We start from the raw sequence: 57094 nt of genomic DNA, 5'->3' as shown, positions 1-57094 counted from the left end.
GTGGTAGAGGCCGGCGACCTCCTCGAGGTACCTCGCGACGCGGTGCGGCTCGCGCAGCTCCGCGGCGTGCGCCACGATGCGCGGGAACTCCTGCAGGCCGCCGAGCAGAGCCGACTCGGTCGGATGCACCAGCGTCTCGGGCGCGAACGGCTCGACGGGGACGCCCGACGCCGCGGCCTTCGCCGCGACCTGGCGGGTGCGCGCGTGGGCGTACTGCACGTAGTAGACGGGGTTGTCGTTGCTCCGCTTGGTCAGCAGGTCGAGGTCGATGTCGAGGGTCGAGTCGGCCGAGGAGCGCACCAGCGAGTAGCGCGCGGCGTCCACGCCGACGGCCTCCGTGAGGTCCTCCATCGTGACGACGGTCCCCGCCCGCTTGGACATCCGGACCGCCTCGCCGTCGCGGAGCAGGTTGACCAGCTGGCCGATCAGGATCTCGAGGTTCACGCCCGGGGTGTCGCCGAACGCCGCGCACATCGCCATCATCCGGCCGATGTAGCCGTGGTGGTCGGCGCCGAGCATGATGATCGCCCGATCGAAGCCGCGCTCGCGCTTGTCGAGGTAGTAGGCGAGGTCGCCCGCGATGTAGGCCGCCTCCCCGTCGCTCTTGATGATGACGCGGTCGCGGTCGTCGCCGAACGAGGTGGTCCGCAGCCAGGTGGCGCCGTCCGCCTCGAAGATGTGCCCGAGCTCGCGGAGGCGCTCGATCGCGCGGTCGACGGCACGCGACTCGTGCAGGGAGTTCTCGTGGAAGTACACGTCGAAGTCGACGCCGAACTCGTGCAGGCTCTGCTTGATCTCGCCGAACATCAGCTCGACGCCGATGGAGCGGAAGGTCTCGGCGAGCTCCTCCTCGGGCAGGACGGCGAGGTCGCCCGGGTAGGCGGCGGCGACGCGCTCGGCGATGTCGCCGATGTAGGCGCCGCCGTAGCCGTCCTCCGGGGTCGGCTCGCCGCGGTGGGCGGCGAGGAGGCTCCGCGTGAAGCGATCGATCTGCGCGCCGTGGTCGTTGAAGTAGTACTCGCGGGTCACCTCGGCGCCCTGCGAGAGGAGCATCCGTGCCAGGCTGTCGCCGACCGCCGCCCAGCGCGTCCCGCCGATGTGGATGGGGCCGGTGGGGTTGGCGGAGACGAACTCGAGGTTCATCCGGACGCCGGCGTAGGCGGACCCGGTGCCGTAGGCCTCGCCCGCATCGACGATCGCGCCGGCCAGGGCACCCGCGGCCGCGGCCTCGAGCCGGACGTTGAGGAAGCCGGGACCGGCGACCTCGACCGTGGCGACGCCCTCGACCGCGCCCAGCCCCTCGGCCAGCTCGGCGGCGAGCTCGCGCGGGTTCGCGCCGACCCGCTTCGCGAGCTTCATCGCGATGTTCGAGGCCCAGTCGCCGTGGTCGCGGTTCTTCGGGCGCTCCAGCACGACGTCCGAGAGCTCGACGCCCGCATCGCTCCCCCGTCGCTGCACGGCGTCGAGGACGAGGGCGTGCAGGGAGGCGGCGAGCTGTTCGGGAGTCACGGGGAGCGATTCTACCGGCCGCCGCGCCCGCGCCCCCCGCCCCTCCTGCACCGTGGGGCCGCTCGGCAGGGCGGCGTTGCTAGGGTGCGACGCATGCGCCGTCCCGCCGCCCTCCTCCTCGTCGCCCTCGCCGCGGCGGCCCTCTCCGGCTGCTCCCCCGCGGCCGACCCGGAGCCGAGCGCGAGCGGCGCCGTCAGCGGCACGCCGATCCCCCTCGCCTGCGAGCAGCTGGTCCCGGCCTCGGCGCTCGCGGGCCTGTGGGGCGGATTCTCCCCGGACGACGGCATCGGGACCACCGCCGTCTCCGAGGAGATCTCCCAGTACGACGGCCTGGTCTGCGGATGGTCCGACGATTCGGGCGCCGAGCTGCAGCTGGCCGTGGCCCACCTCGACCCCGCGGTGATCGAGGCGCTCAAGAACGAGTTCTTCACCACCAGCAAGGCCGTCCCCACCTACGGCAAGCCGCCGGAGATCGAGGGCTACTACCAGGTGGCCGAGGGGCGGGGCGTCGCGGACGCCTTCGTCGGCGAGTACTGGATCGAGGCGTCCAGCGCCTCCTTCGTCGAGCCGGGCGACCCCGAGCCGCTCGTGCGGTCGGCGATCGGCGTCCTCGCCGGCTGAGCCCCGGCGTCAGCCCAGGCGCACCGGCGAGACGTGGTCGTCGACGAGCGCCGCGTCGCAGTCGGCCTCCACGCTCATCCCGGTCAGGCGCAGGTCCGTCAGGTAGCTGCTGAGGAACGCGGTGTCCGCCGTGTCCCGGCCGGACGAGATGCGCAGCATCGACCCGCGCGGAGCCAGCCGGGTCGCGTCCACGACGTGCCAGGCGCCGCCCACCCAGGCCTCCGTGACCGCGTGGAAGTCCCGCGGCTCGAGGCCCGGCGCGTAGACCGCCGTCACCCGGGCGGGGATGTCGAGGGCGCGGAGCAGCCCGGCGACCGTGTGCGCGAAGTCCCGGCACACGCCCTGGCCGCTCTCGATGACCTGCGCCGCTCCCCCGGTGCCGACCGTCGACCCGTAGACGTACGACAGGTGGCCGTGCACCCATTCCTCGACGGCCGTCAGCGCCTCGAAGCCCCGGGCCCGCCCGAACTCGCGCCGGGCGATCCCTCCGAGCACGTCCGCCTCGGCGTACCGGCTCGGCCGCAGGTACTCGACGAGCTCGAGCTCGCTCGGCTCGTCCGGAGCGCCGTGGCCGGCGACCCGCGCCCGGTACTCGACCCGCAGGTCGCCCTCGTTCCCCGCGACGCGGTGCACGCGGGCGCCGTGCCGCGCCGGGAACTCCCGCACAGGCACGTCCTGCCCGTCGAGCCGGACGGTGAAGGAGTCCTCGAACGAGTCGCCCGTGGGCGTCGCCGCCACCAGGAAGATCAGGTCGGTCGGGCCGTTCAGACGCAGATCCAGCGAGGCGGAGACAGTGCGCAGCATGGCTCCATCGTGGCATGCGCGAGGACCGCTCCCGGCGTCGGGGCCCGCCCCGCCCGGGTGCTAATGTGGTCAGGCACTCCTGGCCCCCATAGCTCAGGGGATAGAGCACTGCCCTCCGGAGGCAGGGGCGTAGGTTCGAATCCTACTGGGGGCACATCCGCGGTCCTCCGCTCTCCTCCCTCGCACATGGGCGCTCAGCTCCGGTGCTCGACGCCCCTCGAGGCGCACCCCTCCACCACGGACCGAGCGGCGTCACCCGGTGGGCGACCGAGTCCGACCGTGGCGCTCCTCACCCGGCGCTCCGACCCTCCCCGGACAGCACGAAGGCCCGCGATCGTCGATCACGGGCCTTCGGGACGTTCACCACCGGCACTCGGCCGGTCGGGCTCACTCGTAGAGGTGGAAGGTGCCGGCGCAGTCGGCCGAGCAGAAGCCGTCGCGGCGACGGGCCGAGGCCGCTCCGCAGGCTTCGCAGCGGCGGCGTCCGAGCATCCGCGAGATCAGGCTCTGAGGCGCCGACGCGACCACCGAGACCGGGGTGTCGGGGCGCACGGGGGCTCCCGTGGTCGAATCGAGCTGGATCCCAGCGGTGTCGAGCGTGGCGCGAAGCATCCGTGTTCCTTCCGATCGGTGAACCATGTGCGAGCACTGTATTGCCAGTCCCTGAGATTCTGCGAAGGGCTTGACGCGGCTCGCGATCGAGAGTAGCCGAAATCGACATCTGTCGGTCAGTCGGGATCGACCCGGGGAACGACGAACAGCCGCGCCCCCTCCTGGCGGAGAGAGGCACGGCTGTTCGGGTGTCGGGGATCGGTGGGCGGACGACGCCGGAGCTCATGGGAGCGGGGCGTCGGGCCCGGAACGACCGGGAAGTGGGCCTAGTACGCGCCGCTGGTGCTCCGGGTGTCGATCGCCACCGTCGATGCGGGAACCGGCACCGGTCGCAGGGCGGGGAGCGAGGCGCTCCTGCCCGTGCGGAACGGCAGCAGGACGAGCATGACGGGGAGAAGGACGATCCACAGGAGGACCGACAGCGCGAGACGCGCCCAGATGGAAAGAATATTGAGCATGTTTGTGCCGCCTTCGGGTGACGGTAGAGGTGAACTTCGCGAACAGTATCATCGGGCCGACGGGGGGAGAAGAGTAGAATTGCGCCATTGATCGCGCCTCTCCCGCCACGCCCCCGAGCGGTCTGTTGCTCCTCATTCGTCGCCGAGCGCCGATCGGATGGGTCGATCCCGCATCCGATCGACACACGGCCAGCCCAGAGCGTCCTCCTGGGAGCCGGGCCGTAGGGTGAGCGCGTGAAGATCCTTGTCGTCGAAGACGATCCAGCCATGGGTGAGGCCCTCGTCGGCGGCCTCGAAGACGCCGGCTACGAGGCCGTGCTGACCACGAACGGCATCGACGCGCTCGTCGCGTTCAGCAACGCCGAGTTCTCGGCCGCCATCGTGGACGTCATGCTCCCGGCGATGTCGGGCTTCGAGATCTGCCGCCGGATCCGCGAGCTCGGCCGGCCCACGCCGATCATGCTGCTGACCGCGCGGGACGCGATCGAGGACCGCGTCTTCGGGCTCGACGCCGGAGCGGACGACTACCTGACCAAGCCGTTCGCGTTCACCGAGCTCAACGCGCGCCTCCGGGCCCTCCTGCGCCGCAGCCCGTCGCTGATGTCCACCTCGATCGACGTCGGACGCATCACCGTGGACGGATCGAGCATCCGGCGCACCGCCGACGGCTCGCGCATCCACGTCAGCCCGAAGGAGCTCGAGCTCCTCAAGCTCCTCATCACTCCCGTCGGCTCCGTGGTGACCCGCCAGCGGATCCTCTCCGAGATCTGGGGCGGCGGCGAGATCGTCGACAACAACATCGTCGACCAGTACGTCAGCTACCTGCGCAAGAAGCTCCCGACCGAGGACACGGGCGTCAGCATCGTGACCGTCCGCGGCAAGGGCTACTTCCTCCGCCCGGTCGAGTAGCCCGTGTCGCGGATGAGCACGGCACGCCGCCGGGTCGGCGCGCTCTCGATCCGCGCGAGGATCACCGTGGGAACGGTCGCTGTGGCGACCGCCCTCTTCGCGCTCGCGGCGCTGCTCTTCTACCAGGTGGTCACCGGCATCGTCGACCGCAGTGAGCGGACGATCCTGATGTCGATCGAGGACGAGGTGCGCCGCAACATCTCGGCGGGCAACGTCCCGCGCACGCAGGGCTCGTCGACGGGCCAGCTGTTCCTCGCTCTCGCGCCCGACGGGAGCGTCAGCACCTCGACCATGCCCTCGCGCCTGAGCGGCGAGGTGCTCAGCGCTCTGGCGGAGGAGCCGGCCGACACCTCGCCCCGGTACGCCGACGTGACGACGGCGAACGGCAGCTACCTGGTCCGCTTCACGGCCATCGAGAGCGATCTCGGCGTCTGGCAGGTCGCCTCCGCCCGCGATCAGGCCGCGTCGCAGCTCGTCCTCGACGACTTCGCCCACGTGCTCGTCTACGCCGCGATCTTCCTCGTCGTCACGTTCGGGCTCGCCTCGTGGATCCTGACGGGCGCGGCCCTCGCCCCGGTGCGCCGGATGCGGGCGCGCGCGGATCAGATCGCCGCCGAGCCCGGGCAGGGCGACCAGCTCCCGGTCGTCGGCACGCGCGACGAGATCGACGAGCTCGCGGTGACGCTGAACGCGTTCCTGACCAAGCAGACCGCGTCGCTGGCCCGGGAGAAGCAGATGGTGTCGGATGCGAGCCACGAGCTCCGCACTCCCCTCGCCGCGCTCTCCGCGCAGCTCGAGATCGCCCACCACCGCGTCGACGATCCGGTCGCGGTCGACCGGGTCATCCTCGACGCGCAGAAGAGCGTCGACCGGCTCGTGCGCCTCGCGTCCGCCCTGCTCGACATCTCGCGCATCGAGAGCCGCACCGTCCGCCCGACCGCTCCCTTCGCCGAGCTCGTCGACGAGCTGGTGGGCGCCGTCGACCGCACCCGCCTGCTCGCCTCGGAGTCGGGGGTGGAGATCGACTACGAGATCGACGAGCGCGAGCCGGCCCGGCTCTACGCGGTCGCGTCCCAGGACTTCGGCCGGGTGATCGACAACCTCGTGAGGAACGCGATCCAGGCGATGAACGGCGGCGGCATGATCGTCGCCTCCCTCTCGCAGTCGGACGGGCGCCTGATGCTCAGCGTCTCGGACGACGGACCGGGGATGCCCGACGCCTTCATCCCGGTCGCCTTCGACCGCTTCTCCCGCCCGGACGACTCCCGGACCCTCGCCTCCGGCGGCAGCGGTCTCGGACTGGCCCTGGTGCACACCACCGTGCTCTCGGCCGGCGGGACGGTCGCCCTGGTCAACCGCTCCCCCCGGGGTCTCGCGGTCGACATCGTCCTCCCGCCCGTCGGCTCCGCCTGAGCCGCCCCGCCCCGGGAACGACGAAGGCCCCCGGCGGACCGGGGGCCTTCGTCGAGGATCGTCAGCGCGGGTCGTCCTCGGGGCGGACGGGCTGCGGCTGCGGGTCGCCGACCGCGGCGGGCGGCGGAGCCCAGGTCGTCTGCGGCGCCTCCGCCGGGGAGGTGCCGCCGTCGAGCAGGTTGCGCGCGCGGTTGACCACCTCGGGGTCCACGAGCACGGAGTAACTGGTCGCGATCACCTGCATGGTCGAGGTGAAGTCGCGACGGCGGCGGTTCACGGCGTAGGAGGCGAGCCCGAAGAGCATCCCGAAGCCGGCGCCGAGGAGGACCGCCGCGATGAGGAAGGAGAGCTCCGTCGTCGGCGAGAAGATGATGAGCAGGAGGCCCAGGAAGACGCCGAGCCAGGCGCCGGAGGCCGCTCCGGCGAGGGCGACGCGGCCCCAGGTGAGCTTGCCGGTCACCCGCTCGACGCTCTTGAGCTCGTTGCCGATGATGGCGAGCTGGCGCACCGGGAAGTCGGCGCGGGCGAGCACGTCGACGGCGGCCTGCGCCTCCTGGTACGTGTCGAACGTGGCGAGGATCTCCCCGCGCGGGATCGTGGGGAAGGCCGGCCCTCGGCCGCTGAACGGCGTCTGCTGAGTCACCCGGGCAGAATCGCACAGGCCACTTGAAGGTCTCTGAACGGATTCGGAGAACCGGCCGAGGGCGAGCCGGGAACGCTCGGCGTCCGCCCGGCTGCACGGGACTAGGTTTGTAGCCGTGAGTTCCGCCAGAGTCTTCGTCGCGCGCTTGGCCGGATGCAGTGTCTTCGACCCGGCCGGCGATCGCGTCGGCAAGGTCCGCGACGTGCTCCTGGTCTACCGGCAGAACGACGCCCCGCGGGTGGTCGGCCTGGTGGTCGAGATCCCCGGGCGCCGTCGCGTCTTCGTGTCGATCGGCCGGGTCACCAGCATCGGCAGCGGCCAGATCATCACCACCGGGCTGATCAACGTGCGCCGCTTCGAGCAGCGGGGCGGCGAGGTCCGCGTCATCGCCGAGCTCCTCGGCCGCCGGGTGAGCTTCGTGGACGGCTCCGGTGACGCGGTCGTCGAGGACGTCGCGATCGAGGAGGCCGCTCCCGGCGAGTGGGAGCTCGCGCAGCTCTTCGTCCGCCGGCCCAAGACCAGCCCCTCCCCCTTCGCCAAGGGCGCGACCGCCTTCGCCGGCTGGCGCGAGGTCCGCGAGAGCGTCTCGACCGAGGCGCAGTCCGCCGAGCAGTACGTCGCCAGCCTCTCCGAGCTCAAGCCCGCCGACCTCGCCAGCACGCTCCTCGACCTGCCGCAACAGCGGATGCTCGAGGTCGCCGGCGAGCTCTCGGACGACCGCCTCGCGGACGTGCTCGAGGAGATGCCCGAGAGCGAGCAGGTCGAGATCCTCGGCCGGCTCGACGACGACCGCGCCGCCGACGTCCTCGACCAGATGCAGCCGGACGACGCGGCCGACCTGATCGCCCAGCTCTCGGAGGAGCGCGGCGAGGCGCTCCTGGAGCTGATGGAGCCCGAGGAGGCGGACGACGTCCGCATGCTCCTCACCTACGCTCCGGAGTCCGCCGGCGGTCTGATGACCACGGAGCCGATCATCGTCTCCTCCGAGGCGACCGTCGCCGAGGGTCTCGCCCTCATCCGCCGCCACGAGCTCGCCCCGGCCCTCGGCGCCGCCGTCTGCGTCACGCTGCCGCCCTACGAGCCGCCGACCGGCCGCTTCCTCGGCATGGTGCACTTCCAGCGAATGCTCCGCTACCCGCCGCACGAGCGCCTCGGCACCCTGCTCGACCAGAGCATGGACCCGATCACGCCCGAGACCTCGGCGGCCGAGGTCGCCCGGATCCTGGCCAGCTACAACCTCGTCTCGGTGCCCGTCGTCGACGCGTCCCACCGCCTCGTCGGCGTCGTGACCATCGACGACGTCCTCGACTACCTCCTCCCCGACGACTGGCGCAGCCACGGCGACGACGACGAACCGAGGAAGCCGGTGACGACGGCGACGCAGGGCGTCCCGCTCGTGCCGCCGGCACCCGCGGCGACAGGCAGGACACGACGGGGACGGAGGGGCGCGCGTGGCTAGGGACACCAAGCAGGACCGGCGCCTGGACGCTCCCAAGGGCTTGCGCACCCGCGTCCTCTCGCGGCGGAACCGCCCGAGCAGCGACCGCTTCGGCCGCCTGACCGAGTCGTTCGCCCGCGGCATGGGCACGCCGTGGTTCCTGGTCGGCATGACGATCTTCTGCGTCTTCTGGCTGATGTTCAACACCTACGGGCCCGCGGACGCGCGCTTCGACTCGCAGGCCCTCGGCTTCACGGTGCTGACGCTGATCCTCTCGCTGCAGGCCTCCTACGCCGCGCCGCTGCTGCTGCTCGCGCAGAACCGCCAGGACGACCGCGACCGCGTCCAGATCGAGCAGGACCGGCAGCGGGCCGAGCGCAACCTCGCGGACACCGAGTACCTCGCGCGCGAGGTCGTGGCCCTGCGCCTGGCGATCCGCGACATGGCGAGCAAGGACTTCATCCGCTCGGAGCTGCGCGGACTGCTCGAGGAGCTCGAGAAGGATCGGGCGCAGGAGCCCGAGCGGCGCGATGCCTGACGTCGCCGCCATCGAGACCGCCGTCAGGACGGCGCTGGCCCGGGTCGTCGATCCGGAGATCCGGAAGCCCATCACCGAGCTCGACATGCTCGAGTCGGTCGAGGCGGCCGTCGACGGAGCGGTCCGCGTCGCGATCCGGCTGACCATCGTCGGCTGCCCGGCCGCCTCCGCGATCGAGCGCGACGTACGCGAGGCCGCGGCCTCGGCTCCCGGAGTCACGGCGGTCGACGTCGTGGTCGGAGTCATGACGCCGGCGCAGCGCACCGCCCTCACCGAACGCCTCCAGGGCGGGCGCCGGAGCATGCCCTTCGGCCCGGACTCGCTCACCCGCGTGTACGCGGTCACCAGCGGCAAGGGCGGCGTCGGCAAGTCGACCGTCACCGCCAACCTCGCGGTCGCCCTCGCTCAGCGGGGTCTCGCTGTCGGCCTCGTGGACGCCGACGTGCACGGCTTCTCCATCCCCGGCCTGCTCGGCCTGATGCACGACGGGCGCGTCGCGGGGCCCACCCGCGTCGGCGAGCTGATGCTGCCGCCGGTGGCGTACGGCGTGAAGGTCATCTCGATCGGGATGTTCCTCGAGGGCGACACCCGGGGGGCGGCCGTCTCCTGGCGCGGACCCATGCTGCACCGCACCATCTCCCAGTTCCTCACCGACGTGTACTTCGGCGACCTCGACGTGCTCCTGCTCGACCTGCCTCCCGGCACGGGGGATGTGGCGATCTCCATCGGGCAGCTGCTCCCGCATGCGGAGGTCCTCATCGTCACCACCCCGCAGCCGGCGGCCGCCGACGTGGCCGAGCGCAGCGGCGCGCTCGCCCGCCAATCGGGTCAGCGCATCGTCGGAGTGGTCGAGAACATGTCGGGGCTTCCGCAGCCCGACGGCTCGGTGCTGGAGCTCTTCGGCAGCGGAGGCGGGGCCGAGGTCGCGCGTCGGCTCACTGCGACGGGCGACGAGGTGCCGCTGCTCGCGTCGCTGCCGATCTCCGTCGCGCTGCGGGCGGGGGGCGACGAGGGCGTGCCCGTCGTCGTCGCCGATCCTGAGGATCCTGCCGCCCGGGCGATCGACGCCCTGGCGGCGACGCTCGCCGCGCGGCCGCGGGGACTGACCGGCCGTCGGCTTCCGCTCTCCGTCGGCTGACGCCTCCGCGCGGCTTCGTGCGGGCGGCGTCGGTCGAGACGCCCGCCCGGCGCTCCTCGCGGAGCAGGGCTCAGGTGGCCTCGGAGTCGATCGGCGGCGGCGCGACGCTCGAGAGCGTGCCGGACGAGACGGAGCGCTGCATCGTCGTGTAGTAGCTGTCCTGCGCGGAGCCGGTGCCGCCCGGCACGACCGGAGCGGCGACAGCGGTGGGCGGCTTCACGGTGGGGGCCGGATCGTCCTCGAGCAGGGCGTCGCGGATGATGCGGCGGGGGTCGTACTGGCGCGGGTCGAGCTTCTTCCAGTCGACGTCGTTGAACTCGTCGCCCATCTCGTCCTTGACGCGCTCCCGGGCCTGCGTGGCGAATCCGCGCACCTTGCGCACGAGCTGCCCGAGCTGGGCGGCGTAGTGCGGGAGGCGGTCGGGACCCAGCACGAAGACGGCGATGACCCCGATGATGAGGAGCTTGTCGAACGTCAGACCGAACACGAGGACAACACTAACCCGCCGCGCCTCCCTCGCGGAGCCCGCGCGCCACCGTACCCTGACGATGCCCGGGCGCGATCCGCCCGGTGCACCGATCAGAGGAGCGCCCCCGTGTCCGACAAGGATGCCAACTGGAAGTACGCCGAGGACGCGGTCGTCGAGTCGGAGGCCATCGCCTCGGCCCGCCGGCTCTCGGTCGAGCTGGGCATCGACGCCGTCTCCCCCTCGATCGGCGCGCAGGCCGCGCTGGTCGCCGCCGCGGCGCGCGCGACCTCCATCATCGAGATCGGCACCGGCACCGGAGTGAGCGGCCTGTGGCTGCTCGACGGCGCCCCCGAGGCCATGCTCACCTCGATCGACTCCGAGGCGGTGCACCAGCAGCACGCGCGCGCCCAGTTCCACGAGGCGGGCATCTCGCCGAATCGGCTCCGGCTCATCCCGGGCCGCGCCCTCGAGGTGCTGCCCCGGATGAACGAGAACTCCTACGACATCGTCTTCGTCGACGGCGATCCGCTGCAGGTCATCGAGAACGTCGAGCACGCGCTGCGGCTCGTCCGTCCGGGCGGGACGGTCCTCGTCCCCCACGCGCTCTGGCGCGGACGCGTGGCCAACCCCGCGCAGCGCGACGAGATCGCGACGGCGTTCCGCACGCTGGTGGCCGAGGTCTGCGCCTCCCCCGCCGTGGTCAGCGTGCTCTCGCCGATCGGCGACGGCCTGCTGCAGGCCAACAAGCGCCGCGCCTGACGAGCGCGGCCGACCGGGGACAGACGGAACGCCCGCCGCACGGTGTGCGACGGGCGTTCACGACGGTGCGGATCAGGCGGGAGACACCACCGACGCGAGCGCGTCGTGCAGCTCTTTCGCCTCTGCATCGTTGACCGAGACGACGAGGCGTCCGCCTCCTTCGAGCGGAACGCGCACGACGATGAGTCGGCCCTCCTTAACAGCCTCCATCGGTCCGTCTCCGGTCCTCGGCTTCATGGCCGCCATAGAGTTCCCCTTTCGTGACGTATCCCCCTATTATCGTGCATCCGCGGGGGTGTTCCGAACCGCGCCCGGAAGTCGGGCGTCAGCCGATCACGGCGGGGACCAGTCGCCGGGGGTGAACACCCAGCACAGCAGCACCCAGACGATCTGCCCGACGATCGATGCGGCCACCACGAACACCCTCAGGAGGGTCGACCGCGGCACCGCGAGCGCCCCGGCCAGCGGGAACATCGGCATCAGGATGCGGAACGTGCTCGACTGCGGGTAGAAGAACGCGAAGAGGTAGATCGCGTAGCCGCCGACCCAGAGCCGCGAGTAGACGTCGAGGCTGCGCGTGGCCCGCGAGAACAGGATCGCCAGGAATCCGAGCACCACCACGACGGTGATGCCCATGCCCGTGATCGGCGAGCCGAACCAGAGGCCTCCCCACCAGCCCCCGCCGGCGAACCAGGAGGTGAAGGGGATGAGCTCGCCCTCGCCGATGAAGACGCTGCGCCAGGCGAGCTCGGTGTCGGTGTAGGCGGTGAAGGAGCCGGTGACCGCCCAGGCGATGAGCAGCCAGGCGAACCCCACCGCGAGGGACCAGACCGTGAGGGAGACCGTGAAGGCGAACTCCCGGCGGGCGAACGGCTCGGTGCCGCGCACGTGGCGCCAGACGCGGTAGAGGAAGTAGAGGCCCGTCATCGCCGCGATCGCGAGACCGCTCGGGCGCAGGAGCCCCACGATAAGCACGACGGGGAACGTCCAGATCCACTTGCGGCGAACCAGCAGGAGGAGCAGCACGGCCGTCAGGAGGATGCCGCCGGACTCCGCGTAGCCGATCTGCAGGACTGGGGACGTCGGAGCGACGCAGAAGAAGACGATCCCCATCAGCGCCTGGCCCTCGCTGAGCGAGACGCGGAACAGCCGGTAGATCACCAGGCACGCCGCTGCACTGCAGACCAGGGCGACGAGCACCGCCGCGTTCGCCCAGTCGAGCCCGGTGATGTTCATCAGGCCGCGGACGGTGAACGGGTAGACGGGCATGAACGCCCAGGGGTTCTGCTCCACGGCTCCGGACGGCGAGAGCGGCAGGACCGACGGGTACCCCGTCATCCCGATCCGCTCGTACCAGCCGCCGTCCCACGTCGTCGCGAACCGGACGTAGGTGTCGCGGAGTCCCGTCCACTCGACGCCCTGACGCACGGCGCCGACACGGAGCATGATCACGGTCGTGACGACGCGGGACACGGCGAAGACCAGGAGCACCTGGATCCACCACGGGATCCTCCGGAGCAGACCCCAGCGGGAGCGGGACGGAGAGGCGTCCTCCGTCTCCGGCGCGATCGCGGTGGCGCTCACGCGAGCGGCCCGTGGTTCGTCGCGGAGGGGGTCGTCAGCGGGGAGCGGGCGGGTGTCGCCGCGGCTCGCCGGCGGGTCGGCCGGAGGAGGGGCGACGCGTGTCGCGGCTCACCGGCTGGCGTGAGGGGAGACATTCCGACGAGCATACCCGTGCGGGAGTCGGGAGTCCCCGGAGGAGCACCGCGCCGGGCGGGCGCTCGGCACGATCACGGCGGGGTCCAGTCCGATCCGGCGACGGCCCAGCAGATCGAGATCCAGACGATCTGGCCGCCGATCCCGAGCAGGACCAGCGCGACGCGGAAGACCGGCGAGCGCGGCACCGCCAGCGCTCCGACGAGCGGGAACATCGGGCCCAGCAGCCGGAAGGTGCTCGACTGCGGGAAGAAGAACGCCAGCAGGTAGACGCCGTACCCGGCGACCCAGGCCCGGCTGAAGAGATCGAGCCGCCGTGTCCACGGTGCGGCGAGGATCCCGACGAACGCCGCCAGCAGGAGCACCACCAGCACGACGCCGACGGCCGGAGCACCGAACCACCACGAGCCCCACCAGGCGCCGCCCTGGAACCACGGGGTCAGCGGGAGCAGCTCCTGGTAGCCGATGTAGACCGCACGCCACGCCAGCTCGGTGTCGGTGTACGCGGTCATCGACCCGGTGACGGCCCACGCCACGGCGGGCCAGAGGAAGCCGACCACGAGCCCCCACGCCGTCAGGCCCACGGCCGGCAGCCACTCCGACCGCGGGAACGGCTCCGTGCGGCGCCGGACGAACCGGTAGACGACGTACAGGCCGAGCGCGGCCGCGAAGGCGAGCCCGCTCGGCCGGGTCAGGCCCAGCAGCAGCACGACGGGCACGACCGCGAGCCAGCGGCGCCGCACCAGGAGGAGGAGCGTGACCGCGGTCAGGAGCATCGCCATCGACTCCGCGTAGGCGAGCTGCATCAGCGGCGAGGTCGGCGCCACGCAGAGCAGCAGCACCGCCGTCAGCGACTGCGACTCGCCGAGGGAGTGCCGGAAGAGGCGGTACAGGACGAGGCAGGCTCCGGCTCCGCACAGGACGGAGACGGTCACGGCGGCCGGAGCCCAGGTGAGGCCGGTGAGCGCCATCAGCGCCTTCACGACGCCCGGGTAGAGCGGCATGAAGGCCCAGGCGTTCTCCCCCACGTGGCCGTCCTGCGTGATCGGCAGGAAGCCGGGGTACCCGGTGGCCGCGATGATCTCGTACCAGCGGCCGTCCCACATCGACGCGAAGGCCGAGTAGGACGGGGAGGGTCCGGTCCACGGGTTCGCGAGCTGGTGCGCGGCGAACTGCAGCAGGATCACCGTCGTGACCACGCGGGTCGCGATGTACACCAGGAGGACCCGCGCCCACCACGGGACCAGGCGCAGGCGGAGGCGGACGGGGACGGCCGTGGCGCTCGCGCTCACGAGGACGCGGTCAGCCAGCGGCGGAGGCCCTCGGTGCACTCGGTGATCTCGTGCACCGCCACGCGCTCGTCGTCGGCGTGGGCCCGGAGCGGGTCGCCCGGTCCGTAGTTGACAGCCGGGATGCCCATGGCGGAGAACCGCGCGACGTCGGTCCAGCCGTACTTGGGCTTCGCCTCGGCTCCGACGGCCGCGAGGAAGGCCTGGGCCAGAGGTGCGTCCAGCCCCGGGCGGGCGCCCTCGGCCAGATCGTCCACCGTCACCTCGAACCCCTCGAAGAGCTCCTCGAGGTGGGCGAGCGCCTCCTCCCCGGACCGGTCGGGGGCGAAGCGGTAGTTGACCTGCACCGTGCAGAGGTCCGGGATCACGTTGCCCGCGACCCCGCCGGTGACGCGCACGGCGTTGACGCCCTCGCGGTACACGAGGCCCTCGACCTCGACCTCGCGCGGCACGTAGGCGGCGAGGCGGTCGAGGATCGGCGCGGCCGCGTGGATCGCGTTCTCGCCGACCCAGCTGCGGGCGGAGTGGGCGCGGACGCCTCGGGTGACCACGTCGACCCGGAGCGTCCCGTTGCAGCCGCCCTCCACTGCTCCGCTGGTCGGCTCGCCGAGCACCGCGAAGTCGGCGGAGAAGAGGTCGGGGCGGTGCCGGGAGAGGCGGCCGAGGCCGTTGAGGTCCGCTGCGACCTCCTCGTTGTCGTACCACATCCAGGTGATGTCGACGGCCGGATCGGAGAGCTCGGCGGCGAGGACGAGCTGCACCGCCACTCCGGCCTTCATGTCGACGGTCCCGCGGCCGACCAGGTGCTCGACGCCGTCGATCGTCTCGGCGACGACGGGGAGGTTGCCGTTGACCGGCACCGTGTCGAGGTGCCCGGCGATCACGACGCGCTGGTCGAGGCCGAGGTTCGTCCGCGCCACGACGGTGTGACCGTCGCGGATGACCTCGAGGTGGTCGTACTGCTCGAGCGCCCACTGCACCGCGTCCGCGATCTCGAGCTCGTCGCCCGAGACGGACGGGATGTCGCAGAGGATCCGCGTCAGGGCGACCGGATCGGTGCGCAGATCGAGCGGAGGGGCGGTGGTCGGATCGGCCATGCGCCCCAGGGTAGCGGCCGGACGCTCCGCGCTACCCTGATCGGCATGACCCTCGAGCACTCCGCAGACTCCTCCGCGCCCGCCTCCGCCTGGGGATACGGGCTCGCCACCGTGGCCGCCGACGGCACCGTCCTCGACACCTGGTTCCCGGAGCCGCGCCTCGGCACCATCCCGGCCGGCCGCGACCCCTGGATCGTGCCGGCGGAGTTCGAGGAGCAGGCCGGCGAGGATCCGCGCCGCGAGGTCCGCATCGACGTGGTCACGCTGCAGATCGACGTGCAGGCGCCGCCCGCCTCCACGTCCGACGCCTACCTGCGGCTGCACCTGCTCTCGCACCTCCTGGTCCGCCCGAACGAGGTGAACCTCGACGGCGTCTTCGCCCACCTGCCGAACGTGGTGTGGACGAACGCCGGTCCGGTCTCGCCGGAGTCGTTCACCCGCCTGCGACCCTCGCTCCGGCGCCACGGCATCCAGGCCACCGGGATCGACAAGTTCCCGCGGCTGACCGACTACGTCACCCCCGCGAAGGTGCGCATCGCGGACACCTCACGCGTCCGCCTCGGGGCGCACCTGGCACCCGGCACGACGGTGATGCACGAGGGCTTCGTCAACTTCAACGCCGGGACCCTCGGCAGCTCGATGGTCGAGGGGCGCATCTCGCAGGGCGTCGTGGTCGGCGACGGCTCGGACATCGGCGGCGGCGCGTCCATCATGGGCACCCTCTCGGGCGGAGGAGTGCAGCGCGTCTCGATCGGCGCGCGGGCGCTGCTGGGTGCGAACTCGGGCATCGGCATCTCCCTCGGCGACGACACCGTCGTCGAGGCCGGCCTCTACGTGACCGCCGGCACCAAGGTCGTCGTGGTCGGCGGAGCGCCGCGCGCCGACGGCGCCCCGCAGACCGTGAAGGCCGTGCAGCTCTCGGGCGTGCCGAACCTGCTCTTCCGCCGCAACTCACTCACCGGAGCCGTCGAGGTCCTCCCCCGCACCGGCGCCGGCATCGAGCTGAACGCCGCCCTGCACGCCTGAGGACGGGCGTCCGGCGCCGCCGGGCCCAGCAGGCGGCACCCCGGGACGAACCGTGCTGATCGAGTCCGCGGCGACCACGCCGCTCTGCGTCCCGCCTCGAAGGAGAGGTTCGAGCCTCGGACGGCTGACGAGAGGCGGGTGCGCTGCACAGCGAGAGCCCGCCCCCGGCGGGGACGGGCTCTCGGGGACCGGTCAGCGGTCGGTCGGCCAGTGGCGCTCGGGTGACCCCATGTAGAGCTGCTGCGGGCGGCCGATCTTGGTCTGCTTGTCGGTGTTCATCTCGCGCCAGTGGGCGATCCAGCCGGGCAGGCGGCCGATCGCGAAGAGCACGGTGAACATCCGGGTCGGGAAGCCCATCGCCTTGTAGATGACGCCCGTGTAGAAGTCGACGTTCGGGTAGAGGCGCCGCTCCTTGAAGTAGTCGTCCTCGAGAGCGAGGGCCTCGAGCTCCATCGCGATGTCGAGCAGCGGGTCCTTCACGCCGAGGGCCTGCAGGACCTCGGAGGCGCTCTCCTTGACCAGCTTCGCGCGCGGGTCGTAGTTCTTGTACACCCGGTGGCCGAAGCCCATCAGGCGCACGCCCTCCTCCTTGTTCTTCACCCGCTCGACGAACGTCGACACGCTCTCGCCCGACTCGCGGATCCGGCCGAGCATGGTGAGCACCGCCTCGTTCGCTCCGCCGTGCAGAGGGCCGAACAGGGCGTTGATGCCGGCCGAGACGGAGGCGTAGAGGTTCGCCTCGGTGGAGCCGACGAGGCGGACGGTCGACGTCGACGCGTTCTGCTCGTGGTCCTCGTGGAGGATCAGGAGGCGGTCGAGCGCCTTCGAGAGCACCGGGTCGACCTGGTACTGCTCGGCCATCGTTCCGAAGTTGAGGCGGAGGAAGTTGTCGACGAAGCTCAGCGAGTTGTCCGGGTAGAGGAACGCCTGGCCGATCGCCTTCTTGTGGGCGTACGCCGCCATCACGGGCAGCTTCGCCAGGAGGCGGATCGTGGTGAGCTCCACCGCCTCCGGATCCTTCGGGTTGGAGCTGTCCTCGTAGTACGTCGACAGGGCCGAGACTCCGGCCGAGAGCACCGACATGGGGTGCGCGCTGTGCGGGAGCGCGTCGAAGAAGCGCTTGAGGTCCTCGTGGAGGAGCGTGTGGCGGCGGATGCGCTCGTCGAAGCCCGCGAGCTCGTCGGCCGTCGGCAGCTCGCCGTAGATGAGGAGCCAGGCCACCTCGAGGTAGGTCGCGTTGGTGGCCACCTCCTCGATCGGGTAGCCGCGGTAGCGGAGGATCCCCTGGTCGCCGTCGATGTAGGTGATCTGCGACTTGGTCGCCGCCGTGTTCACGAAGCCGTAGTCGAGCGACATGAAGCCGGTCTGCTTCGACAGGGTCGAGAAGTCGATGCTCGAGGAGCCGTCGACGCTGCGCAGGACCGGGAAGTCCGCGGTGCGGTCGCCGAAGGTGAGCGTGACCTTCTCGGGGAGCTCCTGCTCCGCCGGCGCGGGAGGCGGCGTCGTGGCGCTCCCGGTCGCGGGCTCCGCGGAGCCCACCGTCGCGGTTCCGTCGCTCTGCGTGCCGGATTCGGTCACAACGCCTCCCAGGTCGTCGCGGTCGCACCCCGGAAGCGCTCGCGCGGAGCGGGCGGCGCCGGGTCTGGATCGTGGTGCAGCCGGGGCCTCGCGAGGCGCCGTCGACCGAACCACATACAGCCTATGGGCAAAGCGGGGGCACTGTGACATCGCCCAGCGCTGGGGCCAGGGCCTTGTCGGAACCCGCCAGGATCGGCCGGGTCGAGCGCCTCAGAGGCCGCCGGACAGGCGCTCGACGGCCGCGTCGATCCGCTCGTCGGAGGCCGTCAGCGAGAGGCGCACGTGCTCGGGGAAGCCCTCCCCGTAGAAGACGCCGGGGCCCGCGAGGACGCCGAGGCGGGCGAGGCGGTCGATGGACTCCCAGGCCGGGCGGCCCTCGGTCGCCCACAGGTAGAGGCCGGCCTCGCTGCGGTCGATCCGGAAGCCCGCGGACTCGACGGCGGGCCGGAGGCGGTCGCGGCGGGAGCGGTAGCGCTCCTTCTGCGCGGCGACGTGCTCGTCGTCGGCGAGGGCGACGATCATCGCCTCCTGCAGCGGACCGGGCACGATCATGCCCGCGTGCTTGCGGACGGTCACCAGGCGCGCGATCAGGGCCGCGTCCCCGGCGACGAAGGCGGCGCGGTAGCCGGCGAGGTTCGACTGCTTGCTCAGCGAGTAGACGCCGAGGACCCCGGTGCGGTCCTCCCCCACCACGCGCGGGTCGAGGACGCTCGGGATCGGCTCGTCGGCCCAGCGGCCGTCCCAGCCGAGCTCGGCGTAGCACTCGTCCCCCGCGATCACGGCGCCCAGCTCACGGGCACGGGCGACGGCGCGCCGCAGGGCGGGCACATCGAGCACGGCGCCATCGGGATTGCCGGGAGAGTTGAGCCAGACCAGGCGGGTCGTCGCGGGCCACTCGGCGGGGTCGTCGGAGGCGAGCGCCTCGGCCCCGGCGATCGCCGCGCCCATCGCGTACGTCGGGTACGCGGCGCGCGGATGCACGACCACGTCCCCCTCCCCGAGTCCGAGGAGGAAGGGCAGCCAGGCGACGAGCTCCTTGGAGCCGATCGTCGGCAGGACCTCGTCGACTCCGAGGCCCTCGACTCCGCGCCGCCGCGCGTACCAGGCGGCGATCGCCTCGCGCAGAGCGGGGGTGCCCACGGTCGTGGGGTACGCGTGCGAGTCCGTCGCGCGGGCGAGCGCGTCGCGGATCGGGGCGGGCGTCGGGTCCACCGGCGAGCCGATCGACAGGTCGACGATCCCGCCGGGGTGCTCCGCCGCCGTGCGGGCGAAGGGCGCCATCAGGTCCCAGGGGTAGTCGGGCAGCGCGCCGAGGGCCACGGGAGCGGCCTCAGTGGCTCTGCGGAGGCAGCGCCGCGATGACCGGGTGGTCCTTCGCGATCACGCCGACCTTGGCGGCTCCTCCCGGGGAGCCGATCTCGTCGAAGAACTCGACGTTGGCCTTGTAGTAGTCGGACCACTCCTCGGGGAGGTCGTCCTCGTAGTAGATCGCCTCGACGGGGCAGACCGGCTCGCAGGCACCGCAGTCCACGCACTCGTCCGGGTGGATGTAGAGCGAGCGCTCGCCTTCGTAGATGCAGTCGACCGGGCACTCGTCGATGCAGGCGCGGTCTTTGACATCGACGCACGGAAGTGCGATCACGTAGGTCACGGTGCTCCAGGTCCCTTCGAACAGTGTCTCTATCGTACGGGGGCCGACGGGGCGTCGGCGTCCGCGGGCCGCGGGGCGGCGGCGGGAGCGGCCGCCCGCAGCCGCGGCCAGGCGATCACGACGAGGGCGATGAGGGCGGGGAGGAAGGTCCAGGCCACGCCGAGGCCGTTCGCCGGGACGAGGACGGATCCGCCGGTGCTGCGCAGGGCGAGCAGCCCGATCATCCCGAGCAGGCCCATCGCGGTGCAGAACGCGACGAACCGGTCGATGAGCACGAGGCGCAGCCCGAGCAGGAGCAGCAGCACGCCGGCGAGGGAGGCGGCCAGGCCGACCGGGAGGACGACACCGCCGACCGACACGGTGCTCTGATGGGCGACGGTCGTGATCGCTCCGACCACCGCGCCGACCAGGACTCCGGCGACGCCCGACAGCACGCGCGATCCCAGCGTCGGACGCTCCTCCGGCAGCGGCGCCGGACGGCCCGCCTGCGCGACCGGGCGGAAGCGCTCGATGCGGCCGATGGGGAACGGCGGACCGCTCGAGAGGCGGGCCTCGTCGCCCTCGACCACCAGCTGCGTCGCGTGCGCCTCGAGGGCCGCGCGCTTGCGGGCGTGGTCCTCGGCGGACAGCTCGATCACGACGTCCCCGGGGAGGGGCGGGGCCGCGTCGGGGAGGACGGCGAGGAAGCGCAGGCCCAGCAGCTCGGCGGCGCGCTCGGCGACCCGGGCGGTGCGGACGTGGTCCGGGTGGCCGTAGCCGCCGCCCGCGTCGTAGGACAGCACGACGCCCGCATCGACCTGCCGCAGGACGGCGACGAGATCGGCCACCTCCTCGTCCTCGGGCGCGGCGGTGAAGGACGCGGGATGCACCGGCTCGAGCGGCACCGGGACGCGGCCGGGCCCCCACTGCATGCCGGAGTCCCGGTAGACGCGCGGAGCGAGGCCGGGTGCGCGGGCGCCCGCCTCGCCGAGGAAGCGGTGGTCGGCGACGCCGAGGGCCGTCAGGGCGACGACGAGCTCGGTCGTCCGATGCGCGGCCAGCTCGGCCGAGCCCTCGAGCGGAGCGAGGTCCTCGGGGATGACCTCGCCGCACTCGCCTCGCGTGGCGGTGACGACGGTGACCGAGGCGCCCTGCGCCACCAGCCGCGCCAGGGTTCCGCCCATGGTGATCGTCTCGTCGTCGGGGTGGGCGTGCACCGCCACCACCCGCTCCGCTGCTGCGTCCCGGCCCGCGTCCACTCTCCGCCTCTCGTCCTGCGCGGCCTCCGCTGCGGGCGCTTCTGGACAGCGACCGGGCAGCGGACTACAGTCGAGCCGGGTTAGGCAAGGCTTACCGAACAACGGAGCCCCGCCGACCGGATCGACTCGGGGCGGGAGTCGCCCCCTCCTCGTCCACCATCGACCAAGAGAACACGCGTGCTCGCAAACTACCTCATCGGCCTCCGCGAAGGCCTCGAAGCCGGCCTCGTGGTCGGCATCCTCGTGGCCTACCTGACCAAGCTCGGCCGGCGCGACGTGCTGCCGCGGCTCTGGACCGGTATCGCCGCCGCGATCGCGATCTCGCTCGTCACCGGTGCGATCCTCACCTGGGGCCCCTCGACCCTGTCGTTCCAGGCCCAGGAGCTCATCGGCGGCGGCCTCTCGATCCTCGCGGTCGGGCTGGTCACCTGGATGATCTTCTGGATGGGCGCGAACGCCCGCAGCCTCAAGGGCGACCTCGAGTCCCGGCTCGACGGCGCCGTCGCGGGGTCGGCCCTCGGCATCGTGGTCCTCGGCTTCATCAGCGTCGGGCGCGAGGGCATCGAGACGGCCCTCTTCGTCTGGGCGAGCGTGTCCTCGAGCAGTGCGGGATCGGGATCCAGTGCGTGGGTCGGCACGGTCGGCGCGCTGCTGGGCATCCTCAGCTCGGTCGTCATCGCGTACCTGATCTTCCGGGGCTTCGTCCGGATCGACCTCGGGCGCTTCTTCACCTGGACGGGCGGCTTCCTCATCCTCGTCGCGGCCGGCGTCCTCTCCTACGGCGTCGGCGACCTGCAGGAGGCGTCGCTCCTGCCCGGCTGGGGCACCCCGCTGTTCTCGCTCGGCCCGATCCTCCCGCCGCCCGTGACCGCCGTGGTCGGCGGCCTCTTCAACTACACGCCCGAGCCGACCGCTCTGCAGTTCGCCGCCTGGCTGCTCTACCTCGTCGTCGTCGGCGCCCTGTTCGTCCGCCAGGTCCGCCTGCGCGGTCCGCGACGGGGCAGCGCGGCCCCGGTCGCCGCTCCCGCTCCCACCTCCGTCTGACCCGCTCCGGCACCGCCGGCGCACTCGCCCCGATCCAGGAGAAGCATGTCCTCGCGCGCTCGTCCCACCCTCCCCCGCGTCACCCTCGGCCTCGTCGGCGCCGGCGCCCTGGCGCTGATCCTCACGGGCTGCGTGCCGAACACCCCCGCGTCCTCCTCCTCCGCCGCGCTCGACGTCGCGATCAGGGACGACGCCTGCGAGGTGTCGACGGCGACCGCCGAGGCGGGAGCGGTGACGTTCTCACTGACCAACGGCGGCTCGGACGTCAACGAGTTCGAGATCCTGGCCGAGGACAAGCTGCGGATCGTGGGCGAGAAGGAGAACGTGACCCCGGGCCAGAGCGTCTCCTACGTCGCTCAGCTCGAGCCGGGCACCTACTACACCGCCTGCAAGTTCCAGCAGGTCGGCGCCCCGGTCGGGCTGAGCGAGTTCACCGTGACCGGTGAGGCCACCGCGCAGTCGGCGGACGAGGAGGCGGCGACGGAGGCGGCGGTCACCAACTACGTGGCGTACGTGAAGTCGCAGGTGGGCGAGCTGCTCCCCGCGGTGGCCGAGTTCGCCCAGGCCTACGAGGCCGGCGACGACGAGAAGGCGCGCGGCCTCTTCGCGTCGACCCGCGTCTTCTACGAGCGGATCGAGCCGACCGCGGAGGCGTTCGGCGACCTCGACCCGCGCATCGACTACCGCGAGGTCGACGCCGTCGCCGAGGGCCTGGACTGGACCGGCTTCCACCGCATCGAGAAGGACCTGTGGGCCCCCGCGGAGGGTGCGCTCAACTCCGACGGCACGAGCGCGCTCCTCGACTGGGCGCCCTCCACCCCCGAGCAGCGCGCGCAGTTCGGCCAGGGCCTCGTCGACGACGTGCAGAGCCTGGCCGACCTCGTGAACGCGCCCGGCTTCACCGTCTCGGTGGGCGACATCTCCAACGGCGCCATCGGCCTGCTCGACGAGGTCGCGGCCGGCAAGATCACGGGCGAGGAGGACTGGTGGTCGAGCACCGACCTCACCGACTTCGCCGCGAACGTCCAGGGCGCGGAGGTGGCGTTCGGCAACGTCGAGCCGATCGCGACCGCCAGCGGCGACGAGGGCGCCGACCTCACCGGACGGATCACGCAGCGGTTCTCCGAGCTCGACGCCCTGCTCGCGCAGTACGGCTCGATCGACTCCGGCTTCGCCGCGTACTCCACCGTCACCGCGGAGCAGAAGAAGGAGCTCTCGGACGCGGTCAACGCTCTCTCCGAGCCGCTCTCGCAGCTGACCCACACGGTGCTGGGCGTCGAGGAGCCGGCCGCGTAGTGGGCGCCGAGCAGCACGAGGGAGCCCGGCCGACGGAGTCCGAGCAGCCCGCCGACGAGCCCCGCCGCCTCTCGCGGCGCGGGCTTCTCGGCCTCGTCTCGGCGGGGACGGCCGGGCTGGCCGCCGGAGTGGGCGGCACGGTGGCCGTCACGTCGTCCGCCAGCGCGACGGCCTCCTCCGCCACTCGCACCGTGCCGTTCTTCGGCGCGAACCAGGCGGGCATCACCACCGCCGCGCAGGACCGTCTGCACTTCGCCGCGTTCGACCTCGCCGCGGGCACCACGCGCGAGGACCTCGTCGAGCTCCTGAAGGACTGGACGCTCGCCGCCTCGCGGATGACCCAGGGCCTCGAGGTCGGCGAGACCGGCGCGGTGGACGGGCCGGACACGGCTCCCCCGGAGGACACCGGGGAGGCGCTCGGGCTCGACGCCGCGTCCCTCACCGTCACGGTCGGCTTCGGACCCACCCTCTTCACGGACGAGTCCGGCGCCGACCGCTTCGGCCTCGCCGACCGCCGGCCTCCGCAGCTGCAGGCCCTGCCCCGCTTCCGCGGCGACGCGCTCATCCCCTCGGCCGGCGGCGGCGACCTGTGCATCCAGGCCTGCGCCGACGATCCGCAGGTCGCCGTGCACGCCATCCGCAACCTGAGCCGGATCGCGTTCGGCCGGGCCTCGCTCCGCTGGTCTCAGCTCGGCTTCGGCCGCACCTCCTCGACGTCCACCGCCCAGGCGACTCCGCGCAACCTCTTCGGCTTCAAGGACGGCACGGCGAACGTGAAGTCCGAGGAGGCCGACGCCGTCCAGGAGCACGTCTGGGTCCCCTCCTCCGACGGCCCCGCGTGGATGGTCGGCGGCAGCTACCTGGTCGCGCGGAAGATCCGGATGATCATCGAGACGTGGGACCGCAGCCAGCTGGGCGAGCAGGAGCGGGTCATCGGCCGCAGCAAGGGGTCCGGAGCGCCGCTCTCGGGCGGCACGGAGTCCACCGAGCCGGACTTCGCAGCGGCCGGCGCCACCGGTGCCCCGCTGATCGATCAGGAGTCGCACGTGCGCCTCGCGCATCCGAGCGTGAACAACGGGGTGCGGCTCCTGCGCCGCGGCTACAACTTCGTCGACGGCAACGACGAGCTCGGACGCCTGAACGCGGGGCTGTTCTTCCTCTCGTTCCAGCGCTCCCCGGAGCAGTTCGTCACCGTGCAGCGGAACCTCGCGACGGACGCGCTGAACGAGTACGTGAAGCACGTCGGCTCGGCCGTGTTCGCGGTGCCGCCCGGTGCCCGCGACGAGACCGACTTCCTCGGCTCCGGCCTCTTCGCCTGATCCCTGAGAGGACCCGCACTCCGTCCCAGGATCCGGCGGGCGCACTCCACGGCGCGCCGAAGCCTGCGCCCGTAGCGTCGTCGGCGATGTCCGGGAACAGTGCGAGAAGCGGCCTGACCAAGCGCGAGCGCCAGGAGCTCGCCCGAGCGCAGGCGCGGGAGCGCCGCGAAGCGGAGAGGCGCCGGCGGCGCCGGAACCGGCTGCTCGGGCAGGGCGGAGCGGTCGTCGGGCTCCTCGCGGTCGTGGCCCTGGTCTGCTGGAACGTCTGGTCGCAGCAGGAGGTCGCGAGCGCCGGCCCGGCGAACATGCTCAGCGACGGCATCGTCCTCGCGGGCGACGGCTCGGCCGTGACGGCGACGACGACCGCGGCACTCGCTCCGGGGGCCTCCCCCGTCCCGACCGACGAGAGCGCCACGCGGGCGGGCGGAGTCGTCGCCGTCGACCTCTACGTCGACTACCTCTGCCCGTACTGCGGGCAGTTCGAGAAGGCGAACGCCGAGCAGCTGCAGTCGTGGTTGACGAAGGGGGCGATCACGCTCGAGATCCACCCGGTGGCGATCCTCGACTCCTCCTCGGCCGGCTCCGAGTACTCCAGCCGGGCCGCGAACGCCGCGGCGTGCGTCGCCGACGAGGATCCGGACCGCTTCCTCGCCGTGAACGCGGCGCTCTTCGCGCAGCAGCCGGCGGAGGGGACGACGGGCCTCGACGACGACGCACTGCGGGCGCTGGTGACCGGAGCGGGCGTCACCGACGACGACGTCCTCGCCTGCATGACCGCGGGCGAGTTCCGGCCCTGGGTGAAGGCCGCGACCGAGCGGGCCACCTCGCTCCCCCTCGCGAACTCCTCCCTTCCGAAGCTCGAGTCGACGCCGACCGTGCTGGTGAACGGCGAGCAGTACACGGGGAAGCCGGACGACGCGGCGGCGTTCGTCTCCTTCGTCACCTCGACGCTCGAGGCGGAGTCCGCGACCCCCTCTGCCTCTCCGAGTCCGGCGGGCTGATCCGGACCGCGAGGGACGGGATCGGCGCTGCACGCTGCAGCACCGGGCGGAGACGACGAGACCGGCCGGAGCATCGCTCCGGCCGGTCTCGTCGTGGGCGGGCGCCGAGGCGCCCGGGGCTCAGCCCTGCTTCTTGAGGCGGCTCGTCATGCGCGCGCGGGCGTTCGCATCGAGCTCCACCTTGCGGATGCGGACGACCTCGGGGGTGACCTCGACGCACTCGTCCTCGCGGGCGAACTCGAGGCACTCCTCGAGCGTCAGCTGACGCGACGGCGTCATCGACTCGAAGGTGTCGGAGGTGGACTGACGCATGTTGGTCAGCTTCTTCTCCTTGGTGATGTTGACGTCCATGTCGTCGTTGCGCGAGTTCTCGCCGATCACCATGCCCTCGTAGACCTCCTCGGTGGGGTTCACGAAGAAGGTCATCCGCTCCTGGAGCGCGATGATGGCGAACGGGGTCACGACGCCGTTGCGGTCCGCGACGATCGACCCGTTGTTGCGGGTGACGATCGCGCCGGCCCACGGCTCGTAGCCGTGCAGGATCGCGTTCGCGATGCCGGTGCCGCGCGTGGTGGTGAGGAACTCGGTGCGGAAGCCGATCAGGCCGCGCGACGGGACGATGAACTCCATGCGGACCCAGCCGGTGCCGTGGTTCGACATGCCGTCCATGCGGCCCTTGCGGGCGGCGAGGAGCTGCGTGATCGCGCCGAGGTACTCCTCAGGAGCGTCGATCGTGAGGTGCTCGAAGGGCTCGTGCGTCTTGCCGTCGACCTGGCGGGTGACCACCTGGGGCTTGCCGACGGTCAGCTCGTAGCCCTCGCGGCGCATCTGCTCGACGAGGATGGCCAGCGCGAGCTCGCCGCGGCCCTGGACCTCCCACGAGTCGGGGCGTCCGATGTCGACGATCTTGAGCGACACGTTTCCGATGAGCTCGCGGTCGAGGCGGTCCTTGACCATGCGCGCCGTGAGCTTGTGGCCCTTGACCTTGCCGACGAGCGGCGAGGTGTTGGTGCCGATCGTCATCGAGATCGCCGGGTCGTCGACCGTGATGGCCGGCAGCGGGCGGATGTCCTCGGGGTCGGCGATGGTCTCGCCGATGGTGATCTCGGGGAAGCCCGCGATCGCGACGATGTCGCCGGGGCCCGCGGACTCGGCCGGGTAGCGGTCGAGCGCCCTGGTGATCAGCAGCTCGGTGATGCGCGCGTTGGTGTGGGTGCCGTCGTGGTGGACCCAGGCGACCGTCTGCCCCTTCTTGATCGTGCCGTTGAAGACGCGGAGGAGGGCGAGGCGGCCGAGGAACGGCGACGCGTCGAGGTTGGTGACGTGGGCCTGGAGGGGCGCGTCGTCGTCGTAGGTCGGCGCGGGGATGTGCTTGAGGATCGCCTCGAACAGCGGCTCCAGGTCCTCGGCGTCCGGCAGCGTGCCGTCCTCGGGCTTGTTCGCCGAGGCGCGGCCGGCCTTGCCGGAGGCGTAGACCACGGGGACGTCGAGGATCGCGTCGAGGTCGAGGTCCGGCACGTCGTCGGCCATGTCGGAGGCGAGGCCGAGGAGCAGGTCCTGGCTCTCGGCGACGACCTCGTCGATGCGCGCGTCGGGGCGGTCGGTCTTGTTGACCAGGAGGATGACGGGGAGCTTCGCCTCGAGCGCCTTGCGCAGCACGAAGCGGGTCTGGGGCAGCGGGCCCTCGGACGCGTCGACGAGGAGGCAGACGCCGTCGACCATCGACAGGCCGCGCTCGACCTCGCCGCCGAAGTCGGCGTGGCCCGGGGTGTCGATGACGTTGATGGTGATGGGACCGTCGCTCGCGTGCTTGCCGCTGTACGAGACAGCGGTGTTCTTCGCGAGGATCGTGATGCCCTTCTCGCGCTCGAGCTCGTTGGAGTCCATCGCGCGCTCGTCCACGTGGGCGTGCGCGTCGAAGGAGTTCGTCTGCTTGAGCATGGCGTCGACCAGCGTGGTCTTGCCATGGTCGACGTGGGCGACGATCGCGACGTTGCGCAGGTCGGAGCGGGTGGCACTTGCCATGGATACGGACTCGTCTCGTGTTCTCGTGCAAAAGGGGGACCATCCATCGTACCGCAGCGAGGCGTCCGCACGGCGAAGGGCCCCGGATCCCCGCTCCGGAGGGCTCCGAGGAGCGCTCCAGGCGGGGCCGGGGCCCTGGTGACGGTCGGTCAGACCGCGAACTCGATGCCGGCGCCGGGGATGGCGTCGAGCAGCTCGCGGGTGTACTCCTGCTGCGGCGAGTCGAACACGGTGTCCGTCGGGGCGTGCTCGACGATCCTGCCCTTCTGCATCACGCAGACGTCGTCGGCGATCACGCGGACCACTGCCAGGTCGTGCGTGATGAACAGGTAGGTCAGCCCGAGCTCGGCCTGCAGGTCGGCGAGGAGGCGGAGGATCTGCGCCTGGACGAGGACGTCCAGAGCCGACACGGCCTCGTCGAGCACCACGATCTCCGGCTTCAGCGCGAGCGCGCGGGCGATCGCCACGCGCTGGCGCTGGCCGCCGGAGAGCTCGTTCGGGTACCGGCTCGCGATCACGCGCGGGAGGGACACCTGGTCGAGCAGCTCGAGGACGCGCTCGCGCTGCGACGTCCGGTCGCCGACCTTGTGCACCCGCAGCGGCTCCGAGATGGTGTTGCCGATGTTGTGCAGCGGGTCGAGCGAGCCGTACGGGTCCTGGAACACCGGCTGCATGGAGCGCCGGAGCGCCAGCATGTCGCGGCCCTTGAGCTTCTCTGTCCGGCGACCGGCGATCGAGATCGCTCCGGACGTCGCCGTCTCGAGGCCCAGCACCAGGCGGGCGATCGTCGACTTGCCCGATCCGGACTCGCCCACGAGCGCCGTGGTGGTGCCCTTCGGGATCGAGAACGACACGTTGTCGACGGCCGTGAAGTCCTCGGCCTTCAGGCCGCCGCGGCGGATCTTGAAGACCTTGGTGAGGCCGTCGACCCCGATCATCGGGGCGCCCGAGGCGACCGCGCCGGCGTGGTGCGCGACGCCCGCGCCGACCAGGTCGACCTCGCGCACGGCCTCCGACTCGCCGGGGACCGACTCCACGGCCCGACCGGCCGTCGACTGGATGCGGCGCGACGCGAGGCTGGGCGCCGCCGCGATCAGGCGCTGCGTGTAGGGGTGCTGCGGGTTCTGCAGCACCTCCACCGAGGCGCCGGACTCGACGATGCGGCCCTTGTACATGACGATGAGCTTCTCGGCGCGCTCGGCGGCGAGGCCCAGGTCGTGCGTGATGAAGAGCAGCGCGGTGCCGTCGGTCTTCGTCAGCGTCTCGAGGTGGTCGAGGATCCGGCGCTGGACCGTGACGTCGAGCGCCGAGGTGGGCTCGTCGGCGATCAGCAGCTGGGGGGCCGCGGCCAGGCCGATGCCGATCAGCACGCGCTGGCGCATGCCGCCCGAGAACTGGTGCGGGAACTGCTTGAGGCGCTTCTCCGCGTCGGCGAGGCCCGCGTTCTGCAGGACCTCGATCGCCTTGGCGCGCACTTCCTTGCGACCGGTCGCGAGGCCGTTGGCCTTGATGGTCTCCTCGACCTGGAAGCCGACCGACCACACGGGGTTCAGGTTCGACATCGGGTCCTGCGGGACGTAGCCGATCCGGCGGCCGCGGATGTCCTCGAGCTCGGTCCTCGTCGCCTTCGCGAGGTCCTTGCCGTCGAACAGCACGGAGCCGGCGGTGACCTGGCCGGTGCCGGGGAGCAGGCCGATGATCGCGGCGGCGGTCGTCGACTTGCCGGAGCCCGACTCCCCCACGATCGCGACGGTCTGGCCGTGCTCGATCGTGAGGCTCACGCCGCGGAGGGCGGGGACCAGTCCGCTGCCGGTCTGGAAGCCGACCTCGAGGTCGGTGACCTCGAGCAGCGGCCCCTGCGGTGCGTTCGGTGTCGTGGCGGTCATCGGAGGGCCCTCGCCTTCGGGTCGAGCGCGTCGCGGAGCGACTCGCCGAGGAGGATGAAGCTCAGCACCGTGACCGTCAGGGCGATCGACGGGTAGATCAGCGTCTGCGGATTGGTGCGCAGATCGCGCTGGGCCTGGCTGATGTCGTTGCCCCACGACATGACCGAGCCGGGCAGGCCGACGCCGAGGAACGACAGCGTCGCCTCCGCGGTGATGGCCGCGCCGAGCGAGATCGTCGTGACGACGATGACGGGGGCGATCGAGTTCGGCAGCACGTGCCGGAACAGGATCGCCATGCGCGAGAGGCCGGTCGCGGTGGCGGCGCCGACGAAGTCGGCCTGCTTCACGCGGAGGACCTCGGAGCGCAGGACGCGCGCCGTCGTCGGCCAGGCGAACGCGCCGATCGCCAGGGCGATGACGAACACGTTCCGGTAGGCCGAGAAGACGGACATGATGACGACCGCGGCGAGGATGTAGGGGATCGAGAAGAAGATGTCGCCGAGGCGCATGATCACGGTGTCGACCCAGCCGCCGAAGAAGCCGGCCAGCGCGCCGCCGATGACGCCGGAGACCGTCGTGATCACGATCACGATGAGGCCGACGGTCAGCGACGTGGACGTGCCGTGGATGATCCGCGAGAAGACGTCGCAGCCCTGCTTGGTGTAGCCGAGCAGGCTGCCGTCGCCGGGGCCCTGGTTGCTGAACGAGAGCGCGCACTGGCGGGGGTCCACCGAGGTGAACAGGCCCGGGAACAGCGCGACGGCGATGATGACGAGGATCAGGACGCCCGAGATCCAGAACATGGGCCGCTTGCGCAGGTCGCGCCACGCGTCGGTCCAGAGGTTGCTGGGCTTCTCGTCGAGGCTGACGGCGTCGACCGACGCGATCGGCGTCTCCTCGAGCGGGGCCACGAAGTGGTCGATGCGGCGGGCCTTCTGCGCGCCGCCGGTGGACTCATTTGGCATAGCGGATCCTCGGGTCGAGTACGGCGTAGAGCAGGTCGACGAGGATGTTCACCACGAGGTAGAACAGCACCATGACCGTGACGAAGGAGACGACGGTCGGCCGCTCACCTCGGATGATCGCCTGATAGAGCGTGTTCCCGACTCCGGGAACGTTGAAGATGCCCTCGGTCACGGTCGCGCCGACGATCAGGAGGCCGAAGTCGGCTCCGAACTGCGTCGTGACCGGGATGAGCGAGTTGCGCAGGACGTGCACGGGGATGACGCGGCGTCGCGAGAGCCCCTTGCTGTACGCGGTGCGGACGAAGTCCGAGCCGGCCGTCTCGATGACCGAGCCGCGCGTGAGGCGGATGGCCGAGGCGACCACGAAGAGGGCGAGCACGATCGCGGGCAGCAGCAGCCTCTGGAACGACGCGTCGGCTCCGACGGTCGGAGGGAACCATCCCAGCTGGATCGCGAAGAAGGACTGCGCGATGAAGCAGAGCACGAAGATCGGCACCGACACGAGCAGGAGGCTGACGACCAGCGCGCTCGCGTCGAAGAAGCTGCCCTTGCGCAGACCGCTGATGAGACCGATGGTCAGCGCGACGACGATCTCGATGACGATCGCCATCATGGCCAGCGTCAGGGTGACCGGGAAGGTGCGGGCGAGGATCTCGTTGACGGACTGGCCGGAGAACGAGATGCCGAAGTCGCCGCGGACGACGCCTCCCAGGTAGTACAGGTACTGGACGAAGAAGGGCTCGTTCAGGTGGTACTGCTCCTCGAGGCGGGCGAGGAGTGCGGGGCTCGGCGTCTTGTCGCCGAAGAGCGACAGGAGCGGGTTCCCCGGCATGGAGAAGACCATGAAGTAGATGAGGAACGTGGTGCCGATGAGCACGGGGACGGCTTGCAGGATGCGTCGGACGATGTAGGCGAGCATGTCAGCCCAGCCGGTTCCGGAGTCGCATGGATGGGGACCTCATTCGATTGTGACCGAAACAGGGCGCTCCGCCCGTGCCGCGACCTGGTGGCCGACGGCACGGGCGAAGCGCCCCAGTGGTTCGAGCTTAGTTCTTGGTGATCTCGTAGTAGAGCGGCACCGAGTTCCAGCCGAACTCGACGTTCGACACGCCCTCGCCGTAGCCGCCGGTCACGTTCGCGTACCACAGGGGCAGCGACGGGAGGTCCTTCAGGAGGATCTCCTGGGCCTGCTGGAACGTCTTGTTCGCAGCGTCGGCGTCGGCGTCCGACAGGCCCTGCTGGAGCAGGGTGTCGAACTCGGGGTTCGAGTAGTCGCCGTCGTTGGACGAGGCGCCGGTCACGTAGAGCGGTCCGAGGAAGTTGTAGAGGCTCGGGTAGTCGGCCTGCCATCCGGTCCGGAACGCGGTCTCGATCGAGCGGTCGACGATCTTGGTGCGCGCCTCGGCGAAGGTCGGGTACGCGTCGCCCTCGGCGTCGATGCCCAGCGTGTTCTTGATCGAGTTGGTCACCGCGTCGACCCAGCCCTGGTGGCCGCCGTCGGCGTTGTAGGCGATCTTGAAGGTGCCGTCCCAGGGGCTGATCGCGTCGGCCTGAGCCCACAGCGCCTTGGCCTCGTCGGGGTTGTACTCGAGCACGTCGGCGCCGGAGAGGGCGTCGCTGTAGCCGTCGATCACCGGGGAGGTGAAGTCGGAGGCCGGGGTGCGGGTGCCCTCGAAGATCACGTCGGTGATCTCCTTGCGGTCGAAGGACATCGAGATCGCCTGGCGGCGGAGCTGGCCCTCCTCGCCGTCGAAGTGCGGGAGACGGCCCGGGATGGTGAAGGACTGGAACACGGCCGAGGGCTGGTTCACGGCGCGGTCGCCGAGGTCGCTCTCGAAGGTGCCGAAGGCGGAGTCCGGGATCTGGTCGATCACGTCGACGTTGCCGCCGAGGAGGTCGGCGTAGGAGGCGTCCTGGGTGGCGTAGAAGACGATCTTCAGGCCGCCGTTCTGGGCCTCGCGGGGGCCGGTGTACTCGTCGTTCTTGACGAGCTCGATCTGGACGTCGTGCTGCCACGCGTCGTCGCCGTCGAGCTTGTACGGGCCGTTGCCGATCGGGTTCTCACCGAAGGCGGCCATGTCGTCGAACGCGGCGGCGGGCAGCGGGTAGTACGCCGAGTAGCCGAGGCTGATCGGGAAGTCCGACTGCGGGGACTTGAGCGCGACGGTGAAGGTGGTGTCGTCCACGGCCTTGAGGCCGGTGAGCTCGCTGTCCTCGGTGTCGCTGAAGCCCTCGAAGTTCGAGAAGAACGACGCGCTGAGCTGGTTGTTCGACAGCTTGGCGCCGTAGTTCCAGGCGTCGATGAACGAGCTGGAGGTGACCGGGTCGCCGTTCGTGAAGGTCAGGCCCGACTTGATCTTGATCGTGTAGTTCTGCGCGTCGTCCGACTCGATGGACTCGGCGACGTCGTTCTCGGGGGCGCCCTTGGCGTCGTAGTAGACCAGGCCCGCGAAGATCTCGTCGAGGATCTTGCCGCCGCCCACCTCGTTGGTGTTCGTCGGGATCAGCGGGTTCTGCGGCTCGGAGCCGTTCGTGGAGATGATCGCGGCGGCGTCGCCTCCCGATGCACCTCCGCCCGAGTCGTTCGAGCTGCTGCAGCCGGCCAGGACCAGCGTGCTCGCGGCGACGAGCGCCAGAGCCCCGAATCCGTAACGTCTGATGTTCACTATTCCTCCAGTGATGTGGGGGCGCGCGAGAAGTGGTTTCCCTGACGCGTGGAGTGCCGTGCGCGTGGCGACGGCGGCGGCGCACGAGACTGGTGGCCGTCGCGCGGATGCCTTCAACGAGACTATGTATTCGCCCGCTATCTGCACAAAAGCATGTGGCAACCGTTACACAGCGGTAACCGGGAGGTGGAATCCTTGCGCTGTTCTGCACGAAACGTGCGTGCCGGGCGGCCGTCGCGCAACACATCGACTTCAGAGGAGACGCACGGAGTGTCCACCGACCTGTCAGGATCCGCGCCCGGACGCCGCCGGATCCGCGTCGAGATCCTGCTGGTCCTCGGGCTCTCGCTGGGCGCCTCCGCGGTCTACTCGGTGGTCTCCATCGCCAATCGGCTCACCCGCTCGACCGCGCTGGCCGACCAGACCGCGACGATCAACGGCGCCCTCAGCGACCGCCCGGGCTTCGACCTCGTCTACCAGCTGCTCGCGCTCTTCTTCGACCTGGTGCCGGTGGCCCTCTGCGCGTTCCTGCTCTGGCAGAGCTCGGGCCGTCCGCTCGGGCGCCTGGGGCTCGACCTGCGCCGGCCGTTCGCGGACCTGGGGACCGGGACCGTCCTCGCGGTGGCGATCGGCGCGCCGGGCATCGCGCTGTACGCCGTCGGACGCGCGCTGGGCATCACCGTGGCGGTGGTGGCCTCGCCGCTGGACGCGTACTGGTGGACGGTGCCCGTGCTCGTGCTCTCCGCGATCCGGGCGGGAGTGCAGGAGGAGGTCGTCGTGATCGGGTACCTCTTCGCCCGCCTGGGCGATCTGGGCTGGGGGCGGTGGCGGATCCTGGTGACCAGCGCGCTGCTCCGGGGCAGCTACCACCTGTACCAGGGCATCGGGCCCTTCATCGGGAACGTGGTCATGGGCCTGGTGTTCGGACTGTTCTACCAGCGCTTCGGCCGCACCCTGCCCCTGGTGATCGCCCACTCGATCATCGACATCGTCTCTTTCGTCGGCTACCCGCTGGCCGTCGCCCTCTGGCCCGAGCTGTTCGCGCCGCCGGCTCCGCGGACGTGACGTCGGACCGATCGCATCCGAGGAGCCGCAGGACCGCGCCGCGGCTCTCCACTGCCGCGGCGTGACGCCCGCACGGTGGAGCTGCTCGCTCGTCGCTACTCCGTCGAGCCCTGCCGGCATCTCCACCACGCGTTCCCCACGGTCGGGCTCCCTCGTGCATCGGAGTCGCCGTGCGCCGTTCCCCCCGGATCGGGAGGACTGCGACCCACTCCGCGCCTGTGCGGGACCGACGGTATCCGCAGCCGAGGGTGGGAGATGACAGGACGGGCTCGAGGCTCCGTTCCTGCTCTCTCACCCTCGGTTGCGGACGAGCGCGTGCGGGCGGCTCAGGCGAAGGCCTCGATGGGCGGGCAGGCGCAGACGAGGTTGCGGTCGCCGTAGGCCTGGTCGATCCGGCGGACCGGCGGCCAGTACTTGCCGCGCACCAGCGAGCGGACCGGGTAGACGGCCTGCTCGCGGCTGTAGGGGTGCGTCCACTCCTCGGCCGTCAGGCACTCGGCGGTGTGCGGGGCGCCGCGCAGCGGGTTGTCGTCCACCGGCCACTCCCCCGCGCCGACGCGGTCGGCCTCCGCCCGGATCCCGATCATCGCGTCGATGAAGCGGTCGATCTCGGCGAGGTCCTCGCTCTCCGTCGGCTCGACCATCAGGGTCCCGGCGACGGGGAAGCTCATGGTCGGGGCGTGGAAGCCGTAGTCGACGAGGCGCTTGGCGACGTCGTCCACGGTCACTCCGGTCGCCGCCGTCAGCGGACGGATGTCGAGGATGCACTCGTGGGCGACGAGCCCGTTGTCCCCCGTGTAGAGCACCGGGTAGTGCTCGCGGAGGCGCGCGGCGACGTAGTTGGCCGAGAGGACGGCCGCCCCGGTCGCGGCCCGCAGGCCCTCCTCGCCCATCATCCGGGCGTACGCCCACGAGATCGGCAGGATGCCGGGGCTGCCGTAGGGCGCTGCCGACACCGGTGCGCCGCCGTGGACGATCCGCTCGCCCTGCGTGCCCACGCCGTGCTCGAGCCGCTGCGCGAGCGGGTGGCCGGGCAGGAACGGCGCGAGGTGCGCCTTCGCGGCGACGGGACCGACGCCGGGACCGCCTCCGCCGTGCGGGATGCAGAACGTCTTGTGCAGGTTGAGGTGCGAGACGTCGCCGCCGAAGTCTCCGAAGCGGGCGAAGCCCAGAAGCGCGTTGAGGTTCGCGCCATCCACGTACACCTGTCCGCCGGCCTCGTGGACGAGGCGGCAGATCTCGGCGACCTCGTGCTCGTAGACGCCGTGGGTCGACGGGTAGGTGATCATCAGCGCGGCGAGGGAGCCCGCGTGCTCGGCGATCTTCGCCCGGAGGTCGTCCAGGTCGACGTTGCCGAGCTCGTCGCAGGCCACGACGACGACGCGCATGCCGGCGAGGACCGCACTCGCGGCGTTGGTGCCGTGGGCGCTCGAGGGGATCAGGCAGACCGTGCGGTCCTCGTCGCCGTTCGACCGGTGCCAGCCGCGGATCGCCAGCAGGCCCGCGAGCTCGCCCTGCGAGCCGGCGTTGGGCTGGAGCGACACGGAGTCGTAGCCGGTGAGGTGGGCGAGCCACCCCTCCAGCTGGTCGATCAGCGCCAGGGAGCCCTGCACGTCCGCCTCGGGGGCGAACGGGTGCAGGTCCGCGAACTCGGGCCAGCTGACCGCCTCCATCTCGGTGGCGGCGTTGAGCTTCATGGTGCAGGAGCCGAGCGGGATCATGCCGCGGTCCAGCGCGTAGTCCGAGTCGGCGAGGCGCTTGAGATAGCGCATCATCGAGGTCTCGCTGTGGTGGCTGCTGAAGACCGGGTGCACGAGGAACGGCGTGCGGCGGTCGAGCTCGGCGGGGATGCTCCGCGCGGAGCCGCTGAGGAAGCCGAACGACGAGTCCAGCTGCCCGACTGCGGTCGCGACGGCGATCACCTCGAGGTCGGTGACCGTCTCGTCGATCGACACCGAGACCGTGTCGGCGTCGACCAGGCGCACGTCGAAGCCGGCCTGGCGGGCGCGGGAGACCGCCGCCTCCGCGCCGCCGGGCACGACGACCGAGACGGTGTCGAAGAAGTCGGCGTGCCGGAGGGAGTGGCCCCGGTCGAGGAGGAGGCGCGCGAGGAGCGCGGCCCGGCCGTGCACGCGCTCGGCGATCGCGGCGAGCCCGTCCGGTCCGTGGTAGACCGCGTACATCGCCGCCATGACCGCCAGGAGGACCTGCGCGGTGCAGATGTTCGAGGTCGCCTTCTCGCGGCGGATGTGCTGCTCGCGGGCCTGGAGGGACAGGCGGTAGGCGGGGTGGCCGTCCGCGTCCTGGCTGACGCCGACGAGGCGGCCGGGCAGCTGGCGCTCGAGTCCCTTGCGGACGGCGAGGTAGCCGGCGTGCGGTCCTCCGAAGCCCAGCGGGACGCCGAAGCGCTGCGTGGTGCCGACCGCGACGTCCGCGCCGAGCTCGCCCGGCGAGCGCACCAGGGTCAGCGCGAGCAGGTCGGCGGCGACGACGGCCAGGCCGCCGTGGGCCTTCACCGCGGCGAGCACCGCCGACGGGTCCCAGAGGTGCCCGGACGCGCCGGGGTACTGCACGAGGGCGCCGAAGCACTCCGGCACCTCCTCCGCGGCGGTGCGCGAGAGCGGGAGCTCGACGATGCGGATGCCGACGGCCTCCGCCCGGCCGCGCAGCAGCGCGAGGGTCTGCGGGAGAGCGTCGGAGTCGACGACGAAGACGTCGGTGCGCGCCTTCGAGGCGCGGCGCGCGAGCAGCATGGCCTCGACGACGGCCGTGCCCTCGTCGAGCATCGACGCGCCGGCCGTGTCGAGGCCGGTGAGGTCGGAGACCATCGTCTGGAAGTTGATCAGCGCCTCCAGGCGCCCCTGCGAGATCTCGGGCTGGTACGGCGTGTAGGCCGTGTACCAGCTGGGGTTCTCGAGCACGTTGCGCTTGATCACCGCGGGGGTGTGCGTGCCGTAGTAGCCGAGGCCGATCATCGGCCGACGCACCGTGTTCCTCGCGGCGAGGGCGCGCAGCTCGGCGAGCGCCTCCGTCTCGGTGGCCGGAGCGGGCAGCACTTGCGGGAGGTCGCGGACGTGGATCGACTCGGGGACGGCGGCGGTGACGAGCTCCTCCACGGAGTCGTAGCCGAGAGCCGACAGCATGGTGCGCTGCGCGTCGGCGTCGGTCCCGATGTGGCGGGACTCGAAGGCGCCGGGGGTCCTGGTGGCCGCCATCTACTCGCCGACCAGCTCGGTGTAGGCGGCGGAGTCGAGGAGGCCGTCGGGCAGGGCGTCGAAGCGGACCCGGATCAGCCACCCCTCGCCGAACGGATCGGAGTTGACGAGCTCGGGGCTGTCGACGACGGCCGTGTTGGTCTCGAGGACCTCGCCGTCGACGGGGGCGAACAGCTCGCCCACCGACTTGGTCGACTCGATCTCGCCGACGACGCTGCCGCCCTCGACGCGGGCTCCCGCCTCGGGGAGCTCGACGAAGACGACGTCGCCCAGCTTGTCCGCGGCGTAGGCGGTGATGCCGACGGTCGCGACCTCTCCGTCGACCCGGATCCACTCGTGGTCGGAGGTGTACTGCAGCTCGGTGGGCACGGCCATGTCAGTTCTTCTTTCTCGAGTAGAAGGGGAGCTCGGTGACGGTCATCGGGAGGCGCGTGCCGCGGATGTCGACGGCGAGCGCCGTCCCGGGCTGCGCGGAGGCGGGGGCGACGTAGGCCATCGCGATCGGGACGCCCAGGGTCGGCGAGAGGACGCCGCTGGTGACCACTCCGACCTCGTCGTCGCCGGAGAGGACGGTGTAGTCGGCACGGGCGGCGCGGCGGCCCTCGCCGACGAGCCCGACGAGCACGGGAGCGTCTCCGGAGGGACCCTCCTCGCTGGCCGCGCGGCCGACGAAGTCGATCGGCTTCCCGAAGGCGACGACGCGGCCGAGGCCGGCCTGTGCGGGGAAGACGTCGCGGGAGAGCTCGTGGCCGTAGAGCGGCATGCCCGCCTCGAGGCGGAGGGTGTCGCGGGCGGCGAGGCCGGCGGGGACGAGGCCCGCTCCGGCGCCGGTCTCGGCGAGAGCCTGCCAGAGCGTGGGAGCGGAGTCGGGCGAGACGTAGATCTCGAAGCCGTCCTCGCCCGTGTACCCGGTGCGCGCGATCAGGATCGGGTGCGCCTCGAAGGTCGCGGGCACGGCGCGGTAGTAGCGCAGCTCCGCGAGCAGGCGGGCGGCGTCGTCCGTGTCGAGCACCGACTCCGCTCCCCGCTCGGTCTCGACGGCGAGGCCCTGGACGTTCTGCAGGATCTCGAGCGAGCGCGGGCCCTGCAGCGCGATGAGGGCGACGTCGTCGCTCTCGTCGAACAGCTCGCACTCGAACATCGCGGTGCGGTCGCGGAGCGTCTCGACGACGATGTGCCGGTTGGCCGCGTTCGCGACGACCATGAAGCGGTCCTCGCCTGTGCGGTAGACGACGAGGTCGTCGATCACGCCGCCCGTGCGCTCCAGGAGAAGGGTGTACTTCGCGCGGCCGGCGGCGACGGCCGAGATGTCGCTCGCCAGCGCGTAGTCGAGGGCGTCGACCGCCTCGGGGCCGACGACGAGGATCTCGGCCATGTGCGAGAGGTCGAAGAGGCCGGCGGCGGTGCGCACGGCGTGGTGCTCGGCGAGATCGCCGGAGTAGCGGACCGGCATCTGCCACCCGGCGAAGTCGGTGAAGGACGCGCCGGCGGCGACGTGCACCTCGTGCAGGGGCGAGTAGCGGGCTTCGGGGCTGGTCGTCGGGGTCTCGGACATGAGTTCTCCATTTCGTCGCAGTGCTGGACTCGCGCCGCGTTCGCGGCAGAGCACAGCAGTGCCGTGGGAACTCCCCCTCTGTCGTGGAGCCTGAGAGATTCGCGCCGCCCCGAGGGGTCGAGCGCTTTCACCATGGGCGGATCCGAGCGGATCGCTTTCCAGAGTGGCCAGTTCGACGCGGTACAAGACCTGAGAGATTGGCGGGGAGGCTTGCTCCTTCGGTGCCGACCTGAGTCGGCTCTCCCGCGTCGCGTATTGCGGCCCGGTATTCGGTTGTGCGGTCAGCCTAGCGGGCGGGGCGGGCCCGTAGCGGCGTGTCGCTTCTCCCGCTAGGTGTTCAGGTGTTGGTGACACTAAGCTGATCCCAGCACTTACAGTCGGTGCGACTCTTAGTAGGGGGCATCGGATGCCGGACGTGCAGCTTGCCGTGTCGACGGTGATCTTCGCCCTGCGGCCGCACCCGGAGACCGGAGCGAGCACCGTCTGGATCCCCGTCGTCCGGCGCATCCGCGAGCCGTTCGAGGGACTCTGGGCACTGCCCGGCGGACCGCTGCATCCGGACGAGGATCTCGCCGAGTCGGCCCGCCGCACTCTCCGCGAGACCACCGGCCTGGCTCCGCGCTACCTCGAGCAGCTCTACGCCGTCGGCGGCACCGACCGCTCCCCCGGTGAGGACCGCGTCGTGTCGATCGTCTACTGGGCGCTCGTGCGCTCCGCCGAGGCCGACGAGGCCATCGTGGGAGAGAACGTCGCCTGGCTCTGCACCGATCTGCCGCTCGAGCTCGCCTTCGACCACGGACTGATCGTCGACTACGCCCTCTGGCGCCTGCGCAACAAGATGGAGTACTCCCGCATCGCGCAGGCCTTCCTCGGCGGCGCCTTCACCCTGTCCCAGCTGCGGGAGGTCCACGAGGCCGTCCTGCAGAAGCCCCTCGACCCGGCCAACTTCCGCCGGACGATCGAGAGCTCCGGCACCGTGGTGCCCACCGGGGAGCGCCTGACGGGCACCCGCCACCGTCCCCCGCGCCTCTACCGCTACGACGAGTCGGCGGCGCTCGTCGACAACGGCCCGCTGCCCGTCTGAGCGCGCCGCCCGACTCCCCCACCCGCCTCACGAGGAGAACACCGTGACATCCGTCGACAGCACCATCCGGCTCATCGAGGGCGGCTCCGCGCCCGGCGCCACCTGCGCGCCCGAGCTCGCGGAGGCCCCCTGGTCGTTCGACCTCGGCCTGCCCGCCTACGGGCCCGGCGCCTCCCAGGCCGACCCGATCCCGGCCGACGCCCCGGTCCAGGGACGTCTGCCGGAGGAGTACACGACGGCGAGCGCCGACGAGCTGCACCACCGCATCCTCGCGGCGAAGGAGACGCTCGGCGAGCGGGTCGTCGTGCTCGGGCACTTCTACCAGCGGGACGAGGTGGTGCAGTACGCCGACTACGTGGGCGACTCGTTCCAGCTGGCGAAGGCGGCGACGAGCCGGCCCGACGCCGAGGCCATCGTCTTCTGCGGCGTGCACTTCATGGCGGAGACGGCCGACATCCTCTCCGGACCGGAGCAGGCCGTGATCCTCCCGAACCTGGCGGCCGGCTGCTCGATGGCGGACATGGCCGACATCGACTCCGTCGAGGACGCCTGGGCCGAGCTCACCGAGCTCTACGGCACCGAGCCGGACGCCGACGGCCGCGTGCCGCTCGTCCCGGTCACGTACATGAACTCCTCCGCCGCGCTGAAGGCGTTCTGCGGCCGCAACGGAGGCGTGGTCTGCACCTCCTCGAACGCGGCGACCGTGCTCGAGGACGCGTTCGCGCGCGGGCAGCGGGTGCTGTTCTTCCCCGACCAGCACCTCGGCCGCAACACCGCCAAGGCGATGGGCGTGCCGCTGGAGCGGATGCCGATGTGGAACCCGCGGAAGCCGCAGGGCGGCTCCGACACCGCGACGCTCCTGGACGCGCAGGTGATCCTCTGGCACGGCTTCTGCTCGGTGCACAAGCGCTTCACGACGGCCCAGATCGCGAAGGCGCGCGCCGAGCACCCGGGCGTGCGCGTGATCGTGCACCCGGAGTGCCCGATGGCGGTCGTCGACGCGGCCGACGAGTACGGCTCGACCGACTACATCGTGAAGGCGATCCAGGCGGCACCCGCGGGATCGACCTTCGCGATCGGCACCGAGATCAACCTGGTGCAGCGCCTCGCCGTCCAGTACCCGCAGCACACGATCTTCTGCCTCGACGACGTGGTCTGCCCCTGCTCGACCATGTACCGCATCCACCCCGGCTACCTCGCCTGGGTGCTCGAGGGACTGGTCGCGGGGACGGTGCTCAACCGCATCGAGGTCGCGGAATCGGTGCAGGCCGAGGCGCGCACCGCCCTCGAGCGGATGCTCGCGGCCGTTCCGCCCGCCGGGCCGACGGCGGTCTGACATGGCGCGGGTCGTCGTCGTCGGCAGCGGCATCGCCGGGCTGGTCGCCGCGCTGACGGCGCAGCACCGCCACGAGGTGCTGCTCGTCACCAAGGGCGCGCTGGCGGAGTCGTCGACGCGCGCCGCGCAGGGCGGGATCGCCGCGGTCACGGCGCCGGACGACTCCGTGGCGCTGCACGTGGAGGACACGCTCACCGCCGGTGCGGGCCTCGCCGTGCGCTCGGCGGTCGAGGTGCTCTGCGCCGAGGGGCCGGAGGCTGTCGCGGTGCTGCAGGAGTGGGGCGTCGGCTTCGACCGCGAGGGCGGCGAGCTGGCGCGGGGACTCGAGGGCGCCCACTCGCGTCCGCGGATCCTGCACGCCGGCGGCGACGCGACGGGCGCCGCGATCGAGGCCGCTCTCGTGGCGGCGGTGCGGGCCTCGTCCGTCGAGGTGCGCGAGCACGCCGCCCTGGTCGACCTGGTGGGGGAGGGCGGCTCGGTCACGGGCGCCGACGTCCTGCACGACGGCGTGCTCGAGCGCCTGGCGGCCGACGCGGTCGTGCTGGCCACCGGAGGCGCCGGGCAGCTCTACCGGCACACCACCAATCCGTCCGTCGCGACCGGGGACGGACTCGCCGCCGCCCTGCGGGCGGGAGCGGAGACGGCGGACCTGGAGTTCTACCAGTTCCACCCGACCACGCTCGCGCTGCCGGGCGGCTTCCTCGTCTCGGAGGCGGTGCGCGGCGAGGGCGCGGTGCTGCGCGACGCCGCCGGCGAGCGGTTCCTGGCCGGGGTGCACCCCGAGGCCGAGATGGCGCCGCGCGACGTCGTGGCGCGCGCGATCGCGGAGCGGATGCGGCTGCAGGGCGGACTGCCCGTGCACCTGGACGCCCGGGCGATCGACTCCGAGGTGCTGGCGAAGAGGTTCCCGACGATCTCGGCGGCCTGCCGCGAGAACGGGCTCTCGCTCGCCGACGACCTGCTGCCCGTGACTCCGGCCGCGCACTACTGGATGGGCGGGATCGCGACCGACCTGGACGGGCGCACCAGCCTCCCCGGGCTGCTCGCAGTGGGCGAGGTCGCCCGCACCGGCGTCCACGGCGCGAACCGCCTCGCCTCCAACAGCCTGCTCGAGGGCGTCGTGTTCGCGCGCCGCGCGGCGCTCGCCCTCGACTCCCTCTCCTGGAGCGGCGGCCCGGTCGCCCCTCCCCGCGCCGTCGTCCCGATGACGCTCGACCGCGCCGCTCTCCAGGACGCGATGTGGGCGGGAGCCGGCCTCTCCCGGAACGCGGCGGGGCTCACAGCGGCGCGCGACGTGCTCGTCGCCTCCGCCTCGCCCGCTCCGCTCGGACTGAGGACGCTCGAGGACGCGAACCTGCTGACCTGCGCCCTCGCTCTCATCGACGCCGCGCTCGCGCGCACGCACTCCGTCGGCGCCCACCACCGCACCGACTCCCCCGACCCCGCGACGGCGAGCGCCGCCGCCCCCACCAGAGAGGCGGCCCTTCCGTGCTGACCCGCCAGAGCATCGACCGCGTCGTCACCCTCGCCCTCGAGGAGGACGCGCCCTGGGGCGACCTGACCTCCGACACCCTCCTCCCCGCGGACGCCACCGCGAGCGCCGCCCTCATGGCCCGCGAGCCCGGCGTCCTCAGCGGCGGCGCCGTCCTCGTCGGCACGATGCGGCAGGTCGACTCCCGGATCCGCTGCTCGGTGCTCGTAGAGGACGGCGCGGTCTTCGAGGCCGGGCAGACCCTCGCCCGGATCGAGGGCCCCGCGGGCGGCGTGCTCCGCGGCGAGCGGGTCGCGCTCAACCTCGTGCAGCGGATGAGCGGCATCGCCACCCTGACGGCGCAGTACGTCGCCGCGGTGGAGGGGACGCGCGCCCGCATCGTCGACACCCGCAAGACCACGGCGGGCCTGCGCGCGCTCGAGAGGCACGCCGTCCGCAGCGGCGGCGGCCGCAACCACCGCTTCTCGCTCTCGGACGCGGTGCTGGCAAAGGACAACCACCTCGCGGTGCTCGCCGCGCGCGGGATCGACCTGACCGCGGCCCTGCGGGCGGCGCGCGCCTCGATCCCGCACACGGCGCACCTCGAGGTCGAGGTCGACCGGCTCGACCAGATCGAGCCCGCGCTGGCGGGAGGCGCGGACACGATCATGCTCGACAACTTCACCCCCGAGCTGCTCCGCCAGGGCGTCGCCCTCATCGGCGGGCGGGCCGTGGTCGAGGCGAGCGGCGGCGTCGACCTCTCGACCGTGCGCGCGATCGCGGAGGCGGGGGTCGACGTGATCTCCGTCGGCGCGCTCACCCACAGCGTCCGCTCGCTCGACCTCGGCCTGGACATCGCGGTCGAGTGATCTACCTCGACCACGCCGCGACCTCGCCCGTGCGCCGCGAGGTGCTGGAGGCCATGTGGCCGTTCCTCACCGCGGAGTACGGCAACCCGTCGAGCAGCCACTCGCTCGGCGACGCCGCGGCGCGCGCGCTGGAGGCGGCGCGCGCTCACGTGGCCCGCTTCCTCGGCGGCCGCGCCTCCGAGACGCTCTTCACCTCCGGCGGCACGGAGTCGATCAACACGGCGGTCAAGGGCCTCGCGCTGGGATCGCCGAGCGGACGGCACCTGGTGATCTCGGCGCTCGAGCACGAGGCGACCGTCGAGTCGGCCGACCACCTCCGGCGCCTGCACGGCTTCGAGGTGTCGACGGCCCCCGTCGACGCGACCGGCCTGCTCGACCTCGACGCGCTCGCCGCGCTGGTCCGGCCGGACACCGCGCTGGTCTCGGTGCTCGCGGCGAGCAACGAGATCGGGACGGTGCAGGACGTGCCGGCGATCGCGGCGCTCTGCCGATCGCGGGGCGTGCCGCTGCACGTGGACGCCGTCCAGGCCGCCGGCTGGCTGGACGTCGCGGGCTGGGGCGCCGACGCGGTCTCGGTCTCGGGGCACAAGCTCGGGGCGCCGAAGGGCGTGGGGGCGCTGCTGCTGCGCAGCCGGCTCCCGTTCGAGCCCCTGCTGCACGGCGGCGGCCAGGAGCGGGAGCGGCGCTCGGGCACCGAGAACGTGGCCTTCGCGGTCGCGCTCGGCACCGCGGTGCGCCTGCTCGATCCGGACCGCGCGGCACGGGTCGGAGCGGTCCGGGACGCGTTCGCCGAGCGGGTCGCGGCCCTGGCGCCCCGGGCCGTGCCGCTGGGCTCCGCGGCGCACCGGCTCCCCTCGATCGCGGCGTACGCCGTCCCCGGGCGCAGCGGCGAGTCGACGCTCCTCGAGCTGGAGGAGCGCGGCGTCGTCGTCTCGAGCGGCTCGGCGTGCGCCGCCGGGCGCGACGAGCCCTCGCCCGCGCTGCTGGCCCTCGGCCTCGACCCCGACGTCGCCCGGACCGCCGTGCGGTTCAGCTTCGGCGAGGGCGCCACGCTCGAGGAGGCCGAGGCCGCGTCCTCCGCGCTCTCCGCGGCCCTCGCCTGAGACCTCTCGCAGCGGATCCCCGTCGATCGGGAATGTCCGGGGCGTCCGCCGCTGTTCTCCCTCCGTACCCCGCATCCGCGCCCGCGAGTCGAGCCGTCGATGCGCCCCTCACACCGATCCCCTCACGACCGGAGAACACCTGTGACCGAGCGCAGCACCCTTCCCGCCGCGCGGCCCGCCGCACCCGCCGCCGCCACGACCCTCGAGCCGCGCAGCCGCCTGGTCATCAGCCTCCTGCTGGTGTCGGCGTTCGTCGTGATCCTCAACGAGACGATCATGAGCGTGGCGCTGCCCGACCTCATGCGCGACTTCGACGTCGAGGCGCACGTGGGCCAGTGGCTCTCGACCGCCTTCATGCTCACGATGGCCGTGGTCATCCCGATCACGGGCTACCTGATCCAGCGGCTGCACACCCGCACGCTCTTCGCCGCCGCGATGATCCTCTTCAGCCTCGGCACGCTCACCGCCGCGCTCGCCCCGACCTTCGCGGTCCTCCTGGCGGCCCGCGTGGTGCAGGCCGGCGGCACGGCCATCATGATGCCGCTGCTGATGACGACCGTCATGACGCTGGTGCCCCCGGCGATCCGCGGCCGGATGATGGGCAACATCTCGATCGTCATCTCGGTGGCTCCGGCCGTCGGACCGACGATCTCGGGCGTCATTCTCAACTTCCTCGGCTGGCGCTGGATGTTCTGGATCGTGCTGCCGATCGCGATCGGCGCGCTGCTCCTGGGCCTGCGCAAGGTCGAGAACGTCACCGAGCCCCGCTCCATCCCGATCGACTCGCTCTCGGTCGTCCTCTCGGTCTTCGGCTTCGGCGGCCTCGTCTACGGCCTGTCGAGCCTCGGCGAGGGCGGAGCCGCGGTCGTCGCGCCGTGGATCCCGTTCGTCGTCGCGGGCCTCGGCCTCGCGGGCTTCATCGCGCGCCAGCTCCTGCTGCAGCGCACCGACCGGGCCCTGCTGGACCTCCGGACCTTCTCCTCCGCGAACTTCACCATCGTCATCGCGATGATGGCGGTCAGCATGTCGGCGCTCTTCGGCACGCTGATCCTGCTGCCCCTCTACACGCAGAACGTGCTGGGCCTCACTCCGCTGGAGACCGGGCTGCTCCTGCTCCCCGGCGGCCTGCTGATGGGCCTGCTCGCGCCGTTCGTCGGCCGCGGCTACGACCGCTTCGGCCCGCGCGTGCTGCTCGTGCCCGGCTCGATCGTCGTCGCCGGCGCACTGTGGGGGTACACCCTGCTCGCGGCGGACTCGTCGCCCTGGTTCGTCCTCTCGCTGCACGTCACCCTCAGCCTGGGCCTCGCCTTCGTCTTCACGCCGCTGTTCACCGCCGGCCTCGGCTCGGTGCGCCCCTCGCTCTACTCGCACGGCAGCGCGATCATCGGCACCGTGCAGCAGCTGGGCGGCGCGGCGGGCACGGCGCTGTTCGTCACCGTCCTCTCGATCCGGTCGGCGGAGCTCGCGCAGGGCGGAGCCGACGAGGTCGCCTCCTACGCCGGCGGCATCCACTCCGCGTTCCTGTGGGGCGCGTCGATCGCGACGGTCGCGATCGTGGCCGCGTTCTTCGTCCGCCGCCCGGCGGAGTCGGACGCGCCGCTCCCGATGGCGCACTGAGCCGGGCGGGCCGACCCCGCCTGTTCACCTCCGCGTCACCCCGCCTCCCTACGGTGTCGCCCCGGCCGCCGCGCTCCCGATCGCGCGGCCGGGACGGAGACGAGACGTGACCGAGACGGCCGGCCCCCAGGACGTGCTCGACGCCGGAGCGGCCACCCCTCCTCCCCGCACGCTGGTCGATGTCCTCCGCGACACCGCGGAGCGCCACCCGGACGCCTCCGCGCTGGAGGACCCGGCCGGAGCGCTCAGCTACCGGGAGCTGCTGGCCCGCACGGTGCAGCTCGCGGGCGAGCTCACCACCGCAGGGGTCCGACGCGGCGACCGCGTCGGCATCCGCATGCCCAGCGGCTCCCGCGAGCTCTACCTCGCGATCCTGGCCGTCCTCGCCGCGGGAGCCGCGTACGTCCCGGTGGACGCGGACGACCCCGAGGAGCGGGCGCGCCTCGTCTTCGGCGAGGCCGCCGTCCGCGGCGTGATCACCGGCTCCGGCCGCTTCGAGCGCACCGGCGCCGACGAGCCGGCCGCACGCCTGTTCACCGCGAGCGCGCCGCACCCGAGCACGGCGTCGATCCCGCTGCTGCAGCCGCCCTCGCTCGAGGACGACGCCTGGATCATCTTCACCTCCGGCTCCACCGGAACCCCCAAGGGAGTGGCGGTCAGCCACCGCTCCGCCGCCGCCTTCGTCGACGCTGAGGCGCGCCTCTTCCTCCAGGCGGAGCCGCTCGGCCCCGGGGACCGCGTGCTGGCCGGTCTCTCCGTCGCGTTCGACGCGTCCTGCGAGGAGATGTGGCTCGCCTGGCGGCACGGCGCCTGCCTCGTCCCCGCTCCCCGCTCGCTGGTCCGCAGCGGCATGGACCTCGGCCCCTGGCTGACCACGCACGGCATCACCGTGGTCTCGACCGTGCCGACCCTCGCGGCGCTCTGGCCCGCGGAGTCGCTCGAGAACGTCCGCCTGCTGATCTTCGGCGGCGAGGCGTGCCCGCCGGAGCTCGGCGAGCGCCTGGCCGTCGAGGGCCGCGAGGTCTGGAACACCTACGGGCCGACCGAGGCCACCGTCGTCGCCTGCGCCGCGCCCCTCGGCGGGCCTCCCCCGGTGCGCATCGGGCTGCCGCTGGACGGCTGGCGGCTCGCCGTCGTGGACGCGGACGGACAGCGGGTCGGCGAGGGCGAGGTCGGCGAGCTGGTCATCGGCGGGGTCGGGCTCGCGCGCTACCTCGACCCGGTCAAGGACGCCGAGAAGTACGCGCCGGCACCGCTCCTGGGCTGGGAGCGGGCCTACCGCTCCGGCGACCTGGTGCGCTTCGAGAGCGCCGGCCTCGTCTTCCAGGGGCGCGCGGACGACCAGGTGAAGCTCGGCGGTCGGCGGATCGAGCTCGGCGAGGTCGAGGCGGCGCTGCAGGCGCTCCCCGGAGTCTCGGGGGCGGCGGCCGCGGTCCGCACCACGGCGGCCGGCAACCAGGTCCTCGTCGGCTACCTGGCCCTCGCCGGCGGCCGGGAGCTCGACCGCGACGCGGCGCTCGCCCGCCTGCGTGAGGAGCTGCCCGCATCCCTCGTGCCGCTGCTGGCCGTGGTCGAGGAGCTGCCGACCCGCGTCTCCGGCAAGGTCGACCGCGCCGCACTCCCCTGGCCGCTCGCCGTGGGCACGACCGAGGACGCCTCCCTCGACCCCGAGGAGGCGTGGCTCGCCGCCCTCTGGCGCGACGTGCTCGGCGTGCCGGTCGACGAGCGGGCGAACTTCTTCGACCTCGGCGGCGGCTCCCTCGCCGCCGCCCAGCTGGTCGCGCGGATCCGCGAGCGCGACCCCGAGTTCACGGTCGCCGACGTCTACGCCCACCCGCGTCTCGCGGCGATGGCCGCCGAGATCCAGAGCCGCTCGACGGGCATCGCGGAGGTGTCCGCTCACCGCATCGCGCCGGTCCCCCTCCGGATGCGCGTCCTGCAGACCCTCCTCGGCGCACCGCTGCTCGTGCTCGGCAGCGCCCGATGGATCACCGCGATCCTCACCGTCACCGCGGTGCTCGACCTCGTGCCGGGGTTCGGCTGGCTGCCCACCGCTCCGCTCGCCGCACTGATCCCCGCGTTCGCGCTCTTCCTCACGCCGTTCGGGCGGATGGGGCTCACCGTCCTCGCCGCGCGCACCCTGCTGCGCGGGATCCGAGCCGGAGACCACCCGCGCGGCGGGAGCGTGCACCTCCGGCTCTGGCTGGCCGAGCAGATCGCGTTCCAGCTCAAGGCCGTGAGCCTGGCGGGTGCGCCCTGGGTCGCCTACTACGCCCGCGCGCTCGGCGCTCGCATCGCCGACGACGTCGACCTGCACTCCCTCCCTCCGCTGACCGGGATGCTCACGCTCGGGCGCGGCGCCGCGATCGAGCCCGAGGTCGACCTCTCCGGCTACTGGATCGACGGCGACGTCCTGCGCGTCGGCGCCGTCCGGGTCGGCGCCGGCAGCACGGTGGGCGCGCGCAGCACGCTCCTCCCCGGCGCCCGGATCGGCAAGCACGCGCAGATCGAGCCGGGATCGGCCGTCTTCGGGCGGGTGCCGGCCGGGCAGCGCTGGGGAGGATCCCCCGCCCAGCGGCTCGGCAGGGCGAACGCCGGGTTCCCCTCGGAGCGCCCGGCGCGCCGCCCGGGCTGGGTCTGGGCGTACGGAGCGTCCGCGGTCGGCCTCGCGGCGGTCCCGGTCCTCGCCCTCGCGGCCGGGCTCGCCGTCGTGGCCGCCGCCGTGCGCGGCTCGGCCGGCCTCGGCGCCGCGCTCGGGCCCGCTCTCGCCGCCCTCGTGCCCGCCGTCGCCGTCTCCGGAGTCGTCCTCGCCGCTCTCGTCGTCGTCCTGGTGCGCCTGCTCGGCCGGGGCGTCGAGCCGGGCACCCACCCTGTGCGCGGTCGGATCGGCTGGCAGGTCTGGTCGACGGAGCGGCTGCTCGACTCCGCGCGGGTCCTGCTCTTCCCGCTCTACTCGGGCCTGTTCACCCCGGTCTGGCTGCGGCTCCTCGGCGCGAAGGTCGGACGCGACGTCGAGGCCTCGACGGTGCTGCTCCTGCCCGCGATGACGACCATCCGCGACGGCGCGTTCCTCGCCGACGACACGCTCGTCGCCTCCTACGCGCTCGGCGGCGGCTGGATGCGGCTCGCCCGCGCGGAGATCGGCGAGCGCGCGTTCCTCGGCAACTCCGGCATGGCCGCTCCCGGTCACACTGTGCCCGCCGGCGGACTCGTCGCCGTCCTCTCCTCCGCGCCCCGGAAGTCGAAGGCGGGCTCGTCGTGGCTCGGCTCACCGCCCGTGCGGCTGCGGCGCACCGTCGTCGAGGCGGAGTCGGCGCGCACCTTCCGCCCCGCCCGCCGACTCCGCGCGGCCCGCATCGCGTGGGAGCTCGGCCGCTTCGTCCCGGTGGTCGTCTCGGTCGCGATCGGCCTCGGCGTGGTCGCCGGACTGCTGGCGCTGATCCAGACGCTCGGGGCGGTGCTCGCCGCGCTCGTGGGAGGCGTCGTGCTGCTGGCCGCCGGGGCGGTCGCCGCGGCCGTCTCCACCGCCGCGAAGTGGATCCTGATCCAGCGGGTCGAGCCGAGCGAGCAGCCGCTGTGGTCCTCGTTCGTCTGGCGGAGCGAGCTGGCCGACGCCTTCACCGAGATGGTCGCCGCGCCCTGGTTCGCCCACGCCGCCGCGGGCACTCCGGCGCTGGTCTGGTGGCTGCGGAGCCTCGGCGCCCGGATCGGACGCGGCGTCTGGTGCGAGAGCTACTGGCTCCCCGAGGCCGATCTGATCTCGCTCGGCGACGGAGCGACCGTGAACCGGGGCTGCGTCGTGCAGACGCACCTGTTCCATGATCGAATCATGAGCATGGATCTCGTGAGCCTCGACGCCGGCGCCACCCTGGGCCCGCACAGCGTGATCCTCCCCGCCGCGCGGATCGCCGAGCACGGCACGGTCGGCCCGGCCTCGCTCGTCATGCGGGGGGAGCTCGTGCCCGCGGGCAGCCGCTGGAGCGGCAACCCGATCGGCCCGTGGCGCGAGGTGCGCGTCGCCGACTACCACGCGCCCGTCGCGTGAGCCCCGCGCTGACCGGGCTCGAGACCGCCGGCGACCCCTACGTCCCCGGCATCGGGAACACCGGCTACCGCGTCGAGTCCTACGACCTCGACCTCGACTACCGCGTCGCCTCGAACCGCCTGGCCGGCCGGGCGGTGCTGCGGATCGTCGCGCTGCAGCCGCTCCGGCGGTTCTCCCTCGACCTCTCCCGGCTCCGCGTGGCCCGCGTCCGGATCGACGGACGCCGCGCCCGCCACGAGCAGGCGCCGCACAAGCTGCGGGTGTCCCCCGCCGAGCCGCTGGCCGCCGGCGAGAGCGTCGACGTCGAGATCGAGTACAGCGGCCACCCCGCCCCCCGCGCCAGCCACTGGGGCGAGCTCGGCTGGGAGGAGCTGGAGGACGGGGTGCTCGTCGCCTCGCAGCCCTCCGGCTCCTCCACCTGGTTCCCCTGCAACGACGACGTCGCCGAGAAGGCTCCGTACCGCCTGCGCGTCACCGCCGAGGAGGGCTACGCCGTGCTCGCGAACGGGGTGCTCGTCGACTCGAGCGCCCGCTCCGGCCGCCGCACCTGGCTCTACGAGCAGCGCGAGCCCAGCGCCGCGTACCTCGCCTCGGTGCAGATCGGCCGCTACGCGATCGAGGAGCGCGTGCTCGCCGGGGTCGCGGTGACCCTCGCCCGCCCCGCCGCCCTGGCCGCTCGGGTCGCGCACGACTTCGCTCCGCTCGAGCGCATGCTCGCCCTGTTCACGCGGCTGTTCGGGCCCTACCCCTTCGCCCGCTACTGCGTCGTCGTCACGGCGGACGAGCTGGAGATCCCGCTCGAGGCGCAGGCGATGGCGGTGTTCGGCGCCAACCACGCCGACGGCCGCGGCGGCTCGGAGCGCCTCATCGCTCACGAGCTCGCGCACCAGTGGTTCGGCAACAGCGTGGGCATCGCCCGGTGGCGCCACATCTGGCTCAACGAGGGGTTCGCCTGCTACGCGGAGTGGCTGTGGTCGGAGGAGTCGGGCCGCGCCACCGCCGACGCCTGCGCCCGCCGCCACCACGCGGTGCTGCGGGCTGCGGCGCAGGATCTCGTGCTCGCCGATCCGGGGCCGGTCGCACTCTTCGACGACCGCGTCTACAAGCGCGGCGCGCTCACCCTGCACGCGCTGCGGCTCACCGTCGGCGACGAGCCCTTCCTCCGGCTGCTGCGGGAGTGGACGTCCCGCTACGCCTCCGCCGCCGTCACCGACGAGGAGTTCCGCGAGCTCTGCACCGAGGTCCTCGGCGAGGGCGTGGACGACCTGCTCGACGCCTGGCTCCTCGACGAGGAGCTGCCGCCGCTACCGTCCCGGCGCTGACACCAGCGAGTCCGCGAGCGCGTCGCCGTGCTCGCGCCGCCAGCCGATGATGGGCCCGGCGCCCGCGTCCCCCATCGGCCCGAGGGCGACGCTGACCCGCAGCGCGGGGTCCAGCTGCGGCTCGGCCAGCCGGAAGCGGACGCCGTCGATCCGCGCCTCCGCCGCGTGGTGCGACTCGTGCACGTGCACCCGGCGCGGGTCGAGCTCGAGCCCGCGGCCGTCCGCCTTCAGCGCGGCCTCGATCCGGGTCCAGTGCAGGACGGGGTCGGCGGGGCGCATCCCGCCCGTGGCGAAGGGCGCCCCGGCGATGCGCGTGATCCGCTCCCCGCGCTCGGGCGTGCCCAGCGTCGGCTCCACATCGACACCGACCGCACCGGCGCTGCTCGCCGCGACCACGACGGCGCCCGCGCAGTGCGCGATGCTCACCGACAGCAGCTCGAGCGCGATCCCGCGTCCCTCCAGCCGCGGCCGGCCGTGCGCGCCCCCGCAGCGCGGGCAGCACGCGACGACCCGGACCTCCGACGCGCGCGTCCCCGTGAGCTCGGCCGCGAGCATCCGCAGGAGCACCCGCCCGAAGACGAAGCGCTCGGCCGCCGACGCGGCGACCGTGCCGACGTAGCGCTCGCGCTCCTCGTCGCTCAGCAGCGGCAGCAGCCGCTCGGCGTCCAGCGTCTGCTCGTCGAGCGCCAGCCAGCGCAGGTGCACCCCCGGCAGCTCCGCGCCGATCCCCGACTCCCCCATGTCCGTCCCCCCGGTCAGCTCGTCGCGGCGTGCTCGCCGCGCTCGTACACGTCCGCGGCCGATCCGACGATCAGCGGGTCCGGACCCAGCGGGCCCACGACCTCCTCGTCGCGTCCGTCGTAGTCGTACAGGCTCAGCACGTAGCGCATGGCCTCGAGCCGGGCGCGCTTCTTGTCGTTGCTCTTCACGATGGTCCAGGGAGCGTCGGCGGTGTCGGTCGCCGCCATCATGGCCTCCTTGGCCGCGGTGTAGTCGCCCCACTTGTCGAGCGAGGCGAGGTCCATCGGCGAGAGCTTCCACTGGCGCACGGGGTCGATCATGCGGATCGTGAACCGGGTGCGCTGCTCCTCCGCCGAGACCGAGAACCACAGCTTCACCAGGTCGATGCCGTCGCCGACGAGCATCCGCTCGAACAGCGGCGTCTGGCGGATGAACTCGTCGTACTGCGCCGGCGTGCAGAAGCCCATCACGCGCTCCACGCCGGCCCGGTTGTACCAGGAGCGGTCGAAGAGGACGATCTCGCCGGCGGCCGGCAGGTGCGAGACGTAGCGCTGGAAGTACCACTGACCGGCCTCGCGCTCGGTCGGCTTCTCGAGCGCGACCACGCGGGCTCCGCGCGGGTTGAGGTGCTCGGTGAAGCGCTTGATGGTGCCGCCCTTGCCCGCGGCGTCGCGCCCCTCGAACACGACCACGAGTCGGCGCCCGTGCTTCTTGATCCAGTTCTGCAGCTTCAGCAGTTCGATCTGGAGGAGGCGCTTGCCCGCCTCGTACTCCTCGCGCGACATCCGCTCGTCGTAGGGGTAGCCCTCGCGCCAGGTGTCGATCTGCGTGCCGTCGCGGCGCAGGAGCACCGGATCGTCGTCGTCCTCGTCCAGCACGACGAGGTCCCGCGCGTCGGCGGGCGTGAGCGTGCGGAGCAGCTCGGGAGTGGGACGGAGGGCGTCATCGGCGGTGTCGGGCACGGAGGGACGCTAGTGCGCCCGTGCGACGCTCCGGTGAACGGCGGGTATCCCCGCGTCTGCGGGGAGGACGGTCGGACGGGCTGCCGCGCCGATCGCGGTCCCGGCCGCCGCATGCGCAGGCTGATCACAACGGCTGTACGCGACCGAGGCTGCAGTGCTCGATCCGGGGCGCTCCCGCGAGGATCGACCGGCTCCGCCTCGTCTCGGGACGGCGTCAGCCGGTGAACGCCGCAGGAGGCAGGTCGGTCTCGCCGCCCTCGACCGCGTCGAGCAGCCGGTCGACCACGTCCTGCGGCGCCAGACCCGCGCCGAAGCGGGGCGCGTCTCCCGCGAGAGGGTGCCGGGACAGCTCGGTCTCGGTGTGGCCGGGACGCGCGTCGAGCAGGAGGACGCCCGCCCGCTTGTACTCGCGGGCCGAGGCCTTCACGAAGGAGTGCAGTGCCGCCTTCGAGGCGGAGTACGCGGCGAGTCCCGCGGTCGGAGCCTCCGCCACCACGCCGCTGATGGTCAGCGCGAACGGCTCGCGCCCCTCGCCCGCCGACGCGACGAGCGACGGCAGCGCGGCGGTCAGCACCCGGATCGGCGCCAGCGCGTTCACCTCGACCAGCTCCTCCAGAACGGCCGGATCGAGCTCGGCGGAGGGCCCGAAGGCCACGACGCCCGCGGCCACGACGACGCCGTCGAGGCGCCCGTGCCGCTCGAGCACCTCGGCGACCACGCGCCGGGGCTCGTCCTCCCCGCGCAGGTCGGCGACCAGGGGTGTCTCGCCGAGCGCCGCGGAGTCGCGCCCCGAGCGCACCGCGACGGCACCGCGCGCCTCCAGCGAATCGGCCAGGAGGCGGCCGAGGCCGCCCGAGGCTCCGAGGACGAGGACGACGGCACCGTCGAGACGAGTCATGTGGCGAGCCTAGACGGGTGCGCTGTCGCGGATCGGCACTACCGTCCGAGCGACCGGGCCCCTACCGTGAGGCCCATGACACGACTGCAGAGCCGTGCCGTGCTGCACCGCCTGCTCGAGGTCCTCGAGGATCCCGCCCCCGTCACCATCGGCCACGCGCGTCACGTCCGGATGCTCGTCCGCGAGGCTCTGGAGTGGATCGCCGGCCCTCGGGCGCACGAGTCCGGTGCGTGGAGCGGCCCCGCTTCGGGAGAGCCCGCGGCCGCGCTCGCCCCCCAGGATCCCGCCGCCACGGACCCGGGTCTCTGACGCTCCCGCCCTCCTCGTAGACTCGTTCGCCGGAGGAACGGGGGGGGTCGATGGACGAGGGTGCGCCGGCGGGCTGGTACCGCGACGAGGCCGATGCGGCCGAGATGCGCTGGTGGGACGGCAGGCGGTTCACCGGGGCGCGCCGCTCCGCGCAGGACAGTGCCGCGGTGGTGCGGGACGCACCCGTCACCCCCGTCACGGAGCGCGTCGTCTACCGCCTCCCGAACGCCGACGGCGCCCCGAGCGTCGACGCCCTCGCCGAGGCCGAGCGGATCGAGGAGATCGCCGATCTGATCGGCCGCACGCTCGAGCAGGGCGAGATCGACGAGCGGACCCTCGAGGTCGACCTGATCCCCGAGCCCGACCACCCCACCGGCCTCGACGCCGTCTCGGTCCGGGTCGGCGGCCGCGTCCTCGGCTACCTGCCGAACGCCTCCGCCCACCGGGCCGCTCTCGACCGGGTCGTGGCGAGCGGAGCCGTCCCGGTCACGACCGCGCGCCTCCGGGTCGAGCGCGGCGAGGAGGGCCTGCGGGCCGTCCTCCGCGTCGCCCTCGTCGCCCCCGAGCTGCTCGTGCCGCTCAACGAGCCGCCCGTCGAGCGCCACTCGATCCTCCCCTGGTCGCGGGGCCTGCCGGTCCTGCGCGAGGACGAGCACTTCGCCCGCCTCTCGACGGTCGTCCCGGCGAGCGGCCGCGGCCTGCTGCTGGTGACCCTGCACCCGGCCGGCGACCTCGTCGAGCTCCGTCTCGACGGCGAGCGGGTGGGCGAGCTCTCCCCGACCCTCTCGGCGGATTTCGCCCCGACCCTCCGCCACCTCGCGAGCCTCGGCCTCACCGCCGCCGCCTACGCCTCCCTCCGCGGATCCCCGCTGAAGGTCGAGCTCACGCTGCAGGCCGCGAAGGCCGCTGAGCTGCCCGCCGAGTGGGTCGACGGCCGTCCGGTCGCTCTTCCCCGACTCCTCCCGCCGGCCCGGACCTACACCGTCCCGCCCTCGTACACGGCGCCGCTGCGTCCCACTCCCCGCAGCTCGGAGGCGGTCTCCCGCTCGGTCCGCCGGACCGTCGCCTGGGTGGTCGTCGGCGTCTGCACCCTCGTCGGGCTGTCGAGCTGGCTGATCGGGGACGTGCTGAACTGACGGGGCGGGGCGGACGTCCGGGGATGTGACCGGCCTCGTGTCGGACTCCCGGGATCGGCGATCCCGCACCTCCGCGCAGAAGCGCCCGGCTCGCGGATCCGGGGATCCGAGCGAACCGGGCGCCTCGGGCCGAGCGCGGCCGTCCTACACGTTGAAGCGGAACTCCACGACGTCGCCGTCCTGCATGACGTAGTCCTTGCCCTCGATGCGGGCCTTGCCCTTCGCGCGGGCCTCGGCGATCGAGCCGGTCTCGACGAGGTCGTCGAACGAGATGATCTCGGCCTTGATGAAGCCCTTCTGGAAGTCGGTGTGGATGACACCGGCGGCCTGGGGCGCGGTCCAGCCCTTCCCGATGGTCCAGGCGCGCGTCTCCTTCGGGCCGGCCGTGAGGTATGTCTGGAGGCCCAGGGTGTCGAAGCCGATGGTCGCGAGCTGGTTGAGGCCCGACTCCGTCTGGCCGGTCGACTCGAGCATCTCGGCGGCGTCGGCCTCGTCGAGGTCGATCAGCTCGGACTCGATCTTCGCGTCGAGGAAGATCGCCTTCGCCGGCGCGACCAGGGCTGCGAGCTCAACCTTCCGGGCGTCGTCGGTCAGCACGGCCTCGTCGACGTTGAAGACGTAGATGAAGGGCTTGGCGGTCAGCAGGCCCAGCTCGCGGATCGGCTCCAGATCGATCGAGGAGGCCGACAGCGGCTTGCCCTGGTCGAGGAACTCGCGCGCCTTCTTCGCGGTCTCGACCACGATCGGCTCGATCTTCCTGCCCTTGAGCTCCTTCTCGTAGCGGGCCTCGGCCTTCTCGAGGGTCTGGAGATCGGCGAGGACCAGCTCGGTGTTGATCGTCTCCATGTCGCTGGCGGCGTCGACCTTGCCGTCGACGTGGACGACGTCGGAGTCCTCGAAGCCGCGGATGACCTGCGCGATGGCGTCGGCCTCGCGGATGTTCGCGAGGAACTTGTTGCCCAGGCCCTCGCCCTCGGACGCGCCGCGCACGATGCCGGCGATGTCGACGAAGGAGACGGGCGCCGGGAGGATGCGCTCGGAGCCGAAGATCCCGGCGAGCACCTCGAGGCGGGAGTCGGGCAGGTTCACCACACCCACGTTCGGCTCGATCGTCGCGAACGGGTAGTTCGCCGCGAGCACCGTGTTCTTGGTCAGTGCGTTGAAGAGCGTCGACTTGCCGACGTTGGGGAGACCGACGATTGCGATAGTGAGAGCCACGGGCATCCATCCTACGGCGTGGCGGCGGAAGGGCCGGGCG

At 72.4% G+C, this 57094-nt stretch carries 49 protein-coding genes, 1 tRNA gene and 1 riboswitch (1 of these 51 cut by a window edge); of the genes, 24 read left to right on the top strand and 26 right to left on the bottom strand.

Annotated features, from left to right (window positions below; genetic code table 11):
* Window positions 1-1509, bottom strand: the 5' portion of a protein-coding gene (gene argS / locus C5D66_RS01475; protein ID WP_104255074.1) for an arginine--tRNA ligase. 150 nt of this gene lie to the left of the window's left edge; only the first 1509 of its 1659 coding nucleotides appear in the window; the start codon lies at window positions 1507-1509; its stop codon lies beyond the left edge, outside the window.
* 93 nt (window positions 1510-1602) lie between these two features.
* On the opposite strand from argS, the gene C5D66_RS01470 reads away from it, so the two are divergent.
* Window positions 1603-2130, top strand: coding sequence for a hypothetical protein (locus tag C5D66_RS01470; protein WP_104255075.1), 528 nt, complete (start codon window positions 1603-1605; stop codon window positions 2128-2130).
* A 9-nt stretch (window positions 2131-2139) separates the two neighbouring features.
* Here the strand turns inward: C5D66_RS01470 and C5D66_RS01465 are convergent, their stop codons facing one another.
* Window positions 2140-2934 (bottom strand): transglutaminase family protein, encoded by a 795-nt coding sequence (locus tag C5D66_RS01465; protein WP_104232730.1) that lies wholly within the window; start codon window positions 2932-2934, stop codon window positions 2140-2142.
* Window positions 2935-3016: 82 nt separating this feature from the next.
* Here C5D66_RS01465 and C5D66_RS01460 point away from each other — a divergent pair.
* Window positions 3017-3088, top strand: a tRNA-Arg gene (locus C5D66_RS01460).
* Between the two features lie 233 nt (window positions 3089-3321).
* On the opposite strand, the gene C5D66_RS01455 is transcribed toward C5D66_RS01460, so the two are convergent.
* Window positions 3322-3546, bottom strand: coding sequence for a hypothetical protein (locus C5D66_RS01455; RefSeq protein WP_104249561.1), 225 nt, complete (start codon window positions 3544-3546; stop codon window positions 3322-3324).
* A gap of 266 nt (window positions 3547-3812) precedes the next feature.
* Window positions 3813-4004 (bottom strand): hypothetical protein, encoded by a 192-nt coding sequence (locus tag C5D66_RS01450; protein WP_104249560.1) that lies wholly within the window; start codon window positions 4002-4004, stop codon window positions 3813-3815.
* Window positions 4005-4238: 234 nt separating this feature from the next.
* Between C5D66_RS01450 and C5D66_RS01445 the strand changes: the two genes are divergently transcribed.
* Entirely contained in the window at window positions 4239-4913 is a 675-nt protein-coding gene (locus tag C5D66_RS01445; RefSeq protein ID WP_258059273.1) for a response regulator transcription factor, read from the top strand.
* Between the two features lie 12 nt (window positions 4914-4925).
* Entirely contained in the window at window positions 4926-6326 is a 1401-nt protein-coding gene (locus C5D66_RS01440) for a cell wall metabolism sensor histidine kinase WalK (RefSeq protein ID WP_146084775.1), read from the top strand.
* 61 nt (window positions 6327-6387) lie between these two features.
* On the opposite strand, the gene C5D66_RS01435 is transcribed toward C5D66_RS01440, so the two are convergent.
* The gene (locus C5D66_RS01435) at window positions 6388-6969 is read right to left on the bottom strand and encodes a general stress protein (protein WP_258063841.1); all 582 of its coding nucleotides are present in this window, start codon (window positions 6967-6969) and stop codon (window positions 6388-6390) included.
* Between the two features lie 115 nt (window positions 6970-7084).
* On the opposite strand from C5D66_RS01435, the gene C5D66_RS01430 reads away from it, so the two are divergent.
* Genes C5D66_RS01430 through C5D66_RS01420 form a run of 3 tightly spaced genes read left to right on the top strand, consistent with a single transcriptional unit; the run spans window position 7085 to window position 10083 of the window.
* Complete coding sequence (locus C5D66_RS01430; protein ID WP_104225554.1) at window positions 7085-8428, top strand: magnesium transporter MgtE N-terminal domain-containing protein; 1344 nt, start codon at window positions 7085-7087, stop codon at window positions 8426-8428.
* Complete coding sequence (locus C5D66_RS01425; protein ID WP_104222991.1) at window positions 8421-8945, top strand: DUF1003 domain-containing protein; 525 nt, start codon at window positions 8421-8423, stop codon at window positions 8943-8945. Before C5D66_RS01430 ends, C5D66_RS01425 begins: the two co-directional genes overlap by 8 nt.
* Window positions 8938-10083 (top strand): Mrp/NBP35 family ATP-binding protein, encoded by a 1146-nt coding sequence (locus C5D66_RS01420; RefSeq protein WP_104255077.1) that lies wholly within the window; start codon window positions 8938-8940, stop codon window positions 10081-10083. Before C5D66_RS01425 ends, C5D66_RS01420 begins: the two co-directional genes overlap by 8 nt.
* 70 nt (window positions 10084-10153) lie before the next feature.
* Here C5D66_RS01420 and C5D66_RS01415 read toward each other — a convergent pair whose 3' ends face one another.
* Window positions 10154-10570, bottom strand: coding sequence for a twin-arginine translocase TatA/TatE family subunit (locus C5D66_RS01415; RefSeq protein WP_146076468.1), 417 nt, complete (start codon window positions 10568-10570; stop codon window positions 10154-10156).
* Between the two features lie 108 nt (window positions 10571-10678).
* On the opposite strand from C5D66_RS01415, the gene C5D66_RS01410 reads away from it, so the two are divergent.
* On the top strand, window positions 10679-11311 hold the full coding sequence (locus C5D66_RS01410; RefSeq protein WP_104222989.1) for an O-methyltransferase: 633 nt from the start codon (window positions 10679-10681) through the stop codon (window positions 11309-11311).
* 72 nt (window positions 11312-11383) lie between these two features.
* Here the strand turns inward: C5D66_RS01410 and C5D66_RS01405 are convergent, their stop codons facing one another.
* The 4 genes from C5D66_RS01405 to dapE all read right to left on the bottom strand — a co-directional run bounded on the left by C5D66_RS01405 (window position 11384) and on the right by dapE (window position 15413).
* Window positions 11384-11557: a DUF3117 domain-containing protein gene (locus tag C5D66_RS01405; protein WP_068208299.1), complete on the bottom strand. Its 174-nt coding sequence runs from the start codon at window positions 11555-11557 to the stop codon at window positions 11384-11386.
* A gap of 87 nt (window positions 11558-11644) precedes the next feature.
* Window positions 11645-12895: a hypothetical protein gene (locus C5D66_RS01400; protein WP_104255078.1), complete on the bottom strand. Its 1251-nt coding sequence runs from the start codon at window positions 12893-12895 to the stop codon at window positions 11645-11647.
* Between the two features lie 206 nt (window positions 12896-13101).
* Complete coding sequence (locus C5D66_RS01395) at window positions 13102-14319, bottom strand: hypothetical protein (protein ID WP_258061196.1); 1218 nt, start codon at window positions 14317-14319, stop codon at window positions 13102-13104.
* Window positions 14316-15413, bottom strand: coding sequence for a succinyl-diaminopimelate desuccinylase (gene dapE, locus C5D66_RS01390; RefSeq protein WP_104255079.1), 1098 nt, complete (start codon window positions 15411-15413; stop codon window positions 14316-14318). Before dapE ends, C5D66_RS01395 begins: the two co-directional genes overlap by 4 nt.
* Before the next feature lie 45 nt (window positions 15414-15458).
* Here dapE and dapD point away from each other — a divergent pair, with 45 nt between their 5' ends.
* Window positions 15459-16439, top strand: a complete 981-nt coding sequence (dapD, locus tag C5D66_RS01385; RefSeq protein WP_104232738.1) for a 2,3,4,5-tetrahydropyridine-2,6-dicarboxylate N-succinyltransferase — start codon at window positions 15459-15461, stop codon at window positions 16437-16439.
* Between the two features lie 192 nt (window positions 16440-16631).
* Here dapD and C5D66_RS01380 read toward each other — a convergent pair whose 3' ends face one another.
* From C5D66_RS01380 to C5D66_RS01365, 4 genes are all read right to left on the bottom strand, one after another.
* Window positions 16632-18017 carry a citrate synthase gene (locus tag C5D66_RS01380; RefSeq protein WP_258061197.1) on the bottom strand — a complete coding sequence of 462 codons (1386 nt, stop codon included), beginning with the start codon at window positions 18015-18017 and terminating at the stop codon, window positions 16632-16634.
* A gap of 210 nt (window positions 18018-18227) precedes the next feature.
* Window positions 18228-19337 (bottom strand): succinyldiaminopimelate transaminase, encoded by a 1110-nt coding sequence (gene dapC, locus C5D66_RS01375; protein WP_104255080.1) that lies wholly within the window; start codon window positions 19335-19337, stop codon window positions 18228-18230.
* Between the two features lie 10 nt (window positions 19338-19347).
* Window positions 19348-19668, bottom strand: coding sequence for a ferredoxin (gene fdxA, locus C5D66_RS01370; protein WP_104222984.1), 321 nt, complete (start codon window positions 19666-19668; stop codon window positions 19348-19350).
* Window positions 19669-19697: 29 nt separating this feature from the next.
* Complete coding sequence (locus tag C5D66_RS01365) at window positions 19698-20906, bottom strand: PIG-L family deacetylase (RefSeq protein WP_146076874.1); 1209 nt, start codon at window positions 20904-20906, stop codon at window positions 19698-19700.
* A 177-nt stretch (window positions 20907-21083) separates the two neighbouring features.
* Between C5D66_RS01365 and efeU the strand changes: the two genes are divergently transcribed.
* From efeU to C5D66_RS01345, 4 genes are all read left to right on the top strand, one after another.
* Entirely contained in the window at window positions 21084-21950 is an 867-nt protein-coding gene (efeU, locus tag C5D66_RS01360) for an iron uptake transporter permease EfeU (protein ID WP_104232741.1), read from the top strand.
* A 45-nt stretch (window positions 21951-21995) separates the two neighbouring features.
* Window positions 21996-23246: an iron uptake system protein EfeO gene (gene efeO / locus C5D66_RS01355; protein WP_104255081.1), complete on the top strand. Its 1251-nt coding sequence runs from the start codon at window positions 21996-21998 to the stop codon at window positions 23244-23246.
* Window positions 23246-24565 (top strand): iron uptake transporter deferrochelatase/peroxidase subunit, encoded by a 1320-nt coding sequence (gene efeB, locus C5D66_RS01350; protein WP_104255082.1) that lies wholly within the window; start codon window positions 23246-23248, stop codon window positions 24563-24565. Before efeO ends, efeB begins: the two co-directional genes overlap by 1 nt.
* Window positions 24566-24651: 86 nt before the next feature.
* Window positions 24652-25566, top strand: a complete 915-nt coding sequence (locus C5D66_RS01345) for a thioredoxin domain-containing protein (protein ID WP_104255083.1) — start codon at window positions 24652-24654, stop codon at window positions 25564-25566.
* A 120-nt stretch (window positions 25567-25686) separates the two neighbouring features.
* Here C5D66_RS01345 and typA read toward each other — a convergent pair whose 3' ends face one another.
* The 5 genes from typA to C5D66_RS01320 all read right to left on the bottom strand — a co-directional run bounded on the left by typA (window position 25687) and on the right by C5D66_RS01320 (window position 33108).
* Window positions 25687-27591, bottom strand: coding sequence for a translational GTPase TypA (gene typA / locus C5D66_RS01340; protein WP_104225544.1), 1905 nt, complete (start codon window positions 27589-27591; stop codon window positions 25687-25689).
* A 149-nt stretch (window positions 27592-27740) separates the two neighbouring features.
* Window positions 27741-29477, bottom strand: coding sequence for an ABC transporter ATP-binding protein (locus C5D66_RS01335; protein ID WP_104255084.1), 1737 nt, complete (start codon window positions 29475-29477; stop codon window positions 27741-27743).
* Entirely contained in the window at window positions 29474-30442 is a 969-nt protein-coding gene (locus C5D66_RS01330; RefSeq protein ID WP_104222976.1) for an ABC transporter permease, read from the bottom strand. Before C5D66_RS01330 ends, C5D66_RS01335 begins: the two co-directional genes overlap by 4 nt.
* Window positions 30432-31361 carry an ABC transporter permease gene (locus C5D66_RS01325; protein WP_104222975.1) on the bottom strand — a complete coding sequence of 310 codons (930 nt, stop codon included), beginning with the start codon at window positions 31359-31361 and terminating at the stop codon, window positions 30432-30434. Before C5D66_RS01325 ends, C5D66_RS01330 begins: the two co-directional genes overlap by 11 nt.
* Window positions 31362-31488: 127 nt before the next feature.
* Complete coding sequence (locus C5D66_RS01320; RefSeq protein ID WP_104232745.1) at window positions 31489-33108, bottom strand: ABC transporter substrate-binding protein; 1620 nt, start codon at window positions 33106-33108, stop codon at window positions 31489-31491.
* A 270-nt stretch (window positions 33109-33378) separates the two neighbouring features.
* Between C5D66_RS01320 and C5D66_RS01315 the strand changes: the two genes are divergently transcribed.
* Window positions 33379-34173: a CPBP family intramembrane glutamic endopeptidase gene (locus tag C5D66_RS01315; protein WP_258060338.1), complete on the top strand. Its 795-nt coding sequence runs from the start codon at window positions 33379-33381 to the stop codon at window positions 34171-34173.
* A 326-nt stretch (window positions 34174-34499) separates the two neighbouring features.
* Here the strand turns inward: C5D66_RS01315 and gcvP are convergent, their stop codons facing one another.
* Genes gcvP through gcvT form a run of 3 tightly spaced genes read right to left on the bottom strand, consistent with a single transcriptional unit; the run spans window position 34500 to window position 38943 of the window.
* Entirely contained in the window at window positions 34500-37388 is a 2889-nt protein-coding gene (gcvP, locus tag C5D66_RS01310; protein ID WP_104255086.1) for an aminomethyl-transferring glycine dehydrogenase, read from the bottom strand.
* Window positions 37389-37763: a glycine cleavage system protein GcvH gene (gcvH, locus tag C5D66_RS01305; protein WP_104225540.1), complete on the bottom strand. Its 375-nt coding sequence runs from the start codon at window positions 37761-37763 to the stop codon at window positions 37389-37391.
* Between the two features lies 1 nt (window position 37764).
* Complete coding sequence (gene gcvT, locus C5D66_RS01300) at window positions 37765-38943, bottom strand: glycine cleavage system aminomethyltransferase GcvT (protein ID WP_104222970.1); 1179 nt, start codon at window positions 38941-38943, stop codon at window positions 37765-37767.
* Between the two features lie 168 nt (window positions 38944-39111).
* Window positions 39112-39199: riboswitch (glycine riboswitch) on the bottom strand.
* A gap of 150 nt (window positions 39200-39349) precedes the next feature.
* On the opposite strand from gcvT, the gene C5D66_RS01295 reads away from it, so the two are divergent.
* From C5D66_RS01295 to C5D66_RS01260, 8 genes are all read left to right on the top strand, one after another.
* The gene (locus tag C5D66_RS01295; RefSeq protein WP_104222969.1) at window positions 39350-40027 is read left to right on the top strand and encodes an NUDIX domain-containing protein; all 678 of its coding nucleotides are present in this window, start codon (window positions 39350-39352) and stop codon (window positions 40025-40027) included.
* A 43-nt stretch (window positions 40028-40070) separates the two neighbouring features.
* Window positions 40071-41363 carry a quinolinate synthase NadA gene (gene nadA, locus C5D66_RS01290; RefSeq protein ID WP_104255087.1) on the top strand — a complete coding sequence of 431 codons (1293 nt, stop codon included), beginning with the start codon at window positions 40071-40073 and terminating at the stop codon, window positions 41361-41363.
* Window position 41364: 1 nt separating this feature from the next.
* A complete protein-coding gene (gene nadB, locus C5D66_RS01285) occupies window positions 41365-42858 on the top strand; it encodes an L-aspartate oxidase (protein ID WP_104255088.1) in 1494 nt (497 codons plus the stop codon).
* Window positions 42852-43703 (top strand): carboxylating nicotinate-nucleotide diphosphorylase, encoded by an 852-nt coding sequence (nadC, locus tag C5D66_RS01280; protein WP_104255089.1) that lies wholly within the window; start codon window positions 42852-42854, stop codon window positions 43701-43703. The genes nadB and nadC overlap by 7 nt, the downstream gene beginning before the upstream one ends.
* Entirely contained in the window at window positions 43700-44806 is a 1107-nt protein-coding gene (locus C5D66_RS01275) for a cysteine desulfurase family protein (protein WP_104255090.1), read from the top strand. Before nadC ends, C5D66_RS01275 begins: the two co-directional genes overlap by 4 nt.
* Window positions 44807-44905: 99 nt before the next feature.
* The gene (locus C5D66_RS01270) at window positions 44906-46423 is read left to right on the top strand and encodes a DHA2 family efflux MFS transporter permease subunit (RefSeq protein WP_104255091.1); all 1518 of its coding nucleotides are present in this window, start codon (window positions 44906-44908) and stop codon (window positions 46421-46423) included.
* A 106-nt stretch (window positions 46424-46529) separates the two neighbouring features.
* The gene (locus C5D66_RS01265) at window positions 46530-50468 is read left to right on the top strand and encodes a Pls/PosA family non-ribosomal peptide synthetase (RefSeq protein WP_258061198.1); all 3939 of its coding nucleotides are present in this window, start codon (window positions 46530-46532) and stop codon (window positions 50466-50468) included.
* A complete protein-coding gene (locus C5D66_RS01260) occupies window positions 50465-51790 on the top strand; it encodes a M1 family metallopeptidase (protein ID WP_258061199.1) in 1326 nt (441 codons plus the stop codon). The genes C5D66_RS01265 and C5D66_RS01260 overlap by 4 nt, the downstream gene beginning before the upstream one ends.
* Here the strand turns inward: C5D66_RS01260 and C5D66_RS01255 are convergent.
* The 3 genes from C5D66_RS01255 to C5D66_RS01245 form a co-directional block, all read right to left on the bottom strand.
* Window positions 51773-52531, bottom strand: coding sequence for a 4'-phosphopantetheinyl transferase superfamily protein (locus C5D66_RS01255; RefSeq protein ID WP_104255093.1), 759 nt, complete (start codon window positions 52529-52531; stop codon window positions 51773-51775). The genes C5D66_RS01260 and C5D66_RS01255 overlap by 18 nt on opposite strands.
* A gap of 14 nt (window positions 52532-52545) precedes the next feature.
* Window positions 52546-53406, bottom strand: a complete 861-nt coding sequence (ppk2, locus tag C5D66_RS01250) for a polyphosphate kinase 2 (protein WP_244229668.1) — start codon at window positions 53404-53406, stop codon at window positions 52546-52548.
* 301 nt (window positions 53407-53707) lie between these two features.
* Complete coding sequence (locus C5D66_RS01245) at window positions 53708-54391, bottom strand: SDR family oxidoreductase (RefSeq protein ID WP_104255094.1); 684 nt, start codon at window positions 54389-54391, stop codon at window positions 53708-53710.
* A 75-nt stretch (window positions 54392-54466) separates the two neighbouring features.
* Here C5D66_RS01245 and C5D66_RS01240 point away from each other — a divergent pair, with 75 nt between their 5' ends.
* Entirely contained in the window at window positions 54467-54700 is a 234-nt protein-coding gene (locus tag C5D66_RS01240) for a hypothetical protein (RefSeq protein WP_146078402.1), read from the top strand.
* A gap of 50 nt (window positions 54701-54750) precedes the next feature.
* Window positions 54751-55836 (top strand): DUF2510 domain-containing protein, encoded by a 1086-nt coding sequence (locus C5D66_RS01235; protein WP_104255095.1) that lies wholly within the window; start codon window positions 54751-54753, stop codon window positions 55834-55836.
* 144 nt (window positions 55837-55980) lie between these two features.
* Here C5D66_RS01235 and ychF read toward each other — a convergent pair whose 3' ends face one another.
* Window positions 55981-57054: a redox-regulated ATPase YchF gene (gene ychF / locus C5D66_RS01230; RefSeq protein WP_104255102.1), complete on the bottom strand. Its 1074-nt coding sequence runs from the start codon at window positions 57052-57054 to the stop codon at window positions 55981-55983.
* Between the last annotated feature and the right edge of the window lie 40 nt (window positions 57055-57094).

It is taken from the genome of Rathayibacter sp. AY1B4 (assembly GCF_002932815.1).
Taxonomy (GTDB): Bacteria; Actinomycetota; Actinomycetes; order Actinomycetales; family Microbacteriaceae; genus Rathayibacter.
Note: the sequence above shows the minus strand (reverse complement) of the source record. Positions and strands in the feature narration are given on the sequence as shown.

Excerpts from the sequence above, each read along its gene's own strand:
- C5D66_RS01470 (WP_104255075.1), top strand. The coding sequence starts at position 1,603 with ATGCGCCGTCCCGCCGCCCTCCTCCTCGTCGCCCTCGCCGCGGCGGCC.
- C5D66_RS01465 (WP_104232730.1), bottom strand. The coding sequence starts at position 2,934 with ATGCTGCGCACTGTCTCCGCCTCGCTGGATCTGCGTCTGAACGGCCCG.
- C5D66_RS01455 (WP_104249561.1), bottom strand. The coding sequence starts at position 3,546 with ATGCTTCGCGCCACGCTCGACACCGCTGGGATCCAGCTCGATTCGACC.
- C5D66_RS01450 (WP_104249560.1), bottom strand. The coding sequence starts at position 4,004 with ATGCTCAATATTCTTTCCATCTGGGCGCGTCTCGCGCTGTCGGTCCTC.
- C5D66_RS01440 (WP_146084775.1), top strand. The coding sequence starts at position 4,926 with ATGAGCACGGCACGCCGCCGGGTCGGCGCGCTCTCGATCCGCGCGAGG.
- C5D66_RS01420 (WP_104255077.1), top strand. The coding sequence starts at position 8,938 with ATGCCTGACGTCGCCGCCATCGAGACCGCCGTCAGGACGGCGCTGGCC.
- C5D66_RS01405 (WP_068208299.1), bottom strand. The coding sequence starts at position 11,557 with ATGGCGGCCATGAAGCCGAGGACCGGAGACGGACCGATGGAGGCTGTT.
- dapE (WP_104255079.1), bottom strand. The coding sequence starts at position 15,413 with ATGGCCGATCCGACCACCGCCCCTCCGCTCGATCTGCGCACCGATCCG.
- dapD (WP_104232738.1), top strand. The coding sequence starts at position 15,459 with ATGACCCTCGAGCACTCCGCAGACTCCTCCGCGCCCGCCTCCGCCTGG.
- efeO (WP_104255081.1), top strand. The coding sequence starts at position 21,996 with ATGTCCTCGCGCGCTCGTCCCACCCTCCCCCGCGTCACCCTCGGCCTC.
- C5D66_RS01345 (WP_104255083.1), top strand. The coding sequence starts at position 24,652 with ATGTCCGGGAACAGTGCGAGAAGCGGCCTGACCAAGCGCGAGCGCCAG.
- typA (WP_104225544.1), bottom strand. The coding sequence starts at position 27,591 with ATGGCAAGTGCCACCCGCTCCGACCTGCGCAACGTCGCGATCGTCGCC.
- C5D66_RS01335 (WP_104255084.1), bottom strand. The coding sequence starts at position 29,477 with ATGACCGCCACGACACCGAACGCACCGCAGGGGCCGCTGCTCGAGGTC.
- C5D66_RS01330 (WP_104222976.1), bottom strand. The coding sequence starts at position 30,442 with ATGCCAAATGAGTCCACCGGCGGCGCGCAGAAGGCCCGCCGCATCGAC.
- C5D66_RS01325 (WP_104222975.1), bottom strand. The coding sequence starts at position 31,361 with ATGCTCGCCTACATCGTCCGACGCATCCTGCAAGCCGTCCCCGTGCTC.
- gcvP (WP_104255086.1), bottom strand. The coding sequence starts at position 37,388 with ATGGCGGCCACCAGGACCCCCGGCGCCTTCGAGTCCCGCCACATCGGG.
- gcvH (WP_104225540.1), bottom strand. The coding sequence starts at position 37,763 with ATGGCCGTGCCCACCGAGCTGCAGTACACCTCCGACCACGAGTGGATC.
- gcvT (WP_104222970.1), bottom strand. The coding sequence starts at position 38,943 with ATGTCCGAGACCCCGACGACCAGCCCCGAAGCCCGCTACTCGCCCCTG.
- C5D66_RS01295 (WP_104222969.1), top strand. The coding sequence starts at position 39,350 with ATGCCGGACGTGCAGCTTGCCGTGTCGACGGTGATCTTCGCCCTGCGG.
- nadB (WP_104255088.1), top strand. The coding sequence starts at position 41,365 with ATGGCGCGGGTCGTCGTCGTCGGCAGCGGCATCGCCGGGCTGGTCGCC.
- C5D66_RS01270 (WP_104255091.1), top strand. The coding sequence starts at position 44,906 with ATGCGCCCCTCACACCGATCCCCTCACGACCGGAGAACACCTGTGACC.
- C5D66_RS01255 (WP_104255093.1), bottom strand. The coding sequence starts at position 52,531 with ATGGGGGAGTCGGGGATCGGCGCGGAGCTGCCGGGGGTGCACCTGCGC.
- C5D66_RS01245 (WP_104255094.1), bottom strand. The coding sequence starts at position 54,391 with ATGACTCGTCTCGACGGTGCCGTCGTCCTCGTCCTCGGAGCCTCGGGC.
- C5D66_RS01240 (WP_146078402.1), top strand. The coding sequence starts at position 54,467 with ATGACACGACTGCAGAGCCGTGCCGTGCTGCACCGCCTGCTCGAGGTC.
- C5D66_RS01235 (WP_104255095.1), top strand. The coding sequence starts at position 54,751 with ATGGACGAGGGTGCGCCGGCGGGCTGGTACCGCGACGAGGCCGATGCG.